54 protein-coding genes and 1 tRNA gene (2 of these 55 only partly in view) are annotated in these 57,264 nt (G+C 55.3%); 26 read left to right on the top strand and 29 right to left on the bottom strand.

Going from position 1 to position 57,264, the window contains the following annotated elements:
* The 3 genes in view from IE105_RS08850 to IE105_RS08860 are tightly spaced (each overlapping or abutting the next) and all read right to left on the bottom strand, a layout consistent with a single transcriptional unit that may run on beyond the window.
* Positions 1-334 carry the 5' portion of a (deoxy)nucleoside triphosphate pyrophosphohydrolase gene (locus IE105_RS08850; RefSeq protein WP_189497581.1) on the bottom strand. Its footprint begins 119 nt before the window's first position, so 334 of the gene's 453 nt are visible here — the first part of the coding sequence; its start codon is at positions 332-334; the stop codon falls past the left edge of the window.
* Entirely contained in the window at positions 331-1,551 is a 1,221-nt protein-coding gene (gene argJ / locus IE105_RS08855) for a bifunctional glutamate N-acetyltransferase/amino-acid acetyltransferase ArgJ (protein WP_189497583.1), read from the bottom strand. The genes IE105_RS08850 and argJ overlap by 4 nt, the downstream gene beginning before the upstream one ends.
* Complete coding sequence (locus IE105_RS08860; RefSeq protein ID WP_189497585.1) at positions 1,551-2,447, bottom strand: peptidylprolyl isomerase; 897 nt, start codon at positions 2,445-2,447, stop codon at positions 1,551-1,553. Before IE105_RS08860 ends, argJ begins: the two co-directional genes overlap by 1 nt.
* A 136-nt stretch (positions 2,448-2,583) precedes the next feature.
* Between IE105_RS08860 and secA the strand changes: the two genes are divergently transcribed.
* Positions 2,584-5,331, top strand: coding sequence for a preprotein translocase subunit SecA (gene secA / locus IE105_RS08865; protein ID WP_189497587.1), 2,748 nt, complete (start codon positions 2,584-2,586; stop codon positions 5,329-5,331).
* A gap of 195 nt (positions 5,332-5,526) precedes the next feature.
* Positions 5,527-6,267 (top strand): TorF family putative porin, encoded by a 741-nt coding sequence (locus tag IE105_RS08870; protein ID WP_189497589.1) that lies wholly within the window; start codon positions 5,527-5,529, stop codon positions 6,265-6,267.
* A 160-nt stretch (positions 6,268-6,427) separates the two neighbouring features.
* Here the strand turns inward: IE105_RS08870 and IE105_RS08875 are convergent, their stop codons facing one another.
* From IE105_RS08875 to IE105_RS08895, 5 genes are read right to left on the bottom strand one after another with little or no spacing between them, the layout of a single operon-like run.
* Positions 6,428-7,369 (bottom strand): acetyl-CoA carboxylase carboxyltransferase subunit alpha, encoded by a 942-nt coding sequence (locus tag IE105_RS08875; protein WP_189497590.1) that lies wholly within the window; start codon positions 7,367-7,369, stop codon positions 6,428-6,430.
* 59 nt (positions 7,370-7,428) lie between these two features.
* Positions 7,429-7,704, bottom strand: coding sequence for a hypothetical protein (locus IE105_RS08880; RefSeq protein WP_189497592.1), 276 nt, complete (start codon positions 7,702-7,704; stop codon positions 7,429-7,431).
* On the bottom strand, positions 7,701-8,609 hold the full coding sequence (locus IE105_RS08885) for a site-specific tyrosine recombinase XerD (protein WP_189497594.1): 909 nt from the start codon (positions 8,607-8,609) through the stop codon (positions 7,701-7,703). Before IE105_RS08885 ends, IE105_RS08880 begins: the two co-directional genes overlap by 4 nt.
* Before the next feature lie 3 nt (positions 8,610-8,612).
* Positions 8,613-10,154 (bottom strand): hypothetical protein, encoded by a 1,542-nt coding sequence (locus IE105_RS08890; RefSeq protein WP_189497596.1) that lies wholly within the window; start codon positions 10,152-10,154, stop codon positions 8,613-8,615.
* 7 nt (positions 10,155-10,161) lie between these two features.
* Entirely contained in the window at positions 10,162-10,302 is a 141-nt protein-coding gene (locus IE105_RS08895) for a hypothetical protein (protein WP_189497598.1), read from the bottom strand.
* Between the two features lie 104 nt (positions 10,303-10,406).
* Between IE105_RS08895 and IE105_RS08900 the strand changes: the two genes are divergently transcribed.
* The 4 genes from IE105_RS08900 to IE105_RS08915 are packed head-to-tail and all read left to right on the top strand — an operon-like array spanning position 10,407 to position 15,112.
* Positions 10,407-11,015, top strand: a complete 609-nt coding sequence (locus tag IE105_RS08900; RefSeq protein ID WP_233354077.1) for a shikimate kinase — start codon at positions 10,407-10,409, stop codon at positions 11,013-11,015.
* A complete protein-coding gene (gene aroB, locus IE105_RS08905; protein ID WP_189497602.1) occupies positions 11,008-12,120 on the top strand; it encodes a 3-dehydroquinate synthase in 1,113 nt (370 codons plus the stop codon). The genes IE105_RS08900 and aroB overlap by 8 nt, the downstream gene beginning before the upstream one ends.
* Complete coding sequence (locus IE105_RS08910; protein WP_189497604.1) at positions 12,117-13,415, top strand: HlyC/CorC family transporter; 1,299 nt, start codon at positions 12,117-12,119, stop codon at positions 13,413-13,415. Before aroB ends, IE105_RS08910 begins: the two co-directional genes overlap by 4 nt.
* The gene (locus tag IE105_RS08915; protein ID WP_189497606.1) at positions 13,412-15,112 is read left to right on the top strand and encodes an amidohydrolase; all 1,701 of its coding nucleotides are present in this window, start codon (positions 13,412-13,414) and stop codon (positions 15,110-15,112) included. The genes IE105_RS08910 and IE105_RS08915 overlap by 4 nt, the downstream gene beginning before the upstream one ends.
* A gap of 12 nt (positions 15,113-15,124) precedes the next feature.
* On the opposite strand, the gene IE105_RS08920 is transcribed toward IE105_RS08915, so the two are convergent.
* Together IE105_RS08920 and IE105_RS08925 are read right to left on the bottom strand one after the other, a co-directional pair.
* Positions 15,125-15,574 carry a helix-turn-helix domain-containing protein gene (locus IE105_RS08920; protein ID WP_189497608.1) on the bottom strand — a complete coding sequence of 150 codons (450 nt, stop codon included), beginning with the start codon at positions 15,572-15,574 and terminating at the stop codon, positions 15,125-15,127.
* 146 nt (positions 15,575-15,720) lie between these two features.
* Positions 15,721-15,999, bottom strand: coding sequence for a BolA family protein (locus tag IE105_RS08925; protein WP_189497610.1), 279 nt, complete (start codon positions 15,997-15,999; stop codon positions 15,721-15,723).
* A gap of 124 nt (positions 16,000-16,123) precedes the next feature.
* Between IE105_RS08925 and IE105_RS08930 the strand changes: the two genes are divergently transcribed.
* The 4 genes from IE105_RS08930 to IE105_RS08945 all read left to right on the top strand — a co-directional run bounded on the left by IE105_RS08930 (position 16,124) and on the right by IE105_RS08945 (position 19,652).
* Positions 16,124-16,738 (top strand): J domain-containing protein, encoded by a 615-nt coding sequence (locus IE105_RS08930; RefSeq protein WP_189497613.1) that lies wholly within the window; start codon positions 16,124-16,126, stop codon positions 16,736-16,738.
* Between the two features lie 118 nt (positions 16,739-16,856).
* Complete coding sequence (cobS, locus tag IE105_RS08935) at positions 16,857-17,843, top strand: cobaltochelatase subunit CobS (protein WP_189497615.1); 987 nt, start codon at positions 16,857-16,859, stop codon at positions 17,841-17,843.
* A gap of 46 nt (positions 17,844-17,889) precedes the next feature.
* Positions 17,890-19,182, top strand: a complete 1,293-nt coding sequence (locus IE105_RS08940) for an SDR family oxidoreductase (protein WP_189497618.1) — start codon at positions 17,890-17,892, stop codon at positions 19,180-19,182.
* A 2-nt stretch (positions 19,183-19,184) separates the two neighbouring features.
* Positions 19,185-19,652, top strand: a complete 468-nt coding sequence (locus IE105_RS08945) for a DUF2269 family protein (protein ID WP_189497620.1) — start codon at positions 19,185-19,187, stop codon at positions 19,650-19,652.
* 6 nt (positions 19,653-19,658) lie between these two features.
* Here the strand turns inward: IE105_RS08945 and IE105_RS08950 are convergent, their stop codons facing one another.
* The 3 genes from IE105_RS08950 to IE105_RS08960 form a co-directional block, all read right to left on the bottom strand.
* Positions 19,659-20,111, bottom strand: coding sequence for a DUF302 domain-containing protein (locus IE105_RS08950; protein WP_189497622.1), 453 nt, complete (start codon positions 20,109-20,111; stop codon positions 19,659-19,661).
* 82 nt (positions 20,112-20,193) lie between these two features.
* The gene (locus IE105_RS08955; protein WP_189497624.1) at positions 20,194-20,922 is read right to left on the bottom strand and encodes a methyltransferase family protein; all 729 of its coding nucleotides are present in this window, start codon (positions 20,920-20,922) and stop codon (positions 20,194-20,196) included.
* A gap of 133 nt (positions 20,923-21,055) precedes the next feature.
* Positions 21,056-21,664, bottom strand: coding sequence for an exopolysaccharide biosynthesis protein (locus IE105_RS08960; protein ID WP_189497625.1), 609 nt, complete (start codon positions 21,662-21,664; stop codon positions 21,056-21,058).
* 57 nt (positions 21,665-21,721) lie between these two features.
* On the opposite strand from IE105_RS08960, the gene IE105_RS08965 reads away from it, so the two are divergent.
* A complete protein-coding gene (locus tag IE105_RS08965; protein ID WP_189497627.1) occupies positions 21,722-22,348 on the top strand; it encodes a LysE family translocator in 627 nt (208 codons plus the stop codon).
* Between the two features lie 113 nt (positions 22,349-22,461).
* Here the strand turns inward: IE105_RS08965 and IE105_RS08970 are convergent, their stop codons facing one another.
* On the bottom strand, positions 22,462-22,989 hold the full coding sequence (locus IE105_RS08970; RefSeq protein ID WP_189497629.1) for a carboxymuconolactone decarboxylase family protein: 528 nt from the start codon (positions 22,987-22,989) through the stop codon (positions 22,462-22,464).
* Positions 22,989-23,552 (bottom strand): peroxiredoxin, encoded by a 564-nt coding sequence (locus tag IE105_RS08975; protein ID WP_189497631.1) that lies wholly within the window; start codon positions 23,550-23,552, stop codon positions 22,989-22,991. Before IE105_RS08975 ends, IE105_RS08970 begins: the two co-directional genes overlap by 1 nt.
* Positions 23,553-23,805: 253 nt before the next feature.
* Here IE105_RS08975 and ppa point away from each other — a divergent pair, with 253 nt between their 5' ends.
* A complete protein-coding gene (ppa, locus tag IE105_RS08980; RefSeq protein WP_189497722.1) occupies positions 23,806-24,330 on the top strand; it encodes an inorganic diphosphatase in 525 nt (174 codons plus the stop codon).
* A gap of 3 nt (positions 24,331-24,333) precedes the next feature.
* Here ppa and IE105_RS08985 read toward each other — a convergent pair whose 3' ends face one another.
* The 3 genes from IE105_RS08985 to IE105_RS08995 form a co-directional block, all read right to left on the bottom strand.
* The gene (locus IE105_RS08985; RefSeq protein ID WP_189497633.1) at positions 24,334-25,830 is read right to left on the bottom strand and encodes a 4-hydroxyphenylacetate 3-hydroxylase family protein; all 1,497 of its coding nucleotides are present in this window, start codon (positions 25,828-25,830) and stop codon (positions 24,334-24,336) included.
* A 75-nt stretch (positions 25,831-25,905) separates the two neighbouring features.
* Positions 25,906-27,243 carry an MATE family efflux transporter gene (locus IE105_RS08990; RefSeq protein ID WP_189497635.1) on the bottom strand — a complete coding sequence of 446 codons (1,338 nt, stop codon included), beginning with the start codon at positions 27,241-27,243 and terminating at the stop codon, positions 25,906-25,908.
* A gap of 319 nt (positions 27,244-27,562) precedes the next feature.
* Positions 27,563-29,848: an NADP-dependent malic enzyme gene (locus IE105_RS08995; protein ID WP_189497637.1), complete on the bottom strand. Its 2,286-nt coding sequence runs from the start codon at positions 29,846-29,848 to the stop codon at positions 27,563-27,565.
* Positions 29,849-30,282: 434 nt separating this feature from the next.
* Here IE105_RS08995 and IE105_RS09000 point away from each other — a divergent pair, with 434 nt between their 5' ends.
* The 3 genes from IE105_RS09000 to IE105_RS09010 all read left to right on the top strand — a co-directional run bounded on the left by IE105_RS09000 (position 30,283) and on the right by IE105_RS09010 (position 32,830).
* Positions 30,283-30,621, top strand: a complete 339-nt coding sequence (locus IE105_RS09000; RefSeq protein ID WP_189497639.1) for a P-II family nitrogen regulator — start codon at positions 30,283-30,285, stop codon at positions 30,619-30,621.
* Positions 30,622-30,681: 60 nt separating this feature from the next.
* Positions 30,682-32,103, top strand: a complete 1,422-nt coding sequence (gene glnA, locus IE105_RS09005; protein ID WP_189497642.1) for a type I glutamate--ammonia ligase — start codon at positions 30,682-30,684, stop codon at positions 32,101-32,103.
* Positions 32,104-32,329: 226 nt separating this feature from the next.
* Positions 32,330-32,830: a hypothetical protein gene (locus IE105_RS09010; RefSeq protein WP_189497644.1), complete on the top strand. Its 501-nt coding sequence runs from the start codon at positions 32,330-32,332 to the stop codon at positions 32,828-32,830.
* Here the strand turns inward: IE105_RS09010 and IE105_RS09015 are convergent.
* From IE105_RS09015 to IE105_RS09040, 6 genes are all read right to left on the bottom strand, one after another.
* A complete protein-coding gene (locus tag IE105_RS09015) occupies positions 32,827-33,429 on the bottom strand; it encodes a YqaA family protein (protein WP_189497646.1) in 603 nt (200 codons plus the stop codon). The two genes, IE105_RS09010 and IE105_RS09015, sit on opposite strands and share 4 nt — an antisense overlap.
* Before the next feature lie 100 nt (positions 33,430-33,529).
* On the bottom strand, positions 33,530-33,952 hold the full coding sequence (locus IE105_RS09020; protein ID WP_189497648.1) for a response regulator: 423 nt from the start codon (positions 33,950-33,952) through the stop codon (positions 33,530-33,532).
* 77 nt (positions 33,953-34,029) lie between these two features.
* Entirely contained in the window at positions 34,030-34,422 is a 393-nt protein-coding gene (locus tag IE105_RS09025; protein WP_189497650.1) for a response regulator, read from the bottom strand.
* Positions 34,415-35,881, bottom strand: coding sequence for a PAS domain-containing sensor histidine kinase (locus IE105_RS09030; protein ID WP_189497652.1), 1,467 nt, complete (start codon positions 35,879-35,881; stop codon positions 34,415-34,417). The genes IE105_RS09025 and IE105_RS09030 overlap by 8 nt, the downstream gene beginning before the upstream one ends.
* A 405-nt stretch (positions 35,882-36,286) precedes the next feature.
* Positions 36,287-36,362, bottom strand: a tRNA-Thr gene (locus IE105_RS09035).
* Positions 36,363-36,439: 77 nt separating this feature from the next.
* Positions 36,440-36,877 (bottom strand): DUF1761 domain-containing protein, encoded by a 438-nt coding sequence (locus IE105_RS09040; protein WP_189497654.1) that lies wholly within the window; start codon positions 36,875-36,877, stop codon positions 36,440-36,442.
* 103 nt (positions 36,878-36,980) lie between these two features.
* Between IE105_RS09040 and IE105_RS09045 the strand changes: the two genes are divergently transcribed.
* Genes IE105_RS09045 through IE105_RS09055 form a run of 3 tightly spaced genes read left to right on the top strand, consistent with a single transcriptional unit; the run spans position 36,981 to position 40,011 of the window.
* Positions 36,981-37,778 carry a CPBP family glutamic-type intramembrane protease gene (locus IE105_RS09045; protein ID WP_189497657.1) on the top strand — a complete coding sequence of 266 codons (798 nt, stop codon included), beginning with the start codon at positions 36,981-36,983 and terminating at the stop codon, positions 37,776-37,778.
* An 11-nt stretch (positions 37,779-37,789) separates the two neighbouring features.
* Positions 37,790-39,532, top strand: coding sequence for a methionine--tRNA ligase (metG, locus tag IE105_RS09050; protein WP_189497659.1), 1,743 nt, complete (start codon positions 37,790-37,792; stop codon positions 39,530-39,532).
* Positions 39,529-40,011 carry a DUF805 domain-containing protein gene (locus IE105_RS09055; RefSeq protein WP_189497661.1) on the top strand — a complete coding sequence of 161 codons (483 nt, stop codon included), beginning with the start codon at positions 39,529-39,531 and terminating at the stop codon, positions 40,009-40,011. Before metG ends, IE105_RS09055 begins: the two co-directional genes overlap by 4 nt.
* Before the next feature lie 9 nt (positions 40,012-40,020).
* Here the strand turns inward: IE105_RS09055 and IE105_RS09060 are convergent, their stop codons facing one another.
* Positions 40,021-40,800, bottom strand: a complete 780-nt coding sequence (locus IE105_RS09060; RefSeq protein ID WP_189497663.1) for a TspO-related membrane protein — start codon at positions 40,798-40,800, stop codon at positions 40,021-40,023.
* A 133-nt stretch (positions 40,801-40,933) separates the two neighbouring features.
* On the opposite strand from IE105_RS09060, the gene hpf reads away from it, so the two are divergent.
* The 3 genes from hpf (at position 40,934) to hisS (ending at position 43,739) form a co-directional block, all read left to right on the top strand.
* On the top strand, positions 40,934-41,515 hold the full coding sequence (gene hpf, locus IE105_RS09065; RefSeq protein ID WP_189497665.1) for a ribosome hibernation-promoting factor, HPF/YfiA family: 582 nt from the start codon (positions 40,934-40,936) through the stop codon (positions 41,513-41,515).
* A gap of 166 nt (positions 41,516-41,681) precedes the next feature.
* Positions 41,682-42,161 (top strand): PTS sugar transporter subunit IIA, encoded by a 480-nt coding sequence (locus tag IE105_RS09070; RefSeq protein ID WP_189497667.1) that lies wholly within the window; start codon positions 41,682-41,684, stop codon positions 42,159-42,161.
* 93 nt (positions 42,162-42,254) lie between these two features.
* A complete protein-coding gene (gene hisS / locus IE105_RS09075; protein WP_189497669.1) occupies positions 42,255-43,739 on the top strand; it encodes a histidine--tRNA ligase in 1,485 nt (494 codons plus the stop codon).
* A gap of 151 nt (positions 43,740-43,890) precedes the next feature.
* Here the strand turns inward: hisS and IE105_RS09080 are convergent, their stop codons facing one another.
* A complete protein-coding gene (locus IE105_RS09080) occupies positions 43,891-44,955 on the bottom strand; it encodes an MBL fold metallo-hydrolase (RefSeq protein ID WP_189497671.1) in 1,065 nt (354 codons plus the stop codon).
* A 190-nt stretch (positions 44,956-45,145) separates the two neighbouring features.
* Here IE105_RS09080 and IE105_RS09085 point away from each other — a divergent pair, with 190 nt between their 5' ends.
* Complete coding sequence (locus IE105_RS09085; RefSeq protein ID WP_189497673.1) at positions 45,146-45,820, top strand: MBL fold metallo-hydrolase; 675 nt, start codon at positions 45,146-45,148, stop codon at positions 45,818-45,820.
* Positions 45,821-45,846: 26 nt separating this feature from the next.
* Here the strand turns inward: IE105_RS09085 and IE105_RS09090 are convergent, their stop codons facing one another.
* Positions 45,847-48,942 (bottom strand): intermembrane phospholipid transport protein YdbH family protein, encoded by a 3,096-nt coding sequence (locus IE105_RS09090; RefSeq protein ID WP_189497674.1) that lies wholly within the window; start codon positions 48,940-48,942, stop codon positions 45,847-45,849.
* 186 nt (positions 48,943-49,128) lie between these two features.
* Between IE105_RS09090 and IE105_RS09095 the strand changes: the two genes are divergently transcribed.
* Together IE105_RS09095 and IE105_RS09100 are read left to right on the top strand one after the other, a co-directional pair.
* Positions 49,129-50,511 (top strand): M23 family metallopeptidase, encoded by a 1,383-nt coding sequence (locus tag IE105_RS09095; RefSeq protein ID WP_189497676.1) that lies wholly within the window; start codon positions 49,129-49,131, stop codon positions 50,509-50,511.
* Between the two features lie 202 nt (positions 50,512-50,713).
* The gene (locus IE105_RS09100; protein WP_189497678.1) at positions 50,714-51,727 is read left to right on the top strand and encodes a DUF4282 domain-containing protein; all 1,014 of its coding nucleotides are present in this window, start codon (positions 50,714-50,716) and stop codon (positions 51,725-51,727) included.
* 95 nt (positions 51,728-51,822) lie between these two features.
* Here IE105_RS09100 and clpB read toward each other — a convergent pair whose 3' ends face one another.
* The gene (gene clpB / locus IE105_RS09105) at positions 51,823-54,411 is read right to left on the bottom strand and encodes an ATP-dependent chaperone ClpB (RefSeq protein WP_189497680.1); all 2,589 of its coding nucleotides are present in this window, start codon (positions 54,409-54,411) and stop codon (positions 51,823-51,825) included.
* 235 nt (positions 54,412-54,646) lie between these two features.
* Between clpB and lpdA the strand changes: the two genes are divergently transcribed.
* On the top strand, positions 54,647-56,029 hold the full coding sequence (gene lpdA / locus IE105_RS09110; RefSeq protein WP_189497682.1) for a dihydrolipoyl dehydrogenase: 1,383 nt from the start codon (positions 54,647-54,649) through the stop codon (positions 56,027-56,029).
* Between the two features lie 18 nt (positions 56,030-56,047).
* Positions 56,048-56,857, top strand: coding sequence for an SDR family NAD(P)-dependent oxidoreductase (locus IE105_RS09115; RefSeq protein ID WP_189497684.1), 810 nt, complete (start codon positions 56,048-56,050; stop codon positions 56,855-56,857).
* A 104-nt stretch (positions 56,858-56,961) separates the two neighbouring features.
* Here IE105_RS09115 and IE105_RS09120 read toward each other — a convergent pair whose 3' ends face one another.
* On the bottom strand, positions 56,962-57,264 hold the final stretch of the coding sequence (locus tag IE105_RS09120; RefSeq protein WP_189497686.1) for a DUF1013 domain-containing protein. The gene runs 360 nt beyond the window's last position; 303 of the gene's 663 nt are visible here — the last part of the coding sequence; its start codon lies off the right edge, out of view — the gene reads right to left on this strand; it ends in the stop codon at positions 56,962-56,964.

The following is a 57,264-nucleotide window of genomic DNA, read 5'->3' on the forward strand; positions in this document are numbered from 1 at the left end:
GCCCTTCGTTGGGGCGGACAAACCCGTCCCACTGGCGGCAGACATAGGTCGGCATGACGAGCTGGAACGTCTCGTAAGCGTGGCTGGCAAAGGTCAGCGGTTCTAAGCAATCCAGACACGGCTCAACCGATAGCTCTTCGTAGAGTTCCCGTACGATCGTTTCTTCGGGCCGTTCGCCGAGCTCTATTTTCCCCCCGGGGAATTCCCATAATCCAGCGTGATCTTTGCCTGCGGGGCGTTGCGTGATCAACACGCGGCCATCCGCATCAATCAGCGCACAAGCGGCAACCCAGACGACGGGGCCTTTAAATTTCTCGGACGGTACGGGAATCACGAGCGGTAGTCAGCGTTAATATCAATATAGGCATGGGTCAGATCGGACGCGTAAACGGTCGCCGCCCCGTCGCCGAGGCCCAAATCGATGTGAAATTCAATTTCTCTCTGTTTCATATAGGTCGCGCCCATCTCTTCATGATAGTTTGGATCTGGCTGCCCTTTGGTGGCGAGGAGATGCGGCCCAATATGGATGCTGAGCGCGTCGCGCTCTGCCGGTTCCCCCGCTTTGCCGACCGCCATGACGATACGGCCCCAATTGGCGTCCTCGCCTGCGACGGCAGTTTTGACGAGCGGCGAATTAGCGACGGATTTGGCGATGACATGCGCGCTGGTGTCGGACACGGCGCCGCTGACTTTAATCGTGATGAGTTTGGAAATGCCTTCCCCGTCGCGCACGATTTGTTGCGACAGCTCAAACATCACCGCGTGCAGGGCGCGCCGGAAGTCTGTCAGGTCATCATCAGAATTTCCCGCCGCGCCACTCGCCAAGAGCAGAAGCGTATCAGACGTCGATGTGTCGCTATCGACCGTGACAGAATTAAACGTGGGTCCGGTGAATTCAGCCAGCAAAGATTGGAGTGTCGCCGCGTCAATCGCTGCGTCCGTCGCGATATAGGCGAGCATCGTGGCCATGTCCGGCGCAATCATGCCGGAGCCTTTGGCGATGCCATTAAGCGTAACGCGTGTGTCCCCAATCATGGCGGTCTGCGTCGTGCCTTTCGCAAACGTGTCGGTGGTCATGATGGCGCGCGCCGCGGCCGCCCAACCATCAGGCGCGAGGCGGTCTGCCATGTCAGAAAATTGCGCGACCAGTTTTTCGGCTTTTAGCGCGACCCCGATGACGCCTGTCGATGCAATCTGGACAGTGTCAGGTGACCCGCCAAACGCATGCGCCGCACCGCGCGCAGTCTCGAGCACGGCATCGCGGCCTGCTTGTCCTGAAAACACATTGGCGGTGCCGCTATTGACGACCACCAAGCGCGGACCGCCCGACGTCGCGCGGAGCGCTTTGCGTGACCAATCGACAGGCGCGCCGGGGCAGCGGTTCTGTGTGAACACGCCTGCGACTTGTGTTCCTGGATCGCAGCGCAGCACCCACAGGTCGGTACGCGCGCGGTACTTCACGCCCGCCTCAGCCGTTGCCATGGTAAATCCGCGTAGCGGTGGCAGGGTCGGAAACTCGTCCGGCGCAAAGGGGCTGATATTCTCACTCATTATTCATTGTCCGTTTTTGTCGTGGGGGCGGGCTGACCGCTTTCATAGACGCGGTCAATTTCGCCGCGATCGCGCAAATTCGTGAGCAGGTCTTCGACCGCTTCAAACGTCATAAAACGGGCGATTTCATCCCGACTATCTTCGAAACTGCGGCTGGACGGGGTGCGTGTGTCTTGTACCTCTATAATATACCAGCCGTCGTCTGCTTCGAACGGGGCAGACCTCGTGCCAACGGGTGTGTTAAACACGGCGGTCCGAACCGGCCCCGTCAACATGTCACGACTGACCCAGCCCAATTCACCGCCCCGCTCACGCGTCGCCTCATCGATTGAAAACTCTGCGGCAAGCGTGTCGAAATCCTCTTCATCATCCAGTTTTTGGGAGATATCAGCGGCAAGGGCCGCATCAGCTAACACAATCTGTCTTACGCGCCGTTCTTCACCGCGACCCGCGAGGTCCCGCTGCGCTTGGTAGAGGTTTCGAATCGTCTCGTCATTGACGGCGTCCGCAATATGAATTTCAACGCGGTAATTGCCGAAAATACGCTCCCGTGCTGCATTGAGACGGCGCTGTGCTTCAGGGTCCTTGGCGGCCCCGGTGCGCACGGCATCCAGCAACAGAAGGCGTTGGTCGATCAGTTCATCAATGGTGACGCGGAAAATCGGATCATCCGTTGTGAGCGTCGTGTTGGCGCTAATGAGGCCTTGTGCTTCTGCGGCACGCTGCACGTCAGAGCGATAAATTGCGGTGTCATCAACGCGCGCGACAACCGGATCGGCGGTCCGGTTAATGGTGATGCGCGCCTCATTTTCGTTGTCGGCGGGTGCTTCTGTGCCGCATGCGGCTAAAATACAGCCCGCGAGCCCCGCCATTACAGCCTGTCTTAATGCGATCATTGCACAAACCTCACCCTAGTTACGGCCACTTTCGTTGACTTAAGGGAGGGCCGTTCTTAAGTCACGCCAAAGCAAGACGTCGCGCAAGTCCATATTTCTTCTGCGTGCGCCGCAAACGCCTCTCAAGGACCGCCCCATGCTCGGCATCGCCAAGACCCTCTTTGGCTCGGAAAACGACCGGAAGCTTAAGAAACTTCGTCCCATTGTGGAGCGCATTAATGCGCTTGAGCCGCAAATGGAAGCCATGAGCGATGAACAGCTCAAAGCGCAAACGGATTTGTTTAAAGCCCGCCTCGAAAAAGGCGAAACGCTGGATGATCTGTTGGAAGAGGCCTTCGCCACAGTGCGCGAAACGGCCAAGCGCACGCTCGGACAGCGCCACTATGATGTGCAGCTGATTGGCGGCATCACACTACACCGCGGTGAAATCGCAGAAATGCGCACGGGGGAGGGGAAAACGCTCGTCTCGACACTGGCAGCTTACCTGAACGCGCTCTCCGGCGAAGGCGTGCACATTGTCACGGTCAATGATTATCTCGCACGGCGGGATGCCGAATGGATGGGACAGATTTACAGCTTCCTCGGGATTACGGTCGATTGCGTCAATAATCACGACCCTTACGGCCCAGGTCGTAAAGCCGCTTATGATGCCGACATTACTTACGGCACCAACAATGAATACGGGTTTGATTATCTGCGCGATAATATGAAAATGTCCGTCGAAGAGATGAGCCAGCGCGGTCATGTTTACGCGATCATCGATGAAATTGATTCGATTTTGATCGACGAAGCGCGGACACCGCTAATTATTTCCGGTCCGACAGAAGACCGGGCCGAGCTTTACCGGACTTTGGATGCCATCATCCCACTGATCGTGGAGGATGGTTATGAAGTCGATGAAAAAGCGCGCTCCGCAACATTCAATGAAGTGGGCAATGAGCAGCTCGAAAATATCTTGCGGGAGCGAGAGCTACTCGAAGGCGAAAGCCTTTACGACATTGAGAACGTTACTATCGTTCATCACGCGAACCAAGCGTTGAAAGCGCACCGCCTTTACGTCGCTGATAAAGACTACATTGTTAAAGATGATGAAGTCGTCCTGATTGATGAATTTACCGGGCGTATGATGCAGGGCCGTCGATTGTCCGAAGGGCTGCACCAAGCGATTGAAGCCAAAGAAAACGTCAAAATTCAGTCCGAGAACCAGACGATGGCGTCAGTCACGTTGCAAAACTTCTTCCGTCTCTATGATAAACTCTCTGGCATGACCGGGACAGCGGAAACTGAAGCGGGTGAATTTGAAGAAATTTATGATCTGAAAGTGCTAGTGATCCCGACGAACCGTCCGATCCAGCGGATCGACATTGAAGATGTCATCTACCGGACTGAAGACGAAAAATTTATGGCGATCGTTGACGAAATCGCAGCCTGCAAGACCAAAGGCCAGCCGATGCTGGTCGGGACGGTCTCGATCGAGAAATCAGAGAAACTGTCACGCTTTCTGACCGATAAGGGCGTCGAACATAAAGTTCTCAACGCGCGTTACCATGAACAAGAAGCCGAGATTGTGGCCCAAGCCGGGGTGCCGGGGGCCGTGACCATTGCGACGAATATGGCAGGACGCGGGACCGATATTCAGCTCGGCGGCAATGTCGATATGCTGATTGAATCCGCGACGGAAACCGTCACGGACGAACAAGAGCGCGCGCGGATTATCGAAAATATTCGCGCCGAAGTGAAAGTGCTCAAACAGACATCCCTGGAAGCGGGCGGTCTTTATGTGCTGGGCACGGAACGGCACGAAAGCCGTCGGATTGATAATCAATTGCGCGGCCGGACCGGGCGTCAAGGTGATCCGGGCACGTCAAAATTCTATCTCTCGACTGAGGATGACCTCATGCGGATTTTCGGCGGGGATCGTCTGAAATCAATGATGGGTAAAATGGGCTGGGAAGAAGGCGAAGAGCTGACGAACCGCTTTATGACCAAGGCCGTTGAACGCGCGCAGAGCAAAGTCGAGGCGAAAAACTTTGATATTCGGAAGAACCTGCTGAAATTCGACGATGTGATGAATGATCAGCGCAAAGCGATTTTTGAACAACGTATGGAGTTCATGACGGATGACGATGTGTCTGACGTCCTCCAAGATTTCCGCCATCAGCTCTGTGAAGACTTGATTGAAAAGCACGTGCCGAAAAAAGCTTATGCTGAACAGTGGGATATTGACGGTCTGACACAGGCCGTGCGCGAAGCGATGAATATTGAATTCCCATTCGCCGACTGGGCCGCCGAAGAAGGCATCGCCGACGAAGAAATGCTAACCCGCTTAAAAGACTCGTCTGATCGTGTGGTCACTGAACTCGCCGCTGGCATTCCCGAAGAGGAATTAGCTCGGGTTGAGAAGCAAGTCCTCTTGCAAGTGATCGACCGCAACTGGCGCGAACACCTCCAGCAATTGGATGCATTGAAATCTGTGATCGGGATGCGCGCCTATGGGCAGCGGGATCCGCTCAATGAATATAAGAGCGAAGCCTTCACCCTGTTTGACAAATTGCTGATCTCTCTGCGCGAAGACGTCACAGCGGCGATGTTCCGTCTGCTGCTCAACACGCAGATCCAGCGCCAGCAAATGGCCGAAGCCCAACAAAAAGCGCAAGCTGAAGCCGTGGCCCAATCGACGCGATTGCCGACGGGGGCGCCAACGAGTCCGCGCTCACCGATGGAGTTAATGGGCGCGGCGACGGGAGCTGGCGAAGTGACAGCCCCAATGGCAGGCTCTCGTAATGCGCCTACGACAGACGAATTGGCGGCTCTGCCGCGCAATGCTCCGTGCCCGTGTGGCTCCGGGAAGAAGGTCAAACAGTGCCACGGCCGCGTGGCATAGCCGTCGTTTCAGCGAGCTTCCCCTAATCTATAAAGCGCGATCCGGGTCAACAAAGCCCGGATCGGGTGCAAATTGGCGATAATGCGTGCACATTTCCGGGCGTTGGCATGCAAACGGCCTGTCTACGTGGCGGCAAGCCTCGCCGCTCCTCCCTCTGCCACCTAGTTCAAGGGTGACAAACGCAGGGAGCCCGTCATGAAATTTTCTAAACCCCTTTTTGGTGCATCATGTGCCATCCTCGCCGCGCTAAGCGCCCCCGTCACCGCACACGCCGGGGATGTGAATTGGTCACTCAGTGCGGATCTTGTGTCCGACTATGTCTTCCGTGGCGTGAGCCTAGCGGATACGGCAGCCCAAACGGGTGTTGAAGCCGGCGTGGGCAGCTTCTACGCGGGTGCGTGGTTCTCAACCGGAGTCGGCGACACCTCCATCCTCGCCGGGGACGAAGTTGACCTCTATGCGGGTTATGGTTTCACGCTATCAGACACTGTCTCAGCGGATGTTGGCGTCACCTATTACCACTATCCGCAGGGCGGCAGCTTATTCTCAACGAATGGGGGCGGCTCCGGCACTTACGAAGTCTATGGTGGGGTCGCATTTGACGTCGCTTTGGCACCGTCTCTTTATGCCTATTATGATTTCACCCTTGAGGCCTTTACGGCCGAAGGATCGGTCAGCCACTCTATCGCGGCATCAGATTCTGTATCATTTGACCTCGGCTTGGCTGCGGGCCTCGTGGATGGTGATGGCTTCTCCTATGAGTATGGCACCGCAAGCGCGACGCTCTCAAAAGCCATCACTGACGCTGCAAGCGTCTATGTCGGGGCGAATTACACGCTTAATTCCGAAGATGCGCTCAATTATAGCGAAATCCTTGCAGGGACGCCCGACAGTGATTTATTGTGGTTCGGAACAGGAATTTCTACAAGCTTCTAGGCTTTTCGCCTCGCTTGCCAGAATTCTCCTCACGGGAGGACGGAGGAGATTGCCCGGACGGTTCGCCGTCCGGGCTTTTCTATGTGACGGACACTTATTTTACAATGTCTGCGGAGACGCCAGAGGGACAGGCGCTTCCAGAAGGGCAGGCGCTTAAAGGCTAAGCTCCCGGAAGTGTGCGTCCGATATTGAGGAATTTGTCGCGGCGACGCGCAATCAATGCTTTCGCATCCAGGGCGGATAGCTCTTCGAGCTGCGCCATGATCGTGGCGCCAACGCGTTTGATGGCTTCGTCGGGCGTACGGTGTGCGCCGCCGACAGGTTCTTTGATAATACCATCAATTACGCCGAGTCTTTTGAGGTCTTGGGCGGTGATTTTCATCGCCTTTGCGGCGTCTTGGGCGCGCGATCCATCGCGCCAGAGGATAGAGGCGCAGCCTTCCGGTGAAATCACGGAATAGATGGAATGCTCTAACATCAACACCGCGTCCGCGGTCGCAATGGCCACCGCGCCGCCAGAGCCGCCTTCGCCGCTAATGACGGATATAAAGGGCACTTTTAGCGATAGGCCACGGTCGATTGAGCGCGCGATCGCTTCGGCTTGGCCGCGTTCTTCGGCCCCTCGTCCCGGGAAAGCCCCGGCGGTGTCGACAAAGCTGATCACGGGAAGATTAAACCGTTCGGCTAAGTTCATCAGACGCACCGCTTTTCGGTAGCCCTCGGGCTGTGCCATGCCAAAATTATGTTTGAGACGCGTTTCGAGATCCTTGCCTTTTTCGTGTCCCATCACGACAACGGATCGGCCTCTGATTTTCCCCGTTCCGCCGAGTAACGCATGATCATCGCCAAACTGACGGTCGCCCGCTAGGGGCGTATAATCTGTGATCAAATGTTCGACATAATCGGAAAAATGGGGGCGCGCAGAATGACGCGCGACTTGCGTTTTTTCCCATGGGCCGAGCTTGGCGTAGAGCTTCTTGAGCTCTGTCGCGGCGCGTTCGGTCATGTCTTGCGACGCCGCCGGGTCTGTACCTGACAGCTCAACGGCCTGTTTGTCCAACTCTGCCACAGGGCGTTCAAAATCTAGATAGGTCAATGCCATGGGCGTCTCCTAGCGGGAAAGGCGTTTATGTCTAGCCTGAGTCATCATCATGACGGCTGTTAGTAAGGGCGGTATTCGCGCCGCGTTATTTCGTGTCCATAGCGTTGCACGAACCGCCGTTTGATCCGCCGTTCCCAGCTTGCTCGGGGGCCAATCAGGACGGTTTCCGCATCGAGCACAGAATCAGTAAAATGTTTCGACGTTAAGGGTTTCGCCCCTTGCACGAGGTCGGCGCCGCGCACACCGGCGCAGAAGTCCCACTCAGCACATAGCAGGTCGAGTAATAGATCGAGATCACGGATCAGGTCCGTATCACGGGGGTCTTTGCGGCTCACGATTTAGTCTCCGACAAGGGATGGGCTGTTGCGACGAGCGCTTTCAAGCGCGCATCAAGCACATGCGTATAGATTTGTGTTGTTGAGATATCAGCATGGCCCAGCAAAGTCTGCACGGCGCGCAGATCGGCCCCACCTTCTAACAGATGGGTCGCAAAAGCGTGACGTAAGACATGCGGACTGATGCGGGCCGGCTGTAATCCGGCGTCGCGGGCTAAGTCTTTGAGTAGTTGCGCGAAACGCTCACGGGTCAAGTGACCTAATTTTCCACCAGACGGAAAGAGAAACGGTTTGGCGCGGGCCACAGACGCGTCGGTTTTGGGCAAAGTTTGTTCGCGGATCGTCTGCCAAGCCTGAAGCGCGTCAAGGGCGGGCGGCGTTAGCGGGATCAATCGTTCCCGTCCGCCTTTGCCCTTGATCATCAGGCACCCATCGCGGCGCAATGTCTGCGCCGTGCGAAGTCCGACCAATTCGGACACGCGTAAGCCCCCCGCATAGAGAATTTCGAGCATCGCGATCATACGCAGCCCTTTTGGGCTTGTATCGGACGCGGCTGTATCCAAGAGCGTATCAACCTCATCCTGACTCATTCCCTTGGGTAAGGGTTTTGCCGCTTTCGGCGCGCGCAGACGGTGGGCGGGATTATCCGTGCGTAGCCCTTCGGTTTGTAAAAACAGGCAATATTGTTTCATGGCCGAGAGTTTTCTTGCCGCTGTGGATGCGCCCAATTCGCTGGCGGCCCAGCCCGCGAGGACGCCTTCAAGATGCCCCGTTGACGCATTCATCAAGGTGCGTGGTTTTAAGGCGGCCGACCAATCGTTCAGGTCCCGGCCATAGGCTGACAGCGTATTTTCCGCCGCTCCGCGCTCTGCACTCATCATTTCGAGAAAGGACTCGACGCTCATGGCTCAGAGTCCGCGTAAGAATTCGTAGGCGGCCAATTGACCCGCAGTTTCTGGAAACCCAACAGCGCGAAGCCCTTGGATCGTGCGGTAGAGGGTCCACGGATCGTCAGCCTGACGCGCGGCAATCATCGTGGAAAACCGCAGCAGGCTTTCCGCCCGGGCGCGGCGATCCACGGCATGATCAATCGCGACCCAATTCATATCGGTTTGGCCGGATCGTTTTGTTGTGTTCAGGAGGGTCTCGACGGAATCGGTGAGATTGGACCCTAAAGCTAACGCCATCAAAACGTCATCGACAGCGCCTGAAGCGTCTTCCGTTAAGGCTGTTTCCAACCCTTCGCCCAGCGCGCGACCATAAAAACCGCCGCCCATCGCATCCGAGGCGAGGGCCAACCGTTCCTGAGTGGATTGATCATCCGTCGCGCCATAAAGTGCCTGCATCAAGACAATGTCGCGTGTGACTACGGCGTGACGCGCAAACAGAGGCAGGTTCACGCTCGCCATGTCTTCAGGGTCCAACACGGCGGGGATACGCGAAAGAACGCGGCTGGAATCCAGACCTGTCTCTGTCGCGCGGGCGACAAATTCTGCCACAGCAGCGGCGCTACCCTCACGCCCTAAAACAAAAAGACGGGCAGTGCCTTGGTCTGTTGTGTCTTCCATCGCGGCGGCGAGATCAAATGTGGGCTCAGGTTCGGGCGCTATGTCGATGAAGAGAGGCATCTGATCAATCATGGGGTCGGGTGCGAGGCTCTCAGAGGCGACGGGCAATCCGGGATCTACGAGCAAACGGTCGACCAAGCTCTCTTCGATGATTGTGTCCTCACCGTTCTCCGATACAGGGTCGATCGCTTCCGGCGGGCCAGCGGGTTCGGGATCGCCTGCCAACACGGTCATCATGTCATCCAAGGCAGCGGCATCAAGCGCCATCACCTCAACCCAAAACCCTTCTTGCGGATCGGGCACAACTAACGTCGTCTCTTCGCCCCGGTCGCGTAAAATGTCGCGCGCGAGATCCGCCCGCGCGGTTTCATCGCGCATTTCGTGACAGGCGGCGCGCAGGCGCACCCAATAGGTGTCGCCCCGACCCTGTTGGATGGCATCGGAAATATCACAGGCTGCGCTTAGGTCCCCGCGCGCAATATAAGCGTCCACGCGTAGCGCGGGGTCGCGGGCGGCGGGGTTGCGCGCGGCGAAACGGGCATATTCGTCCGGTGTCGCTAAGGTCTGTGCGGCCATGATTCGTCTGCGTTCAAACGCATCGTCCGCGCCAGTGGGCGGAACCAGTCCAGACAGGACAACGCGGCGCAACATATCCCGGACGATGGGATGGGTTTGATCGGTCGGCATCTCGCGTAATAGCCGCGCGGCTCGATCTGCAGAAGTGCCTTGCCACGCTTCGCTCTCAAGCGCGCCGGGAATGTCAATGCCGGGAGCAAAGGCCTTCGCCGCATCCAGCCTCCCAACTTTGATCGATTGCGCGACGGCAGGCCCTGAGACGGTCATAATGACCGCGCAACAGAGGAAAAGGGCGTTGCGTTTCATCAGTGCCTTAGTTTTCATACGTATCGGGAAGGTCAATTGAGCGGACATCCTGCGGGGCTGTGTCAGGTCCGACGGAGCCCGCAAGCCAGATCACAATCCCGATCAAGAGAAAGAGGAACACCCCAATCGTTATCAATAATTTCTTCATGGTGAGCCTTATCGCGTTTAAATGTTGAGCGCGCGTTGATATGCCCATAGTCTAGGCACATTATATCACACTCTGCGGCGTGATCCGCAGTTATGAGAGACACGTTGACAGATTCAAGGGCTTTATCCCCCGAAGACACACCCCCCGAAGACAATACGGGGACAATCCGGACCCGTCCTATTGCGCTGGTCGGTCTTATGGGCGTGGGCAAAACAACCGTGGGGCGACGCTTGGCCAAAGCGCTTGATCGGGACTTTTATGATTCGGATGAGGAAATTGAACGCGCGTCAGGTCGGACCGTGGCGGGTTATTTCCGCGATCACGGTGAAGCGGCCTTCCGCAATGGGGAACGCCGTGTCGTCGAACGGCTGATCGCCCTCCCGGATATTGTTTTGGCCACAGGGGGCGGCGCGTTCATTCATCCGACCACACACGCCATTCTAAAAGACCGCGCGATCGTGATCTGGTTAAAGGGTGATTTTGAGACCATCATGGAACGTGTGTCCCGCAAAAATACGCGTCCATTGCTGCAAGTTCCGGACCCTCGCGCGCGTATGCGGGAGTTGATGGATGAGCGAGACCCGATCTATGCGCAGGCCCACATTACCATTCCCGTCGCCAAAGGCCCGCATATGCGGACCGTGGGCCGCGTTGTACGTGCGATAGACAGCTATATCGCGAAAGCGGAAAAGAAAGCGAATAGCTATGACTAAGGCCGCCCCCGAAACGGTGCGCGTTGATCTCGGCCCGCGCAGCTATGATATTACCATCGGCCCCGGCGAATTACGCCGTTTAGGGGAGCGGCTAAGAGCGGTCACGACATCAAATCGAGTCGCCGTGGTGACAGATGAGAATGTCCATGCGTTACACGGCCCCGCGATTGCTGAGGCGCTGTCTGATTTTCAGACGCACATGATTGTCCGCCCCGCCGGGGAAGCGCAGAAAAGTATGGCGGGCTTAGAGGTCGTGTTGGATTCCCTCTTCCGCGCAGGCTTTGATCGGTCCGACACGGTCTTGGCCTTTGGCGGTGGTGTGATCGGGGATTTGAGCGGATTTGCCGCCAGTATCTATAAACGCGGGACGACATTTGTGCAGGTGCCGACGACCTTGCTCGCGCAGGTCGATAGTTCTGTTGGCGGTAAGACGGCGATTAATAACAGCTATGGCAAAAACCTCGTTGGCGCCTTTTATCAGCCCCGGCTCGTTCTGATTGACACGGACTTGCTTTCGACATTGCCGGATCGCCAAGTGAGGGCGGGCTATGCCGAAGTGGTCAAATACGGCCTCATTGATCGGCCCGACTTTTTTGAGACATTAGATGCAGGCGCGGGCGCGCAGGTTCTGGCGTTAGAACCGGATGCTTTACGCGACGCGATTTCAGTCTCCTGTTTGGCCAAAGCCGATGTGGTGGCACAGGACGAACGCGAAGGGGGCTGTCGCGCGCTGCTGAACCTAGGGCATACGTTCGCACACGCATTAGAGCTGACAGCGGGCTATGACGGCGATCTGCTGCACGGCGAGGCGGTCAGTGCCGGCATGGATATGGCGTTTGAATTTTCCAGCCGTTTGGGACTTTGCTCTGCGGAACAAACACAGCGCGTTCATGATCATCTGTCGCGTCTCGCGATGCCGACCCGCGCGGATATGGGACGGTTCCTGACGGACCCGAACGCCTTATTGGGTCATATGCGACAAGATAAGAAGAACGAAGGCGGGCGGATCACGCTGATTTTGGCGCGGGGTATTGGACACAGCTTTATTGAAAAGTCTGTCTCTGAGGCCGATCTGCTCGCTTATCTCAAGGACATATCGACATGAGTGCGTTTTTAGAGCCGCAGAACCTGATCCTAATCGGGATCGTTCTGATGTTGCTCGTTTTCTCCAGCTTCTTCTCCTCATCCGAAACGGCGCTGACGGCGGCCTCGCGGGTGCGGATGCATGCCGCTGAAAAGGCAGGCGATAAGCGCGCAACCGTCGTGTCACGGCTGATGAATATTCGCGAGCGTTTGCTGGGCGGAATTCTGCTCGGCAATAATTTGGTCAATATTCTCGCGTCGGTCCTGACGACGAAGCTTTTCACAAATGTTTTTGGCGGTGGCGGTATCGCTTTGGTCGCGGCCACAGCCGTAATGACGGCTCTCATTCTGATCTTCGCTGAGGTTCTGCCGAAGACCTATGCGATTTCTCAACCGGATAAGCTGGCTTTAATCGTCGCTCGCCCGATCAGTCTGATCATCAAAGTGCTCAGCCCGATTGTCCTCTTGGTTCAATGGATCGTCAATATTGTGCTTCGCATCTTTGGTATCGACACCAATGCCAGCGCGTGGACGGCTGCCGATGAAATCAAAGGGGCCGTTGATCTACATCTGCAAGAAGGCGGCGTGGCTAAACGCGCGCGCGACCAGATTTACGGCGTGTTAGAAATCGGGGAATTGACCGTCGAAGACGTCATGATCCACCGATCCAATCTATCGATGGTCGACCTCGCCATGCCGACGGATGAGCTGATCAAAAGTGTGCTGTCCTCGGGTCACTCTCGCCTCCCGGTCTATTCAAATAATAGCGATAATGTGGTCGGCATTATTCACGTCAAAGATTTGCTGGCGGCCTTAGTCAAGTCAGGCGACGCGGCGGCCGTCGATGTCAAAAAGCTGCTGCGCGAGTCTTGGTTCGTGCCGGAAACGACCTCGGTCGTAAAACAGCTGCGCGCCTTTCAGAGCAAACGCGAACATTTTGCCCTTGTGGTTGATGAATATGGCGCGCTGATGGGCGTCATTACATTGGAAGATATTCTCGAGGAAATCGTCGGCGATATTCAAGATGAATATGACGAAGAACTGGCGGGTGTGACGCGTTACAAAGACGGGAGCGCCGTGGTGCGCGGTGATATCGCGATCCGCGACCTTAATCGTGCTATGGATTGGAAACTACCGGACGACGAAGCCGTGACGATTGCCGGCTTGGTCATCCATGAGAGCCAGACCATTCCCACGATGGGGCAAGCTTTTGCCTATCACGGCTACCGGTTTGAAATCCTCACCCGTGAACGCAATCAAATCCAATCGCTCAAGGTTCGTAAAACCTTCGAACCGGATCAGAGGAAAGACGGATGACCATCTCGCTGATGAAATTGTTTCCTTTGAGCGCGTGCGCTGTGATGGTGCTAGCGGGATGCGAGGGCGAGGCTGTCGTGCCGGACACGCAGCTAATTACCGGAGCGACGTTCATCACGATGGAAGCGGGACCATCACCCGAGGCGATGGCGATCAAGGACGGGCGGATCATCGCCATCGGTGCGCAAGAGACATTGCGCGTGGCCTATCCGGACGCTTTGCAGCGTGACTTTACCGGCAAAACAATCATTCCCGGCGTCGTCGATAGCCACGTTCATGCGCGTGAGCTGGGTATGGATGCGATCAAGGTTGATTTGGTGGGTGTGAAGAATGTCGACGATATTGTCGCGCGCATTCGGGCCCAACGCCCCGATGCAACGCCCGGCGAATGGATCATCGGGCAGGGCTGGGATGAAGGCGCATTCGCCGATCTCGGTGGACCGGGAGGCTACCCAACAACGCAAGCGCTGAGCGTCGCCTATCCCGATACGCCGATCGCCTTAGAAGCCCTGCACGGTTTTGCGGCGATGGCCAATGACTCTGCTTTAGCCAAGGCGGGCATCACGGCGGCTACGCCGGATCCAGAAGGCGGGACAATTTTGCGCCGCGACGACGGACAGCCCAGCGGGGTGCTTCTCACCCTGTCGCAAGCGCTACTCTTTAACGCTGTGCCGTCGCTGGATCAGGCGCAGATTGAACGGGCGATTGTTGTCGGCTTGGAAACACTGGCCGCGCAGGGGGTGACCTCTGTGCACGAAGCCGGAATGGAAGGCCGCGATGTCGAAGCCTTTACGGCTTTGGCGGACCGCGGTGAATTGCCCATTCGCGTGTTCGGTCTGCTCAACGGGAATGACGGCGCTTTGATGGCGGAATGGTTTGATCGCGGGCCGCTGGATGATCCACAAGATCGTCTCGATATTGGCGGCATTAAAGTCTTCTATGATGGCAGTTTGGGATCGCGCACAGCGCTGATGCGCGCGCCTTACTCGGATCGCCCTGACACAGCGCGACCTACGGCTCGGATCTCTTTGGCCGAAGTAGAGTCCTTAGGCGAAGATGCCCGCACATATGGCTTTCAAATGGCGGTGCATGCGATTGGCGATGAAGCGAACGCCAATATCCTGACCAGCTATGAACGTCGTTTGGCCCCCAATGAGACCCGACCGACGCCAGACCATCGCTGGCGGATCGAACATGCGCAGGTCGTGACCGCTGACTTCGCGGAGCGCGCCGCCGCTCTGAACGTCATCGCGTCGATGCAACCGAGCCACGCCATGGGTGATAGTGACTGGGCTGAAGACCGTGTTGGCCCGCGTCGAATCCGGCGCGCCTATGCGTGGAAATCTTTTCAAGATGCGGGTGTGCCGATCATTTTCAATTCCGATTTGCCTGGCGAACCCTGGGCGCCGATGGAAACGCTACACTTTGCCGTGACACGGACAAAGCTGGACGGTTCACCGGCCGGTGGGTGGTATTTGGGCGAAGCATTGGACCGTGAGGCCAGCCTCCGCGCAATGACACTGACTGGTGCCTATGCGGCGTTCCAAGACGACAGCCTTGGCAGTCTGGCTGTCGGGAAATGGGCCGACTTCGTAGTTTTGAGCGACAATCCGCTCACAGCCACCGACATTCGTCCCATAACCGTCGAAGCGACCTACGTGGCGGGACAAGAAATTACCAAGACCCCCGCGAACTAAGACCCCCGCGAACTAAGGGGTTTGTTTGAACCGCACAGCTAGCGTGACAATCGCCACCGTTAAGCCGTGGCCTGCGAGGCCGACTGTCCACCAGGCCGCCGGGACCATCATGACAAACCCGTTGCCGTAGCTACTGATGCTAATGGCCATAAAAACGATCATGCCGAAAATATAACTGGCGAAGTGAATTAAAAAGGAGAGTCGCAGCGCGGCGAGCCCTTCCGTCGCGTGGGCTTTTTCGTCGGCCTTCGCTTGTACTTTGGGATCAACTGTCAGGGCCACGACCTCGACATTAAAGGCCGCCGCCAGCGCCATGACAGACTCGTATGACGCAGCCTCTCCATTTTCTCTGCGTTGCACCGTTCGCGTTCCGATACCTGCCAAGTCAGCGAGATGTTCTTGTGACCAATGGCGTTCTTCACGCCAGCGTCTAATTTTCGCGGCGTCTGGGTGAAATTGCATGTCTGGCTCCTGAATTTATGTGCGGACCGAGTTCCGCAAATGACAGGATCAACAGGCCACAATCGTCTTGTAACAACAACGTCAGCCCCCTGTCAGCCTCACGCCATCATGCCGCCACGGGGCCGCCATGCCCCTGCCAAATGGCCTTACGTTGGGTTTATCGTCATTCGTACGGCATGCAGGACGGCCACTTCAGTTTCTATCGCGTCTAACACGGCCCGGTGTCGGGCCAGCCGGGAGAGGTCTGAAAACTGTGCGGCCTGGATGGTGATGTGAATGTGACTCGGTGTGTTGCCATGTTCGGCCACATGTTCAGCTGCGCCGCCATGTCCAGCATGTAAGTGAGATTCGTTTTCGACCAAAAGGGTCGACGGCGAAAACGCGTCTCGTAGTTTTGTCTCGATAGTCGTGAGGATCGTGGTCATAGGGGTATTTAGCGCAGGTCGCCCAGAGTAGCGAGCCGTGATCCTCTCTTGATTTAAGACTGTCTAGCGGCCATATTGCGCAGTCCGAAATTCACCCCACTTAATGCAGATAGCGGAGCCTAATTTGGCCTACGAATGGAAATCCAAAGGCATCGACATCAGCGCCGCCAAGGCGAAGAAAAAGAAGAAGCCGACTGAAGAACCCTGCGATTGGGCGGATTGCGATAAGATGGGCGGCTGTAAAGCGCCCAAGTCACCGGACCGCCTCCGAGAATATCATAACTTCTGTCAGGCTCACGCGCGCGAATATAATAAAAACTGGAACTTCTTCCAAGGCATGAGCGATGCTGACATCACGGAATGGCAAGTGGGTGTGCGTCACGGACACCGGCCAACGTGGGATGTCCGCAAGAATACGGGCGAACGGGCCAAGGCGAACAGCCGTCGTAAAGCAGGCACAACCGCCGCAGGCGCAGAAGGCTATACGATATTTGGCGACGGTGTTGATCCGGGCAGTGCGGATATTAACCCGCGTCGCGCCGTGTCGAAAATGGCGCTTAAGGCGCTGCATGATCTCGGTCTGGATGATGGGGCGACGCAAGACGAAGTCCGCAAACGCTACACTAAATTGGTCAAACAGTTCCACCCGGATGCTAACCAAGGTAAACGTGACGCGGAAGAAAGCTTCCAACGCGTGTTAAAAGCGTGGAAAATCCTCAAAAACGCAAACTTGGGGTAAAAGCCTATCCCATTTCCGATAAGGTGCAGACGCAAGCCGGGATCATCACTGGTCTGCTTGGTTTGTGCGTAAGCAAGAGCTAGAGCCGAACAAACTCCATTACTCAAGACGAGACCCGATGAGCACCGATCAATTCCCGCTGTTCCAGCCCGACATCAAAATTTCTGCGCGCGAGGTTTTCGGCGTTGATTTCGATATGGAAGTTCCAGCCTTCAGCCAAACGAGCGAATTTGTCCCGCCGATTGATGAGGCTTACCGGTTCGATGGCCCCACGACCCAAGCGATCTTGGCTGGGTTTGCTTATGATCGCCGTGTGATGATCCAAGGTTATCACGGCACGGGTAAGTCGACCCATATCGAACAGGTCGCGGCACGGCTGAACTGGCCAATGGTACGGATCAATCTCGATAGCCACGTGAGCCGGATTGATTTGATTGGGAAAGACGCAATCGTCCTCAAAGACGGTAAGCAGATCACAGAATTTCGCGAGGGGCTTTTGCCGTGGGCATTGCAAAACCCTGTCGCCCTGACCTTTGATGAATATGACGCCGGTCGTCCGGATGTGATGTTCGTGATCCAACGCGTGCTGGAAGCGCAAGGTCGCCTGACCTTGCTGGATCAAAATAAAGTCATCACGCCGCATCCGGCGTTTCGTCTGTTCGCGACGACCAACACAGTTGGCCTCGGCGACACGTCGGGTCTTTATCACGGCACGCAACAGATTAACCAAGGCCAGATGGACCGCTGGTCGATCGTTTGCCAACTCAACTATCTGCCGAATAGCGAAGAAGAAAAAATCGTACTGGCGAAGTCACCGACTTACGACACGGCCGAAGGGCGCGACATTATCGCCTCCATGGTCCGCGTCGCTGACATGACCCGCAACGCCTTTATCAATGGCGATATCTCCACCGTTATGTCGCCGCGCACGGTGATGAACTGGGCCGAAAATGCCCGCATCTTCGACGGCAATCTGGCGCAGGCGTTCCGCCTGACATTCTTGAATAAATGTGACGAGCTAGAACGCCCGGTGATTAGCGAGTTCTACCAGCGTGCCTTCGGCGAGGATTTGCCGGAGAGCGCGGCAAGTGTGATGGTGGCTTAGGGCCTCTGATCCGTTTTCGAATGAGGGCATAGCGAGAGGACCAATCATGCGCGTTCTCGTTCTGGGTGCCTACGGTCTTATTGGCCTGCCAATCTCGCAGCGTCTCATACGTGAGGGTCATGCGGTGACGGGGCTCGCGCGCTCTCTTGAGAGGGGGCGCGCCTTACTGCCAGACGCCGAATGGATTGGTGCCGACCTCGCGGCCCTGACGCAACCCTCCGCATGGCACAGCCATCTCGATAAAATTGACGTCGTTGTAAATGCATCTGGGGTCCTTCAAGCTGGGTTAGGCAACCGCGTTGGGATCACGCAGCATGACGCAATCGTCGCGTTGATCGCCGCGTGTGAGCAAAAAGGCGTGTCTCGGTTTGTGCAAATATCCGCGCCCGGCGTGACGCGAACAGACCGAACGGAATTTTTCCGCAGCAAAGCGTTCGCGGATGACGCGTTGAAAGCCTCATCCCTTGATTGGGTCGTACTTCGACCGGGGTTAGTTCTGTCCCCACAAAGCTACGGCGGGACGGGGCTGTTGCGTATGTTGGCCGCGATGCCGTGGGTGCAGCCTGTCTTTCTTGCGGAAGCCCCGATTCAAACCGTCTATGTGGATGACGTGGCTGAGGCCGTTTTAATGTCGGTCGTCGGAGACTTTGACGGGCAGGATATCGATCTCGTGGAAATCGAGAGCCATACGCTGCTCGACATCACCCTTCAGGTGAGGCGCTGGCTCGGATTTGCGCCGCCAAAGTTTATTTGGCGCGTTCCGGCCTTTCTGGGAAGCAGTGTCGCCAAACTTGCCGACGTGGCGGGATGGCTGGGGTGGCAGTCCGCCTTGCGGTCCACTGCCTTGAGCGTGCTCAAAGACGGGGTCCGGGGCGATACAACGGCTTGGACGAAATTGCGGGGAAAGCCGCCGTCATCCCTGCAAGAAACATTACGCGCCTTGCCCTCCTCACGACAGGAACGCGTGTCGGCGCGTGCGGCGCTCGTCTACCCTGTCATGGTCATCACACTGTCTTTGTTTTGGCTGGTTTCGGGGGTGATCGGGTTGATCCATAAAGCCGCCGCATCGGCCACACTGGCGGATGCCCTGCCAGCGCCCGTGGTGGCCTTGGCTGTGATTGGCGGGGCGATAGCGGATATTCTGGTCGGCGCGTTAATTGCCTTTCGCCCAACGCTGCGGCGGGGCTGTTTGGCGAGCGTGCTGCTGGCAGGGGGGTATCTCTTGGGCAGTGCGGTCCTAACGTCGCATTTATGGGCTGATCCGCTAGGGCCGATGGTCAAAGTCTTTCCCGCGCTTGCGCTGGCGCTGGGCGTGCTCGCCCTCTCCGAGGACCGATAGCTATGATAGAGCTGGTCCGATGGATCCACATCTTAGGCGCGACCGTTCTCTTGGGGACGGGCGCTGGGATCGCGTTTTTTATGGTCATGGCGCACCGAACGAAAGACCCTGTTCTCATCGCGCATACAGCCGGAATTGTGGTGATCGCTGACTGGGTTTTTACGGCCAGTGCGGTTGTTCTGCAGCCCATAACAGGTCTCTGGTTGGCCAGTCTTCTTGGCTGGCCCCTCTCAGAACCTTGGATCCTGCTCTCAATTGGGCTTTATGTCTTCACAGGATTGTTCTGGGTGCCTGTCATTTGGATTCAGAAACGGCTGCGCGATTTAGCACGACAGGCGGCCCAGGAGCGTGTCGCCTTACCCGCGCAATATTACCGTCTGTTCCGCCTCTGGTTTGTCAGCGGGTTCCCCGCCTTCTTCGCGGTGATCGGCATCCTATGGCTGATGGTGAGCCGCCCGACATTTGGCTAAAACGCCTTACCCCGCTGTCTCGCGCGCGACGGCGCGGAGCATATCGGCGATTGTGTCTAGCCTAGCGTCTTGCCCCTCAATTCGGTGCTGCGCGGCGAGGGCTTTGATATTGGTATAGCTAACGGCTGTGCGTCCGGCTTCGTCGGTATAGATCAGAATTTTGAGCGGCAGGTCCAGGCCCATTTGTGGGGCGGCTTGTATAAGGGGGGTGCCGCCTTTGGGGTTGCCAAAGATGAAGAGCTTGGATTGTCCAATGTCGCGGCCGACGAGGGTCGCCCCGGCGCTGTGGTCGATAATCGTGAATAGGGTCAGGTCGCGCGCGCCAATGGCTTCGCGCAGGCGAGTTTCGGCGGCGACGAAACTATCGGATACCGTCACCGTTTTATGATCCGGCGGCGGCGGCGGTGGAGCGCTCGCACAGGCGGAGAGCGAGAGGAGCGCGGCTGAGGCGATAAGCAAATGTTTCACGCCATAGGAATGACTGAAAGCGATGTTTTGTTCCAGTCTAAAAGTCTTGTCGCCGATCAGTGTGCGATCAAGTTCAATTCGCCCCGAACTTCGGAAATAGTTTACCGGCACTGCGACGGTAACTTAAGTAAGCTTCGCCATGTTCTTTGATCAAGTCCCGTTCTTCAAACCATAAGCCAATGAAGATGTAGACGGTGAAGCCAATGCTGAGGCCAATCTGCGTCATCGACATTGAGGGCGTGGCCCAGACGCCAATAAGGACGCCTGTTTGTATGGGGTGACGGATATATTTATACATGGCGCGTTTGACGAAGCGCAGAGGCGGAAGCGGTTGGTTTTTAAAATTTAAGAAGACCTGTCTGAGGCCGAAAAGATCAAAGTGGTTAATTGCAAAGGTTGCGGCCAATAAAAATGCCCAACCAAAAATAAAGATTGCCCAGAGACTATAAACTGCGAGCGTGGCCTCTATGTCCCACACCATCCCTGTCGCGTTTAACCAAAAACCGATCAGGCCGATGCTGGTTACTCCGGCAACCAGAACGTAGGTGGATCGCTCAGCTGACGCAGGGATAACCCGCGTGAAGATGGTTTTAAAACCGGGTCGCGCCATAACCGTATGGATAAACCCCCATAGGGACACGAGAACGAGGTTCCATACGATTGGGTTTATCGCAACAACGGGGTCACTTAAGAAAAATCCGTAAGGGATAAAGCCCGCGAGCGCTGCGATAATGCAGAGGAGGCCAGCAACGCCGATGAAATAGGCGGCGACTCCATAAAAGAGTATAAGAAATTTTGACATTGCCCCCCCCCGAGTTCGACCGAGCATTTCTGCCGGATCGAAGGAAAATGTAGCGGAGGCATTAGGCGCCGTCAACTAACTGGAGGGTGCAGTCATGTGTGGGGGATTAAAGGCCGCAAAGGGCCCATCTCACTTATACCACAATAGAGAAGAGCCAGCCGAACAGACCGAGCGAAACGCTGAGCGCGATTAACATCAACACGCCGTCGCGCGCGATTAGCGCGAGCCCCATGAGCCCAAGGATCGCCGCCGCAGGCACAACACCGAACGGGATTAGGCCAAGCGGCACCATGGCCGTGGAGAGTAGGATTGCAACCAGCGCGGTGAGCACCAGCATCACGCCTTCGGTCGCCCATGGGAGACGAGGACTAATGACATTATCGATTTTGGCCAACCACGGCGAGACTTTGGCATGAACGGTCGAGACTCGGGCGTAAGGGACGCGGACCTTGGCTAAGATATTCGGCACCCACGGATAGGGACGGCGGGCCAAGAGTTGAACGGCAAAGGCAATGTTGATCAACCCAAAGGCGGCAGGCAGGCCCGGAATAATGCCCAGCGGTGTCATTAAAAAGAGGCCGCAGAGGACCATAACGGGACCAAAAGCTCGGTGGCCCATCGAGACGATGATATCGCGTAGATTGCTGTCGGCCCCATCCATTTCGCTCAACACATGGGCGAGCACGCCTTGTAAGGGGGCGTCTTCCAAGGGCGTGTCTATTTTTTCGGCGGGGTCCGTCATAGCGGTGACAGATAGGGCGCGCGCTGTTAGGGCGCTAGCGCTAATCGCAATCGCGACATGGAGAGTTTTGCGTTGGAATTCGATGTTTGGTTGAAGCTCGTCGTTTTATTCGGCGCCGGCGGGCTTACGCCCGGACCGGCCGTCATGTTGGTGATGGCCAGTTCGTTTCGTTACGGGTTCCGCCCGGCCATGCTGGCGGCGTTCGGGATTGCGACGGCGAATGTGTTGTGGTTGATTTTGGCCGCGACCGGGACGGGCGCATTGCTGGAAACTTTTCCGGCCGTGACCTTTGCGCTGAAAATGCTGGGTTTAATCGTTATTGTTTACCTGGCGGGGTCCGTCGCCTTTGGGCCTGCGCCGGATATGAGTATCGGGAGCGCGGATGCCCCGAAACGCTCGTTACTCTATGCCAAAGGTATTGGCCTTCAGATCAGCAGCCCGATGCCGCTGGTCTATTTCGGCTTGCTCCTGCCTGTTTTCTTTGATGCCGACAAACCGATGGTCCCGCAGTTTTTGATCATGCTAGCGACAGTGACGGTGACGGAAATCTGCGGGCTGGCCGTCTATGCCGGGTTCGCGCGCTGGATCCGTGAGAAGTTGCAAAATGCGACCGCAGCGCGGGTGTTCAACTGGATCATTGCGGTGGTGATGACGGTTAGCGGCGTATGGGCCATTCTCGCCTGATAGCCGATAGACGGACAGAATTGACAGAAAGCTCGGCGAGCACGGCTTAACAAAAAAGGCGCGCTCGAAATCGCGCCTCATTTCGTTTGAATTAACGTCATTGGGACGTAAATTTAGACGCTTTCAATTGCCAACGCTTGCGCCGCTGCGCTCAGGACTGCGCCAATACGGATCGCTGTCTGCACACCGGCGGGTTTAACGCCGCCTTTGATGACTTCGGCGACATGCGCGTCCATACACATGCCGCAGCCATTGATCGCTGACACGGCCAAGCTCATCAGTTCGAAATCGACTTTGTCGATGCCGGGATTGCCGATCACATTCATGCGCAGATTGGCGGGCATTTTCGCATATTGGTTATCCGAGACGAGATGGGTGAAGCGGTAATAGATGTTGTTCATCGCCATAATGGTCGCGGCGGCTTTGGCCGCTTCGACAAGCGCGTCAGACGCCGTCACTTCTTCTGTGATCGCGGTAATGACAGCGGCGTTTTTCGTCGCATAAGCTGACGCGAGCGCGACACCTGCCACTGCCTCTTTGGACAACCCGTCCATCCCGTCGGCCGCGAGAACGCGACCGAGGTTGAGCTTGATGTCCTTGGCATAATCCGGAAGGGCGGATTTAAGCTCTGACAGGGCCATTATGCTGCTTTTTGTACGTCGATGACGTCGTCACCTTTGGACCAGTTACACGGGCACAATTCGTCAGTTTGCAACGCGTCCAGCACGCGCAAAACTTCGTGTGGGTTACGACCAACATTCAGGTCCGTGACATAGATGAAGCGCACAACGCCGTCCGGGTCCGCGATGAAGGTCGCGCGTTGGGCCACGCCCTCGGCTTCGTCGAGAATGCCAAGCGCTGTCGTCAGTTCACGCTTAATGTCGGCGAGCATAGGAATCGGCAGATCGCGCAACTCCTCTTGGTGCTTGCGCCAGTTCCAGTGGGTGAACTCGCTATCCGTGGAGGCGGTCAGCAGGACGGCATCGCGGTCTGCAAATTCTTCGTTCAAGTCGCCAAAAGCCGCGATTTCAGTGGGGCAAACGAAAGTGAAGTCTTTGGGATAAAAGAACAATACCGTCCATTTACCAGCCAGATCAGCATTAGACACGGTGGTAAAAACATTGTTGATATTGATTTGGTCAAACGGTTTTCCGTCGACGGCGGTCAGAGAGAATTCGGGAAGTTTATCGCCGATTTTAATCATGGAATTTGTCTTTCTTTGACAAGGTGAGTCTATTTTAAAGCCTTTGAACGCTGATCATTCAGCGGTCACGGCGCGCCCCTAGACCCACTGAAACGGCTCGACCAATCGTTTGTTCCAATCGCTTTCATAGGTGCCGCCGAAGGGTCATGAATGGGACAGCGTGCACAGTTAAGAGGCGTGAGTGGGGCTTGCGGATTACGCTGTCGGAGACTATGCGGCGCGCGCTAATACCTTTGATACGCAAAGAAATATTATGAACCTGTCCGCCATTCCCGCTGGGGAAAATCCCCCGCACGATATTAATGTTGTGATCGAAGTCCCGCTGGGCGGGGAGCCGATTAAATATGAACTGGATAAAGCCAGCGGCGCGATGTTCGTTGACCGGTTTCTCTACACGTCGATGCGTTACCCATGCAATTATGGGTTCATCCCACACACGCTGTCCGATGACGGCGATCCGACGGATGTTCTTGTTGTGGGTCAGCGCGCGCTCATGCCGGGCTGTGTGGTCCGGGCGCGCCCGGTTGGTGTCTTGTTGATGGAAGATGAGGCTGGGTTGGACGAGAAAATCGTCGCCGTGCCGCATCACAAATTGACGCGCTATTACGATCAAATTGAAACCTACCGCGACCTCCCGCAGGTGCTCCAAGACCGTATCCCGCACTTCTTCGCTCATTATAAAGATTTGGAGCCGGACAAATGGGTTAAAGTTCTGGGTTGGGGCGATATCGACAAAGCCCGGGAAATGATTAGCGCCGGCGTTGCCGCGTTTAAATAACCGCTATTCGCCCGCGTCTTTGGGGTCAGCCTCAATCCCCGCGAGCCGCTCAGCGAGGTCGATTTTTTTATCGACCTCCATACCGCGTAAGATTTGAATGCGTTGGGCTTGCGGACTCCCGGCGCCGTGCAATGACTCGGTTAGGTAGCCGACCGCGTTCCGGCCCAATGTCATGTTTTCGATTAAGCGAAGCATGCGGCGACGGTCCTCTACCGGACGATTGCTTCGCCCTTGCAGATATTTGTCGAGCAGGGGGCCTGTCTTTGGATTTTTGAAATCCGCATCAGACGGCAGAGTGACCATCAGACCGCCCGCAAGATCTTGCGCCAATCGTGAAATTTCATACGGGTAACGCGTGACATTATGCTTGCAGACATTGGCTAGCATGGAATCATTCATGAAAATTCCAGACTCAAGCTGGGTGGCCTCATGCGATGACGCGATGGCGCTGGAATAAATCGTCTCGTTCAAATGGGTCATCTCGACCAGCTTGTCTTTAATGTGACTGGCGTGATCCGCGCCATTCTGACGCGCGATTGATGCGGCCGCCCCGACCATCACATCGCCGAGCCCTGTTTTGCAAACATAGGACGCGCGGTGATAGCTGGTGAAACGGGCGACCATCTCTTGCGCGAACTCATGCTCCCCATCCATCAATACATGCTCCCACGGGATGAAAACGTCATCGAAAACGACGAGAACTTCTTGGCCGCCGAAGCGCGCGTTGCCCGCATCAATATCACCGTCTTCCATTGCCCGCATGTCACAGCTCTGTCGGCCATAAATATACGTGAGCCCCTCGGCGGTGAGCGGCACCATGCCGACAACGGCATAGTCCGTGTCGTCCTTTGTCATATTCATGGTCGGCATGACGCAGATGAAATGGCTGTTGAGCCCGCCGGTCATATGCGCTTTGGCCCCGCGCACATAGAGCCCCTCTGCGTCGCGTTTCACGACTCGCATAAAGAGGTCCGGGTCGGCTTGTTCGTGCGGGCGTTTGGACCGATCGCCTTTTGGGTCGGTCATGCCTGCGCCAATGACGATGTTACGGCGTTGAGCCTCGGCCATGAAACGCAAGTAACGCGCATGATAGTGTGTGCCGTGTTTGGCATCGATGTCATAAGTGATGGAATGCAACACGCTGATCGTATCGAGTCCGGCGCAGCGTTGGAAACACGTCCCTGTTAATTGTCCCATGCGGCGTTGCATCTTATTCTTGGCAACGAGATCAGCGGGGGAGCCAACAATATGCAAAAACCGGTTCACGGGCGCATCAATCAGATCGCTATGCGCGGTCGCCAACTCCGGATCGGCGATGGCGAGGTCATAGCTCATCTTGAGCGCATTAATGCTCGGCCGGACGATGGGGTGATCGACAGGCTCAACGAGACGGTCCCCGAATAGATAGACATCCAGATCACGCCCCCGCAGGCTTTCGACATAATCGTCGCCCGTTTTGATGACCGGAATTCCGTCCCAGCTGGATGTGGCTGTGCGCATGATCGTTCTCCCATTTACAGGAAGTCTTAGCACATTAGCGTCGTCCGCCGTCCTGAGTGGCTGGAATCAACACGCCTATGATGGCCCCAAATGGCGCAAAATACGCGGAATATAGACGGCCAGGGTCATGGCGCGCGCGGCGTAATAGATTAAAAATGCGATCCAAATGCCTGCCGCGCCAAAATGTGGAACGATAGCAAAGTGTGCGGCTATATAAATAGCAACCGACGCAATCCCGGCATTACGCATCTCTGCTGTCCGGGTCGTCCCGATAAAAATTCCGTCGATCTGATAGGCTGCGAAACCGATAATCGGGGCCAAGGCGGCATAAGGCAGGTAAGTGCGCGCCATCTCACGCACGGCCGGGTCAGCGCTCAACGCATCGATCAAGAACGGACCGCCCAAGAAAATCAAGCCGCCAATGATAAAGGCAAATAGGGCTGAGAACCGTGTCGTCAGCATAACGGCCCGATTGAACCGCATCCGGTCTTTGGCGCCGTAGGCCGCGCCCGTCACAGCTTCTGCCGTATGCGCGAACGCATCAAGCACGAGCGCGCTCATGGTGATGAGCTGTAAATGGATATGGTTGGCCGCCATGAACAGACTGCCTTCGGTCGCCGCGGCATTACCGAAGAAATTAAAGCCAATGGTCAAGGTGATCGTCCGCACAAAAATGTTCGAATTGGCAACACCGAGCCTGCGGAGTTGTGTCGGGTTGAGCAGGTTGGCGCGGGTGACGACGCCCGGTTGGAGACCGCCACGGCGCGTGAACTCGCGGCGCATCAACATCAACCCCATCGCGAATCCCGCCCATTCGGCTAGCGCGGAGGCAAGCCCAACCCCGTAAAGCCCCGCGCCGAGCCAGATCACGAACAGGGGTGACAGGATAATGTTGACGAGGTTCAAAACCAACTGCAGCTGCAGCGCCAGCCCCGCGCGACTAATCCCGACGAACCATCCCATCAGGGCAATCGTGCCGAGAGTCGCTGGCAGTCCCCAGAGCCGGGCTTGAATATAGGTGGCGGCTTCCCCCTCTAATGCGGGCGACGCAGTGAAGATGGCAAACGCAGTCGGGAGCAGGAGCATCTGTAGCGCAAAGACGAGGGTGCCGATCAACAATCCCAAGGGGATAGCCCGTAAAATATGGCCTTGCACGCCGGCGATATCGCCCGCCCCGGCATCCTGCGCTGCGAGCCCGGCCGTGCTCATGCGCAGGAACCCAAAGCCCCAATAGACGATGCCGTAGATGACAGCGCCGAGGCCAATTCCGGCGAGCGCTTGGGTGCCAACAAACCGACCGACGACGAATGTGTCGACCAACCCGACCACAGGGGCGGCCGCATTGGCCAGCATGATCGGCCAGCTTTGGCCAAACACAGCGCGGGCGGTTAGAGGAATTGAGGGTGACGACATTGGGAGGCTTTAGAGGGAAGGTCGGGCGGAACCAAGCACAGCGCGCGGGTCAGGTTTCAAGACAAGTGTCCTGCTCCTGCTTCGGCGCGTGTCCGTGAGAGACAACAGGGAGCGTGGCACGGGATAGACATGCGGGTTAGAGTTCTGCGCCTGTCGTTCGCGCGGTTTGCGATGGGCTTTGACGGCAGTCGTCGACCTCCCCCATGATGGGGGAGGGTTCTAATTCAGCGGAGGGGACCAGAGATAAGACTTTATCCAATCCGGGTCCACGCTCGCACGGTTCGAGATCGGCTCAGATCAACCCTGAAGCCGCTGTGCCTTAGTCATGCGTTGGCGCGTAAGCCGCCAAGGTCGCCATTTGCAAAATCTCAGACGCGGCCGCGCCGAGTGAGCAAATCTGCACGGGTTTTTCGAGGCCCGTTAGGAACGGCCCGAGCACAGTCGCGCCGCCCACGGCATCCAGCAATTTGGTCGAGATGCTGGCGGAGTGGATGGCAGGCATGACCAGCACGTTGGCGGCGTCTGTGAGGCGCGAGAACGGGTAGGTCAGTGTGTGCAATGGATCGAGCGCGACATCGGCTGCAAGGTCGCCTTCATATTCAAAATCAACGTCTCGCTCATCCAAAATTGCAACCGCTTCACGGACTTTGAGCATCCGTTCGCCGACGGGGTTACCAAAGGTCGAGTAGGACAACATGGCCACGCGCGGCTCAAACCCAAATGTCTGGGCGAAAGCGGCGGTTGTTTCGGCAATATCAGCCAAATCCTCAGCCGTGGGCAATTCGGTGACGTTGGTATCGGCAATAAACAATGTGCGTTGCTTGTTGACGACAACGGACACGCCCATAGTGCGTTCACGTTTACGGTGGTTGAGCACAAGACGGACGTCGCGCAGCACAACATCGTAGGACCGGGTGACGCCCGATACCATGCCGTCTGCGAGACCGTGATGCATCAGCAAGGCTGAGAACACGTTCCGGTCATTATTGACGAGCCGCTGCGCGTCACGGCGTAGGAAGCCGCGGCGTTGCAGGCGGGAATAGAGATATTCTGTGAACTCTGCATTGCGGTCAAACAGACGGGCATTGAGCACAGTTAAGCTCTCCGGGTTTTCTATGCCGAGCAGTTTCATATTGTCGTAAATCGGCTTTTCGCGGCCAATCAGAATGGCTTTGCCCAGACCCCGTTGCTGGAATGATTGTGCGGCCCGAATGACGGCGGGCTCTTCGCCTTCGGCAAAGACGATGGTTTTGGGTTCTTCGCAAACCGCCGCGGTTATGCCTTGCAGGATCGCCGCCGTCGGGTCCTGACGCCGTGCGAGGGACCGTTTATAGGCTTCCATATCTTCAATGGGTTTGCGCGCGACGCCGGAATCCATCGCAGCTTGGGCGACGTAAGGTGGGATTTCGCTGATGAGGCGCGGGTCAAACGGGGCCGGAATAATATATTCCGGACCATATTTTGGACGGTTTCCGTGATAGGCGGCGGCGACTTCTTCGGGCACATCTTGGCGCGCCAGATCGGCGAGCGCGTGGGCGCAGGCCAGCTTCATTTCCTCATTTACATTGCGCGCGCGCACATCCAGCGCCCCGCGGAAAATATAGGGGAAGCCGAGAACATTATTGACCTGATTGGGATAATCAGAACGGCCCGTGGCAATGATCGCGTCATCGCGAACAGCCTTAATATCTTCAGGCGAAATTTCTGGGTCTGGATTGGCCATTGCGAAAATGATCGGATTGGGCGCCATAGACTTAATCATGTCCTGATTAACGATGCCTGCGACCGAAAGACCAAGGAACACATCGGCGCCAACCATGGCTTCGGCCAAAGTGCGCTTATCCGTGTCGACAGCATGCGGTGCCTTCCACTGGTCCATATATTCAGTGCGGCCCTGAAAGATCACGCCCTTACTATCGAGCACGAGGCAATTTTCATCTTGAACACCTAGGCTCTTGATCAGGTTGAGCACCGAGAGACCTGCCGCGCCAGCGCCGCTAAGCACGACCTTCATGTTTTTAAATTCGCGTCCGGTCAGGTGCGCAGCGTTTATCAAGCCCGCTGTCGCGATGATCGCAGTCCCATGTTGGTCATCGTGAAAGACCGGAATGTCGAGGAGATCGCGAAGTTCTTGCTCAATGATGAAACATTCAGGCGAACCGATATCTTCGAGATTGATGCCGCCGAAACTATTGCCGATGCGTTTGACACATTCGATGAAAGGTTCGGCTTCGACTTCTTCGACCTCAATATCGAAACTATCGATATCGGCGAAGCGTTTAAATAGAACGGCTTTACCTTCCATAACGGGTTTGGACGCCGCTGCGCCCAAATTGCCGAGACCAAGAATAGCCGTGCCGTTGGATATCACGGCGACCGTATTGCCTTTGGAGGTATAGTCGTAAACTGAGTCCGGGTTCGCCGCGATGGCTTCGACGGGGATCGCGACGCCGGGGCTATAAGCGAGGCTGAGATCGCGTTGCGTCGCCATAGGTTTCGTCGGCATCATCGAAATTTTGCCGGGGGTCGGATGGGAGTGGAAGCGAAGCGCCTGCTCGTCTGTTATATAGGGCTTCTTAGGGGGGCGCGGGGTGAGCTTGGACATGTTTATCTCCGCCCGGTGAACTGCAGTCGCGAACAGCGGGTTTGATGCGTGAAGTCGAACCTGTGAGTCCGACATTATGTTGTGGCCTGACCGGGCCAAGGATCACCGCATTTCACGGTCCGCGGTGGATGAACTGCAGTCGCGAACATCCCCGTCGCTCGGACCGATCCAGCAACGATAGGCGGGCTTTAACGCATGACACCCCGCGTGCAACTGCTATTGCAAAAGCGATCCGCACAAGTTTGCAGCGCGACTTCGTTGGGGCGGTTGAAATATGTGCGATTTTCCGGCTATCAGGGTATGGACACGTTAACGGCTGGGCGTCGTCTCGACTCATCACGCCCTAAACCGCATGGACAGTGAGACCTAGGCTCCCGCTGTTACTCTATGTCAGAGTGACACACGGCTGGAGCTATCGACTGGAAGGGACAATCATGAAGAAGATCGAAGCGATCATCAAACCGTTCAAGCTGGACGAAGTGAAGGAGGCGCTGCAGGCAATAGGCTTGCAAGGCATGACCGTTCTCGAAGCCAAAGGCTTCGGTCGGCAAAAAGGCCATACGGAACTTTACCGCGGCGCAGAATATGTTGTCGACTTTCTGCCCAAATTGAAATTGGAACTCGTGATTGCCGACGATCAAGTCGAAGCGGCACTCGAAGCCATCCAGACAGCGGCGAAGACCGGCAAAATTGGTGACGGCAAAATCTTTGTCTCCGATGTGGCGCAAGCGATCCGTATCCGTACCGGCGAAACAGGTGATGCCGCGCTTTAGACGCGTCACACTTTAAACGACCCTCTCCATAAACAGAACCTTTCGGGATAAGGACATTACATGGCTGACAAGGCAATCACTGCGAGCGACGTGCTCAAGACAATTAAAGACGAAGAGATTAGCTTCGTCGATCTTCGCTTCACAGACCCGAAGGGGAAAATGCAGCACGTTACTTTCCATTCCGATTTGGTGAATGAAGACTTGTTTGCAGACGGCACAATGTTTGATGGGTCGTCGATTGCGGGTTGGAAAGCCATCAATGAGTCCGACATGGTGCTTATGCCTGATGCCAGCACGGCCAAGATGGACCCATTTTATCAGCAAGATACGATGGCGATCTTCTGTGACATCCTCGAGCCTGATAACGGCACGCCCTATAATCGCGATCCTCGCGGCACGGCGAAGTCAGCTGAGAACTATATGCGTTCGGCCAATGTTGGCGACGAAGTCTATTTTGGTCCTGAAGCTGAATTCTTTGTTTTCGATGACGTTCGCTGGGACACATCACAGCATAAAACAGGCTATCAGTTCGACAGTGTCGAAGGGCCTTACAATTCCGATACACAATATGCCGGCGGCAATATGGGGCACCGTCCGGGTCCTAAGGGCGGTTATTTCCCCGTCCCACCAATCGACCATGAGCAGGATATGCGCTCTGAGATGCTTTCCATCATGAGTGAACTTGGTTTGCGTCCTGAGAAACATCACCACGAAGTCGCCCCGTCTCAGCACGAATTAGGCATGCAGTTCGACACGCTCTTGAAGATGGGCGACAATATGCAGCTCTACAAATATATCGTGCATAATGTGGCGCATGCTTACGGCAAATCCGCGACATTTATGCCCAAGCCCGTTCATAATGATAACGGCACTGGCATGCATGTTCATATGTCGATCTGGAAAGACAAACAGCCGCTCTTCGCGGGTGACGGCTATGCTGGCCTTAGCGACGAATGCCTCTATTATATCGGCGGCGTGATCAAACACGCGAAAGCGATCAACGCGTTCGCCAATGCGTCGACAAACTCTTACAAGCGTCTGGTGCCGGGCTTCGAAGCGCCCGTCATGTTGGCCTATTCCAGCCGGAACCGCTCCGCTTCCATTCGTATTCCGTGGACGGCGTCACGCAACGGCAAACGCCTTGAAGCGCGTTTCCCTGATCCAGCGGGCAATCCGTACCTGACTTACACAGCGCTCCTGATGGCGGGTCTCGACGGGATTAAGAACAAGATCCACCCGGGCGATCCGATGGATATTGATCTCTACGAATTGACGGCAGAGGAAGCCAAAGACATTCCACAAGTTTGTGGCTCTTTGCGCGAAGCGCTCGAAAATCTCGATAGTGACCGCGACTTCCTGAAAGCCGGCAATGTGTTTGATGATGACCAAATCGACGCCTATATCGAAATGAAAATGGAAGAAGTGCACCGCCTTGCCATGCACCCACATCCGGTCGAATTTGATATGTATTATAAGTGTTAAGCAGGTTTGAGTCCCCGAAAGGGACCTAAGGAGCGCGAGGCGATCCGTCACAAACTGCGTCAGCACGTCAGGCGCCCCAAAGGGAGCCAATCAAATATCGCAGATTTAAATTTAAGGCCGCCCCGATTACCCGGAGCGGCCTTTTTCTTGGTCGAAGCCTAGCTGCCACAAAGTTGATTTGCCATCCGCCGCGCTGTCAGCCAAGCGAAACGAAAGGAGATTGCCGATGCGCCGCCCCCTATTCCTGAGTTGTCTCACCGCTTTAATGCTGAGCGCTTGTGCGTCGTTACCCGATGCGGAGCGTCCAATAGCCGGCGAACTCGCGGCAATCGACGGGGCAACGCCGGGCATGGTTGCTGCGGGTCAGGCTAATCACATTTACCGCTCACAGCTGGCGCAGCTGAATGATATTCGCGAAGCCGAAGCACGAGTCGATTTAGCGCGTGCGCGGCTTGATTTTGCAACTGTCCGTGATCGGGGCGCGGGGGATGGGGACGTCCGTGAATTCCTCGACGCGAGGCGCTCGCTTCGCAACCTGCGCAATGTGTATGGCCCGACCGACACGGGGCGACCGTCTTGGGGTTATCAACCCTATGGCTATGGCGGTCACTGGCCGCGTGGTCGCCGTCATTGGACGAATGGTCCTGTCGGCACATTGGGTCTGTCAGTGGATAAGGATATTGCCATTGGACAGGCCATGCCGCTGTCGATGCAATCCGGGAATTAATGCATCAGCGCCATATAGAGCCAATAGAGCCCGGCGAGCAGGATAAAGAGGCCCACTGAAAACCAGCCAAAATGCGTTTTCATAATCTCTTCGGCTTTGGGGCCAAAGGCTTTCACAACCCACGCCACAAGAAAGAAGCGCAGGGACCGAGACATGACAGAGGCGGCCATAAACACGGCAAAATTGATCTTGAGCGCCCCGCTCATGATTGTGATGACTTTGTAGGGGAAGGGGGTCAACCCCGCGCCGAAGACAGCGAGCGCGCCATATTGCTCCACCCGATTTGAAAAATCTCGGACGCTATCGGCTTTGCCTAAATGTTCGAGCAACGGCATGGCCAAGACATCGAACAATAGCATGCCAATAATATAACCTAAAATGCCACCGAGGACGGAGAATATCGTCGCGATCGTGGCCAGTCGCCACGCCTTTTCCGGGGACGCTTGGACCATCGGGATCAACATAATGTCTGGCGGGATCGGAAAAAACGAACTTTCCACAAAACACACGCCGGCAAAGATGCGTTCGGCATGGCGGTGACGGGCAGCAACCTTCACCCCTTCATACCAGCGTTCAAGAAATGCGAGACGACCCTTCATAGGACCGGACTAGTGGTCGTAAGTGTAGGGAGCGTAAAGAAAATTCTGTCGTAAATAGCAGGTCGACTTTGTTCGAAAAAAAGCGCCTCTGCAGAAGGCCTTAGTGATTGACGGCCGCTTTAATATTCCTGGCTTCAGCCTCCACCTTGAGCGCATGTTGATCGCGAAGGAAGGGGATAATTTTGGCTTTATCGATGACATGGTCAACGCCAAGACTTTTAGGGTCGCTTAGATAGGCGTGGTGAATATCATTAGAGATAATTGCAACCGTCTCAGTTTTGAACGCGGAGACAATGAAGGGGGCTGAAAACTCAGCTGAAATATTTCCTGATAGGTGGTTGTCCAACAACACAAGGTCATAGGGATGGCGCTGTAGGAAGTTAACTGCTTCACTGCATTTGTAGGCATGATCGACGCGAATGGGGGTGTGTGTCAGCGCTCTGAAAATCCGTTTGATAAGCTCTAACTCTTCAATTTCGTCATCAATGAGGAGGACATTAAAGACAGAAAAATCAGAAGCCATAGGCCCGTATTAAGGATTTGACGCCTGTTTACGAATGGCAACCGTCATCAGCGTTAACAATGTCTTGAATTATCGATTTAGCTGCTCGTTCCGCATAGGTATTGGTCATAAATATCACGCCCAAGCGAGAAATAGTCTGCTGCAGAGGGCGGTTTGACAAAATAACCGCTCGCGCCGTGCGCTGTCGCCATCTCCCGGTCTTCAGGCTGTTCAGACCCTGAAACCATTAGGACCGGCAAGTCACACAAATCAGGATTGGATCGGATGACGTCGAGCACCTCAAACCCATCCATGCCCGGCATACGAATGTCGATGATAGCTATTTTGGGGGTTTCTAGGGCAATCAAGGCAGCGACGGATTTTCCGCTGGATAGTTCGGTAAACTCAAGACTGTCATCTTTAAACGCGATCGCTTTCTTGATCATTTTACGATCAAAATCACTGTCATCAATTATGAGTACCTTATCCATCGTTCGGCCTCCTTGCCCGGAAAAGTTTAACTTGAAAACAACTTCCGGCGTTACCCGTTTCAATGAGCTCAATTGTTCCGCCATGTAAAGTGATAATACGGCGACATAAAGCCAAGCCGACCCCTGACCCTTCGATTTCAGAGTACGGTTTTGCTCGACCGAATAGGTCAAAGACTTGATCCGCGAAACTAGGGTCGATTCCTAACCCATTATCGCGTACCGAAATTACCCAATATTGCTTCTCTGTTTCAGCTGTAATTTCTATCTCGACGAGCCGTCTCTCTGAGCGGTATTTGATCGCGTTACTCACAAGGTTGGTAAAGACTTGTGCCAGCAGAGCATTGTCGCCGCGCACATAGATTTCAGCGTCGGGAAGTATGAGTGAGCCACCCGTTTCGTCGAGATGCCCTTGTTCATTATTCGCAACCTGTCGCAGGACGTTATTCAGATTAACAGGCCCGAGATCGACGCCTTCAGGTGACGCGCGCATGAATTTTAAGAAGCACTTGATGAGCTGTCGCATGTGGTTCACACCTGCGGCAATATCGTCGAAATAGGCGGTTGCTTCAGCAGGTAGGGCGTCGCCCAGTTCCAATTGCATCAATTCGGCGGATATCCCAATCTTGCGCAAGGGGGCTTGCAAATCATGTGATGCGAGTGACGCAAAATCATCCAAATTCTTATTTATGGATTTTAGGGTCGCTTCTTGTTCCTTCAATTCCGTGATATCGGTTGACACAACAAGAATGCGGGGCCCGTCTTCGCCGTCTGTAAAGGGGATTTTATCGGATTGGACCCAGAGTTGTTCGCCACTATCCGGGGTGAAGGGTTCGACCAAACCGCGGATCGCCTTCCCTGAATTGAACACACTTAAATCAGCGTCATGATAGTCTTTGGCCGCTTCACCAAACAAGTCATACGTGTTTTTACCCTCAACCTCCTCTACCGTCATTCCCATTGATGCGGCAGCGGCCTGATTGAGGCGAAGTATTTTATTCTTATCGTCTTTGTACCAAATGAGGGAGGGGACTGTGTCCAGGACAGATCGCAATTCCACATGCACAGCATCCAGCGCCTTTGTCTGCGCTGCAACTTGGTGTTCAAGGAGTGTTTTGCTGGTCACGTCCCGCCCGACAGATTGGTAGCCTTGCAAGACGTTTTCGTCGCTATAGAGGCCGATAATTGTAAACAGGACGTATTGTGGACCCGCGGGTCGATCAATGCGCTGGAGTGACGTCACACTAGGTGATTCCGGGCATATGTTTCCTAAAACAGACTTGATGACTTCATGTTGTTTTTCCTCTGATCGCAAAAATAGGTGGGTCCCTATGAGCGCGTCTTTGGACATTAGGAAAAAGGTCGCAGCAGCCTCATTGGCATAGGTAAAGTTCAATTCTTTATCCATCCGACAGATGAGGTCGGGATGCGTATCGAGGATGGAGTTTAACGTATCTATCATTCCGGACTTCCGCGGGGAGATTTTCATCCTAGGCGGCAGCATCTTAAGGTGAGCCTAACGTCAGACATCGCGGCCTTGATGTCTTTGATCGTCCACTCTCCGGACGTCGTTCTAGCTGGTCTCATCTGTCTCTCCACGAGATACTAGATGAGCAAAAAGTCTCTCTTAGCCCAGGCTCAAATCTGTGCCATGAGCGCTGACGACGGACATTCAAAATTTCCATTACGATCACAAGGGCGGGGTTTTCGTTCGCAATTGAGCCAAGTGATTCATTTTTTATGGGTTTCCAGCAATGACGGCGAGGATGCTCGATCAATATGAGGGCCGGTAAATTTTGGTGGTTGCTATGTGGTTGCTATCGATTTCTACACATCCCCCAACAACCTGCTAAGTCATTGAAAAGAGTGGTGCCCCCACACGGACTCGAACCGCGGACCCCCTGATTACAAATCAGGTGCTCTACCAGCTGAGCTATAGGGGCATGCTCGGTAGCCGCGCGCCTTTACGGTTGTTTCCGCGCGGCTACAAGTCGTCTTTTCAGATTTTTTCACATTGTCTTCAGTTGGCGGTTCGGCCCCGGAATGCGGCATAGATCGCGGCCATGATGAGATAGCCGATGAGCATATGCCCGAAGTCGAGCAAAAACCCGGATAATGAGTAGCCAGAATAGACGCATTGATAAGCGAGAACGGGGCCGACAATCGTCACGACGAGCCAGAACGCATATGTCAAGCAGGTCGCTATCCGCTTGGCGCCTGCGAGATGCAGCACCATCAGTAAACCGACAGCCTGCCCAAACGTGATCAAAAGCGCGAAGAACAACCATTGTCCCATACCCGTGTCGGCCATGCGGGTTTCGGCGATTTCTTGCGTGATGCCTTCAGCCGCAAGCCAGGCCTCTTCGAAGAGCATGCCGTACCACAGCCATCCGAACATGAAAAAAGCAACTGTCGCGACAATCACCGCGATCCAAGAAGTGTTAAAAATTTTCGGCATATTGTTCCCCCGGATAATCGCCCCTTCCATAATCATAGCATATTTTGGACATGAGCCGAAGCCATCCCTTGCGTGGGCGCGGGGACAGCGTTAGCGCCCGCCCATGTCCACGCGCTATTCCATCGGCTCTATGCTCGCCTTTATCCGGCGCCCTTATTTTCCGGCCGGTAAAGACCGGATGGGCGAACCGCAGCTTAAACACCTCGTGCAACTGCTGTTTTTTAGTCTCGCACTGATGATTATTGTCGGGGGCGTCGTCGGGGCCATCATTGCTGCTGTTAACGGCGACGTGCCGGAAAACGCCAATGAGACTATCGGGCAAGCCAGTCCCGCGATGTTACTACTTTACGGCGTGCTTCTCGCGCCGATCATTGAAGAAGTCGTGTTTCGCAGCTGGCTTGGCGGACGCCGGGCGTGTATTTTGGGCTTGCCGATTTTGGTGTCGCTGTTCGCCATTGGCTCAGCGGTCACCGCGGATATGTCACCCGTTGTAAGCTTTGTGATCGCTGCGGGGCTCGCGATCCTCGTTGTCGGTGTTGCCCGGCAATTTGCGTCGCTGCCTCCGTCGGCACAAAAAGCGGCGCGTTGGCGTTTATTCCCAGTCTCATTCTATGGCTCTGCGCTATTATTCGCGATGTTGCACATGGCGAATTACGAGGGGGGCCTCTCATCGCCGATTATGTTGCTCGCGATTCTCCCGCAATTTTTGGTCGCTTTGATTTTGGGATATGTGCGGATGCGGTTCGGGTTGATGCAGGCGATCGTCTTTCATGCCCTCTATAATTTGGTCTTGATTGGTGTGTTTCTGATGTCGACATCGCTGGCCCCGACGGTTGATACCGCCGCGATCCTTACACATCCGCTAGCACTAACCCTTGTCGTTGCGTCCGTAGCTGCCTAGACGCCCGCTCTATGAGCGACACACAGACACCCCAAACACAACAACGCATCCTGATCACGTCGGCCTTGCCCTATATCAATGGGGTCAAACACCTCGGCAATCTGGCCGGGTCGATGTTACCTGCGGATGTCTACGCCCGCGTGATGCGCTTGTTGGGGCATGACGTGCTCTATATTTGCGCGACTGATGAACATGGGACGCCTGCGGAGTTGGCGGCGGCCGAAGCGGGCATAACGGTCAAAGCCTATTGTGACCAGATGCACGAGGCCCAGCGCGAAAGCGGCGCCGCGTTTGATCTATCCTATGATTGGTTCGGGCGCAGCTCCTCACCCGCGACGGCGGCGCTGACGCAAAGCTTTTCCAGCACGTTAGAGAAAAACGGCCTGATCGAAGCGCGCATCTCTAAACAGGTCTATTCCAATGCCGATGGGCGCTACCTCCCGGACCGCTATGTCGAAGGCACCTGTCCGAATTGCGCGTTCGAGGCCGCGCGTGGCGATCAATGCGATAATTGTGGCAAGCTCCTTGACCCGATTGACCTGATCGATCCCTATAGTTCTGTGTCGGGTAGCCATGATGTTGAAATCCGCGAGACCGAACATCTATATCTGAAACAATCCGACATGAGCGACAGGCTGCGCGGTTGGGTGAATGAGCAGACGAGCTGGCCGGCGCTGGCGACATCGATTGCGCTTAAATGGCTCGACGAAGGCTTGCTGGATCGGTCGATTACTCGGGATCTGGATTGGGGTATTCCGGTTGTGGATGTCGAGGGTAATCCTCGCCCCGGTTTCGACGGCAAAGTATACTATGTGTGGTTCGACGCCCCCATCGCCTATATTGGCGCGACGCAGGATTGGGCGGCTGAAACGGGCGGTGAGTGGGAAAAATGGTGGCGCACGGACAAAGGCGCAGATGAGACCACCTATGTGCAGTTTATGGGCAAAGATAATGTCGCCTTCCACACGCTGTCTTTCCCGACGACCCTGATGGGTTCTGGTGAGCCGTGGAAACTGGTCGATACGCTCAAAGCGTTCAATTGGGTGACATGGTATGGCGGGAAATTTTCGACCTCGAGCAAACGCGGCGTCTTTATGGATCAGGCGATTGCGTTGGCGCCGAGCGATACATGGCGTTGGCATTTGATGGCCAACGCGCCGGAAGGCTCTGACGCGGCCTTTACGTGGGAAGAATTCCAATCCTCTGTCAATTCCGACCTTGCCAATGTGCTCGGCAATTTCGTCAACCGGATCACAAAATATACCGCGTCAAAATTTGACGCCGCCGTTCCGGATGGCGGCGAAGCGGGCGAAGACGAAGCCTGGGTCGTGGATGAAGTGAATACGCGCCTCGCCCTGATGGTCTCCTATTTCGAAGCGCGGGAGTTCCGCAAGGCGCTCAGTGAAATGCGCGCTATTTGGGCGGCGGGGAATGAATATCTCACCCGCGCGGCCCCGTGGACGCATTATAAAACCGATGTTGATCAAGCCGCCGTCGGGGTGCGGATGGGCCTTAATCTCGCGGCTCTCTTTGGCATTATCGCACAACCCATTATTCCCAATGCCGCCGACAATATTCTCGACGCTTTGGGTATTCCCGATAAACACCGGGGCTGGTCCGGCTTTAAAGGCTGGGAGACAGGCTTACCTGTCGGTTTGCGTATAACCTCACCGGACGTCTTGTTTGCGAAGATCGAAGATGATGAAGTCGCCGCATGGACGGCACAGTTCGGCGGAGGGGGACCCGTAGAATGACGCCGCCCAATGTTGCCCTCTATAATTGGATTCATCAGGCGTTTGATTTTCGAAGTCGCTCGACTCGGGCGGACTATTGGTGGACGCGTCTGTTCGTCTTTATCGTCTATTTCGCGCTTCTTTATACGTTCGTCGCAGGTCTGGGCCCCGATAAGGCGGAACTGCTCTTGGAGTGGCTGGCGACGCAACCGCAGAGTTTGGATGATTTTGATATTGGTCCGCTGCCGTCGCTAAGTAAATTCGCGCTGACCGCGGGGATCGTCTTTGCGATTTTAACGCTTATCCCCGATATATCGATCTCGTGGCGGCGGTTTCAGGATATGGGAAAGCCGGGCTGGTTGCATATCCTGTTTTTAGTTGCAGGCACGTTGATTCCGTTCTCAAGCTTGATTCAACTCGTCTGGTTCATCTTTCCGGGCACGCGCGGGGCAAACCGCTATGGTCCGGATAAATTAAGTCGTGGGCCCGATATTTTCTGAGAGCGGCTTTTATCTGACGCGCGGCTTTACGAAGGCCGTCACGGTCAAAAGCAGAATGCCGATAAGAGCTGTCCAGCCAATCACGGGCACTTCTGGACCTGTGAGATGCCGCCCGGCCAACCACGCGAGTCCCCAGACCGTCGGAAACACATAGGCTTTGTTGCTCTGTGAGTGGCGGCAGACCCACACGATGAGCCCGAGGGCCGCAATCAGTATCAGCAAGCTGCTGGTTAGGTTCGCCGTGCCGCCCGCGAATATATCGTAAGCTATGGGTGTCCAATTGAGGAAAACCGCCAAGCTACACCACCCGGCGATCAGGCTAATCGGAAGCCAACTCATCATGCGCTCCGCCCGGTTCGATTCACCATTTCGGGCCGTGATTTTAATCATCGCTACGATCAACGCGGCCACAGCGGGAATGAAGATCAGCGCCGATCCCCATTGGACCATAGCCATCGGAGCAAAGGCGGTAATGAGCGCCCAGCCGCAAATAAAGGCGAAACCGGCTGCGCTCCACCAGCCTGTGGCGCGGAAAACCTCCCGTGCGCTGTTTCGGGGCAGCGCCTGAAAAACGCCGTACGCGATGCAGAGCACAAATATCGGAAACCAAATCGAAAAGGCGGGGCCGGACGGGACCAACAGATTGTCGCTCATGTCAGAAAACTCGCCCGCTGTGCGTGCGCCGTCCATGACGAACCCGAGTGAGGAGAGGATCCACATGGCGGGAGCCAAAACGAGATTGGCACTCTGCCGCAGGAGGTCTGAAGGGGTCACAAGTTTGGTTTCCATCTTTATGTTACGTAGGTGAACCTAAAAAGTGTCTGTTTTCTTTCACATTTATTGCGTTTGTTCTGAATTTTTTTCCCTCGTTCGGCTCAATGTGCTACAGCTGAGATCTACGTAACGCTTCGAAAGGCCGTTTATGCAAATCCAGATCGTTTCCAAAGGCATTGATGTTTCAAAAGCTCTCGAAGAGCGCATATCAGACCGGCTCGAAGAGATGATGGATAAGTATATACACAGGGAAGGGGAGGCGCAGGTGTCTGTGTCTCGCGAAGGCACAGGCTTTAAGACAATCGTCTCTGTCCATTTGCCAACCGGATCCTCCTTCGAGGGCGAAGGCCGCGGGCAGGAAGCTTATCCCGCGTCCGATGAAGCGCTTGATCACATCGAAAAACGTCTGCGCCGTTACAAACGTCGGCTCAAGGATCATAGCCAAAAAGCAAAAGCCAAGGAGGCCGCTTTGTTCGTGCTGCATAATCCTGCGGGAAATGCGCCGGAGAATGAGAGCGATGATGACGGTCCGATTTCTGATGAACCGATGGTCATCGCTGAAAGCCTTGGACGTATTCGGACCCTGACGCCGGGAATGGCGGCCCTGGAAGTCGGTTTGGCCGACTCAGGTTTAGTGGTCTTTTATAATTCCCGCCACGGTGGTCTAAACGTCGTGTATAAGCGTCCAGACGGCCATATCGGGTGGATTGACCCTAAAAACTCAGATTGAGGTCCAAAATAACCCTGTAAATGGCATCTGCTGGGTGGGCTTGTTCCAAAGCGGAGCAGGCTGTAAGACACGCTCCGTTCCATCCAAGTCCGGCAGACTGTCGGGAGATGGAGTGTATTTTAGGACACGTCCTCCACGTGTCGACTGGACCCTAGAGATTAACGTCATGACCGACAGCGCCTTATTCAGCGCCGATACAATGCTTTGCGACCTCGCGGTAACGAGTTCAAAGCAGTTGTTCCGCGAGATCACACAAAAATTGATTGCGTCCTATGGGCTGGACGCCAAAGGCGTTGTTTGTCGGGACGTCGTCACGGCGGCGACGGAACGCGAACGTTTAGGATCGACGGGTGTCGGAAACGGCGTTGCTCTGCCGCATGCGCGCATGGAAGGCATGGACCGTGTCGTTGCGGCTTTTGCCCGTCTGGCTGAGCCGTTGGAATTTGACGCGATTGATGGGCGTCCGGTTGACTTAGTTTGCTTTCTGCTTGCGCCCGCCGATTGCGGCGGGGCGCATTTGCGCGCACTCGCCCGCGTTTCGCGCCTGTTGCGCCGCCCGGAAACCCGACAGCGTTTGCGCTCTGCGCCGACGTCCGAAGCGCTATATGCGATCTTGGCTGATGAAACGGCTAGCGCCGCCGCATAAGCTTAGCCGCAGCGGCTGAATTTCGCTTGCGGCGTGATAATCTGACGTTTGACGGGCTTGCCGCTTTTCGCCACGCCCGCTAGGGCGCGACGCATGGCTAAAAAGAACAAACCCTTCCGCCCCAAAGCACGTCGCCCCAGAGGGTTCGAGGATCGTCCGTCGGATGTGATCCGGGCGGAGAGCGCGCTCATCGCCAAGGCGTTCGCAGTTTATGATAGCTTTGGGTTCGAACCCCTCCAGACCCCGGCGTTTGAATATGCGGATGCGCTCGGGAAGTTCCTGCCCGATGAAGACAGACCCAATGTCGGCGTTTTCGCTTTGCAAGATGATGATGAGCAATGGCTCAGCCTCCGCTATGATCTGACCGCGCCGCTGGCCCGGTTCGTGGCTGAAAATTATGATGCGCTGCCCAAGCCTTATCGGCGCTACCAAGCGGGTTCAGTCTTTCGGAACGAAAAACCGGGGCCGGGCCGATTCCGTGAGTTTACGCAATGTGATGCGGATACGGTCGGGGCTGGCAGCGCCGTGGCTGACGCGGAAATGATTATGGTCGCAGCAGAAATCGCCCGAGCGGCGGGGCTGCGCGATGATCAATATGCCGTGCGCGTCAATAACCGCAAATTGCTCGACGGTATTCTCGAAGCCTCAGACGTACCGAATACCGAAGCTGGCGCTGTGCAACGGTTACAAGTCCTGCGCGCGATCGATAAGCTTGATCGCCTTGGCGAGGAAGGCGTCGAAGCCTTACTCGGCGACGGTCGTGAGGATGAGAGCGGAGACTATACAGAGGGCGCAAAGCTTAATTCCGCAGGGATCAAAGCCGTGCTTGGGTTTACGACCGCGTCCGATGCAAACCGGGAAACGACGATAGCGACCCTGTCGGGTCTTGTCGGCTCGTCAGATCGGGGCAAGCAGGGTGTCGATGAATTGGCAGAAATTGACCGACTTCTGACCGCAACAGGCTTCGGCCCAGAACGGGTTAGCTTTGATACCTCAGTGGTGCGCGGACTTGGCTATTACACAGGGCCCGTGTTTGAACTGGAACTGCTGGCGGAAATTACGGACCGTAAAGGTCGCCCCGTTAGGATCGGTTCCATCGGGGGCGGTGGCCGATATGATGATTTGGTCTCGCGCTTCCGTGGGCAACCCGTCCCGGCGACAGGGTTTTCGTTCGGGGTGTCTCGTTTCGTCTCCGCCCTAGAGCGGATGGAGGCGTTGCAATCGGAGGCTCAACCGCCTGTGCTCATCACGGTTTTCGATAAGTCTCTCTTGCCGGAATATTTTAAACTCGCGGCCGAGTTACGCGCGTCTGGTATTCGTACGGAAGTCTTTACCGGGTCCGGCAATGTCACGAAACAGATGAAATATGCTGACCGTCGCGGCGTTAAACTTGCCGTCCTTATTGGCTCTGAAGAAGCGCAGGCCGGGCAGGTGACGCTGAAAGACCTCGTCCTGGGCGCAGAAATGGCGAAGGCGATTGAGACGAATGAAGAATGGAAATCGGCCCGCCCGGCGCAACAAACAGTCAGTCGCGAGAATGCCGTCGCCGCGATCCGTGAAATGATGGCAGACGAATAGAAAAAGACGGCGCATTAAAAGGATGGCGGCCTCGCAAGTCGCCATGGGAGAGGTAAGACGTGGAGGCCGCCCAGGGTAGGGACAGCCTCTCATAGACTGTCGATCGTGACAGCAATGTGGCCACTATCTGACAAGTTTGTGAGGTTTGCGGCTAGAGCCTATTGTCATAGCTCACAGCATCTGAGCCGCTCGGTAAGCTGATCACCGTCCCATCCCGCGATACGGTGATCGGACCGTCATAAACGTCGACGGCATCACCGAGAAACATCTTGTTGAGGGCTTTTGCCGGTAGCGGCGGAATAATATGATAAAGCACGAGCGCATTGGCGTCGACTTCGGTCGCGGCGCGCGCCGCGTCATGCGGGCTTGTATGATAATCGGGGATATCCGCCATAATTTTTGCGAGGCTCACGGCCCCATTCTTTTCAGCGGCGGCGCCTAATGTCGCGACCATGTCGGTGTTCAACGCTTCGTGAAAGAGAACATCGACGCCTTGGGACTGGGCGATCAAATTTGGGGAATAGACGGTATCGCCAGAGATCGCGATGGATCGGTCTTTATAATCGATCCGATAGCCAAACGCGCCTTTGACGGGCGCATGGTCAACCGTAAACGCTGTGATTTTCAAACCGCCTTCATCGCGTAAAACCTGACTGTCTAGCCCGTCGATTTCAATGGGTTGTGCGCCAAATCCGCTCGGGTTCGCAACGGCCACACCGTGATGCTCAGTCCGATGTTGTGAATCGAGCCGGTAGGCTTGCATAAAACCGTCCGTGACAATTTCTGTGCCGCGCGGCCCTGTCACGGGCAGCGGTGTATCGCGTCGACCGTTGATCCAACTCAGCATGAGGGCCTCGCCCAAGCCGTCAATATGGTCGGAATGGAGATGGGTCAGGTAGATATTATCGATTTTATCAACCGGAAAACCCATTTGAAGGAGATTGCGAAATCCTCCGCTACCCGCATCGATAATGAAGGCCTTATCGCCCGCTAGAATTCCCAAGGTCGGGCCGTTTCGCAGGGGATCCGGTATGGGGGCGCCCGCCCCCCCAATAAAGACATAAAGACCATCGTCAAAATCAGCTGTCGTGTTTGTCCCAACAAGCTCTTGCGCCAAGGCCTCGAACCGGTTGGGGACGAGAACCGTATGCGCAAAGCGTAAGGCTGCGAGCCCGGCTAAAAGCAGAATGACGCCAATGGCGATAATTTTTTTCATACTCAAGGTTCCCGAAATGAACCGAACCAAAAAAAAGGCCCAAACGCAAGCGTTTGAGCCTAGTCGAAAAGAGAAAGACCGTTTTACTGGCCTAACTATGGGGTAGGGGAATGGGCCTGAACGGTGTCTGAATGTCTCTTTTGTCATGTGCCGCGTTGACGGATTGGCCTTTGCGCACGACAGAGGCGGCATGCTCGACCTTAAAATCATTCCCGTCACCCCGTTTCAGCAAAATTGCTCGCTGCTTTATGATACTGACACGATGGAAGGCATATTTGTCGATCCGGGCGGGGAAGCGGACCGCCTCAAGGCGACGCTGAGTGAGCTCGGGGTGACGCTCAAAGAAATTTGGCTCACACACGGTCATTTGGATCACGCGGGCGGGGCGGATCAATTACGCGAAGAGCTCGGCGTGCCGGTGATCGGCCCGCATAAGGATGACCAATTCTGGATGGATGGCATTAGCGATCAATGGGCGCAATATGGCCACCCGGGGATGGGCCGCGCCGTGGTCCCAGATCGATATTTAGAGGACGGCGATACGCTGGAACTCGGCGGTATTACGTTTGATGTCGCGCATACGCCCGGTCACACGCCCGGCCATGTCGTTATCCATAATCAAGCGATGAAGATTGCCTTTGTCGGCGATGTGCTGTTCCAAGGATCAATTGGACGGACGGACTTTCCTAAGGGCAATCATGCGCAACTAATCGAGAGTATCAAGACCAAGCTTTTCCCGCTCGGCGACGCCATGCGCTTTGTGCCGGGTCACGGAAATATGAGCACGTTTGGGCAAGAACGCCGGACGAACCCTTTTGTCGGGGAAGGCGCGAGCCTTGGCCCGAACACGTCCGGTCCGGGCTAAGGGCTGTCTGGGCTAAGCCTCGATAATCATTCTTGCGCTGACTGGGTGTTTTTGACCGACGTAAGAACCCGTTGTTGCAAACCGTTCGGGTTCAAGCTGCGCGCAATATTGAACAATTCCCCGTCGACTGTGACGTTGAATTGGAACGGGATGTTATAGAGAACTTCTGGGTTGGCCCCCGTAAATTGGAGGCCAAGACTGATCTCTCCGTCGAGCGGACCGTTAATTTCCATAAAGAGCGCATCATAATTGAAGTTTTTGAGGGCTTCGATGGCTTTGGCCGCAAATTCATTAGGGATGGCGTCCACGACGTCTTTCCCTTGATAGCGGATAACGCCGCCGTTTTTGACCTCAAGCCGGCCTTTTTCAACCAAAACATCAATCCCGCGCACGACAACGGGGATTGTGCCTTCCAAGGCACCGGAAATGCTCAACCTGCCATTCCCCACACCTTTGAGGAAATCACCGACTTCGACCTCGCTGACACGTAAGGTTATGCGGTTTTCCGGTGCGCCGTAAATCCATGTGAAGGGATCGAATGAGACTTGCCCCTCGCCAAGCGGGAAAATAGCTCGCGATATTGCGACGCCTTCAGAGACGAGCGCATAAGTCACTTCCCCGTTTTGTAGGGGAAAACCGGGGTCAAATGTTTCGATCGTAAGCCGTTGATCAGGCGCTGTGACGACAGGGAAGAGCGACGTCAGTTCGACCACCCCCGATAGGCCTGTGATTGGACCGGGCGCTGTTCCGAGCGACATATTGACGATTTCAAATGTTCCGGTCCCTGACGGCGCGGTATCTGTGCCGAACAGGACGTGTAGATCAGCATTAATGCCGCCATCAACTTGTGCGACTTTACCGCGAAGAGTGGGGACGAGATCTTGCGGCTGCAGCGCGCCGGGTTGGAATTGCAATCCGCGTATTTGAATATCTGCGTCGCCCTGACCTTCCATCATACGGAAATTGACATCAATGGGCGTATTGGGCGCGCGCGGTAATGATGTTTGCGCCGTGCCTGTAAATTGACCCGCGTCGAAAAGGAGTGTTCCTGACACGGGCAGAACGGGGATGGGAAATGAACTGAGCCCTTGCGTCAAAACTTTGACGCGTCCGTTTTCGTAATTCAGCGAATATTGCTCCGCCGTGCCTTCCGCCTCAATCGCCATGTCTCGCACAGCATAAGCCGGGGTGGTGAGTGTGGATGACGGTGTGCTCAGCGCAAAAGTCGTGCGGCCATTATTGGATAATCCGACGTCCAGGTCTCCGCGCGGCAGGACCAAATCAGTCCCGGCGACCGGGAACGTTTCGGACTGTAAAGCCAAATCGGAAAAGCCGATGGCCCAGTCTTGCGTGTTCAGCCTGATATCGCCTGCCACATCTGCCTTGGCGAATTGTAAGTCTAAGGCGGCGGCCTCGACTAAATCCGTAGCGGGACGGCGGGCCGTTAGACGGGCATCGATCAGAGCCGTGCGTACGGCGGCACGGTCCGTCCCTGTGCGATCATATAGGGGTGACGCAGGTTTGAGCTCCCCTTCAAAATCTTCAACAGTCCATTCAGACGTCGTTTCTAGGCGCGCAATTTTCAGCCGCCTATCGGGGGTAAAATCGACTTTCGTACGGGTGTCTGACAGGTGGGCCGTTAATGTGCCGCCCGCAATTAAGCCTTGCGCATATCCACCCGGTATATCCCCATCATAGTCGGCTGCGCCGCGCAGGATAAGGCGCGACGGCGCGTTAATCGGCGCGACATAGTCAAACCCAACTGAGAGAGGGCTGAGCCGGGCAGGGCGCTGATTTTGTGTTTGAGTGCGCCAGTTAGAGCGCGTTTTTAATCGACCTGTCGCGCTCGCAATTCCGTCGATACTCAATCCCGTGGTCGACCGAATGCTCATCCGTAACGGGTCGAGGGTCAAAGGAGTAGGGCGTGATAGGGACGCTTGCATCGCGATTACGTAGTCTGCGCGCCCGATTGTATGCTGATAAAGGGGTTCGGCGTAAACGGGGCTGATAATGGCTTGCGTGCGATTTGTTTTCACTGTCATGGGCCGCAGCAGGTCTAGCCGTCTCTGCGAGTCCGAGATCAGGACAGACAGCGATGTGGAGATATCGGATCCGGCCAGAAGGTCACGGATCGGGTCGACGAGACTTGGGGCGAAATTCATCGCGACGGGAACTTCGGACAGGGCACCGGCGAGGCTGAGTGTGCGCGCCAAGTCTTTGCGGCGTGCCGCGTCAGTCAATGAAACGCCCGTGAGATCAGTCTCTCCGGTTGCCCTGAATTCTGCGCCGTCCCAGCGTCCATCAATATTCAGGTGTGTGACCTTCCCTATTATTCCCGCACGTGTGTCAAATGATCCGCCTTGGATTTTTGCGGTCCCTGTGACGACGCCTGTGTCTTTTTGAAGTGTGACGTCCAAAGCCAGCCGCGTGTCGCTTAAGCGTCCTGAGGGTTGAACAAACGTGAGTCGCGTTGAGGGGAGGGAGACGGAATAGGATTCTGGATGGCCTGTGACGGAAAACGGACCGTCGGCGCTCAGACGCATCTCGTCGCGTGCCAGCGTAAACGGCTCTAGAAGACCATCGACAGTGAACTTGTCGGGACTTGCAACCTCGGCATCGCCTTTGATCGGGATTTCACCATAAGGTGTTTTCAGCACAATAGAGCCGTCTGTGAGACCAATGCCTCTTGTGGGAAACGCCGATGCGCCGCCGCTAGCAGGCGGTCGCCAACCATCTATGATCGCTCCGGTTTCATCGACCGTAATGGTCGCCTCTAACCCGGTGAAATCGAGCCGCTCAACTTTTCCATGTAACAGGTCGCGCCATTGGTATGCGGCTTGCAGGCGATTAACCGTAAGGAAGGATTGTCCGTCATAGGCAAGGCTAATGTTGCGAATGTCGGCAGTCTTCCCATTGGCAGACCGAATTTTAAGATCCGCTTGGATACCGAGGGAGTCGAAATATGTGATCGCTTGGCGTTCGATCAATTCATACCGGTTCGACCAAGCCCAGGCAGCAGCCAGGGCAATGGCCAGCAGGACAGTGAATGTAATCCAAGCCATAATTCGCATGACCCACTGGAGTGGGCTGCGCTTGGTCGTTGATTTGGGCGATAGCCTCATGTCACGACGCTTACGCGGGACGGAGCAGCCTCACCATAGAAAAGCTGACTATAAAAAAGCTGTAAGGTGACGGAGATGTTTGCGACGGTTAACAATTTACCAACGGGCGGTAGGCACAGTGGGGGCCACGCAGCACCGAATAGAGACATTCGCGCCACTAATGTTGATCAAGGACGACCCGATTCAATGAATAATACCTTGAAAAATGCTCTCTCGGTTCGCGCTCGCGCCTATGCCGATTATAGTTCAACCCGTATTCCGGCTCGCAACAAGCTTAAAGCCCTCGCGGCTGGTGGCGCTTTGGTCCTGATTGCGATGATGGCTTTGCCGCACGGTGCGGCGCCCGAACAATCCGTTGAAGTCGCGGAACTCATTACATTGACGCCCGCGCATGATCTGTCCCGCTTTGATATGGCGCTGGCCGATGAATTTGCGGCGCCGATTCGCGTGCAACACGACGTCACACTGAAGCCCGGTGATAATTTGGGGCCGATGCTGCAACGTGAAGGGATGAGTGGATCTGACGCGCACCGTTTCGTGCAAGCTTTTTCAGAAGAATTTTCACCCCGCCGATTGCGCGCCGGACAAACCTTTAATCTCCATGTTGAAAACGGCGTTGTTTCCGATGTGACCTTCCGTCCGTCAGCCGAGAAAACGATTTTCGTCTCGCGTAAGGGGGATGACTGGAGCGCGCGCGGTGTCGCCGCTGAATTCCGGTATGAGACCTTGTCAGTTCGCGCCACCATTGAAAATTCACTCTATGTTGATGCGACACGCCTGGGTGCGCCCGACAAAGTTGTCGCGCAATTTGCGAATATTTATGAATATTCGGTCGATTTCCAACGCGATATTCAACCCGGCGATGAATTTGAATTATTCTTCGAAGTCGCTCGTGATCATACGGGCAACATCGTAAAAGCGGGCGACCTGCTTTACACCTCCTTTTCTCCGCGCGGAAAAACGATGGATTACTGGCTGTTTGAAGACAGTGAAGGTCAAGAGAATTTCTACGATGCAAGCGGTCAAACGGCAAAACGGAAATTGCGCGCAACCCCAATTAATGGGGCCCGATTGAGTTCGTCCTACGGGAGCCGAAAACACCCTATTCTGGGATATCGTAAAATGCATAGTGGTGTCGATTTCGCGGCGCCACGCGGCACCCCGATTTTGGCCGCCGGGTCCGGCACAATCGAACGGGCCAATCGGTATGGCAGCTTTGGCAATTACGTCCGTATTCGCCATTCTGACGGCTACCAGACAGCGTATGCGCACATGAAGGGTTTTGCCGGCGGAATAAAATCGGGGGCGCGCGTGCGTCAGGATCAAGTCATTGGCTATGTTGGGACAACAGGCCGATCCACAGGGCCGCATTTGCACTATGAAGTCATTCATAATGGCAAGAAAATTAACCCACGCCGTCTGAGCCAACTCTCTGGCAAGCCGCTATCGTCAACACAAATGCCAATCTTTGAGACACGTCGGGATCAAATTGAAGCGATGCGGGCCGGCTCAACGGTTATTGAGCCAGAGCAAGCCATGGCTGTTCTATCGGCTGAAATTCCGGGCTAGTCCTTCGCGGGTGGAAATAATCAGCCTTAGGCAGGGCTGAACTATTTCTTTTACGACAATTGACTGCTTTGCTTATTTGAAATTGCGTGCGAGAAAATTTTATTAACCTTCAGGTTGAGTCTACAGATCAATCCGCTTGCGGGTTAAATGTCGTGTGAGTTAGAAGGCAGTAATTCACTTTGCCCCCAAATTGGCTTTAGACATGAAAAACCTCATCAATTTCTTTTTCTCTTTTGAAAAACTATTCAAAGAAAAACTTATCGTTCCGTTCTTTTGGCTCGCGCTAATCGTCATGGCGTTGGCTTATTCTGCAGAAATACTCGACGCTATTTCGCTGGGCCTTCTAGCGAAGGTCATCGCTTTTGTTGGGATTTTTGCGGAGATCTTGCTGGTCTTAATTACGATCCGGATTGTGTCCGAAATTTTCGTTGCGATTTTCCGCATAAATGACAATCTTTCGCCGGATGGTGGAAAAGGGGAACTCGCCGATATTGATCCTGTTGGCGAAGCCCGCAAGGCCGCCGAATTAGCCGCATCAAGAACGCGGGAAATGACCAAGACCGCGACCGATAAAGCGATCTCAGCAACCTCAGCAAAATCAATTGAAGCATCTAAGACCGCGCACACGAACGAGGTTATGGGCAAGGGCTCAGTCCCAAAGTCAACTGACGAGCCGACACCTGTGAAGGTCTTGGAACCCTCTGCGATTGACGGGCAAGCTATCAAGCGGGGTCGGGGCCGTCCAAAGGGGTCGACCAGTAAAGCCAAATCTGCTGCAGCCAAAAGGCCCGCGACGAAGCCTGCGCCCAAATTAGACCCTGTGACGGGCGAGCCGATCAAACGCGGTCGGGGTCGTCCCAAAGGTTCGACGAATAAAACGAAATCAACTGCGGCTAAACCAGCCCCTAAGCTTGATCCTGTGACGGGCGAGCCGATTAAACGCGGTCGTGGTCGTCCAAAGGGCTCAACCAATAAAACGAAATCAGCCGCGGCTAAGCCAGCCCCTAAACTGGACCCTGTCACGGGCGAGCCGCTAATAGCGCGGCGCGGTCGGCCAAAAGGGTCGAAGAATAAAGCGAAGCCTGCGGGAGCTGCCAGCTCGTCAACCACTCGCAAGCGAGGGCCGAAGCCCGGGACAAAAGTGAAGCGCGATGCGGACGGTAATTTGCTTAAGAAGGACGGCACTCCGCGCAAAAAGCCCGGTCCTAAAACTTAAGATAACTGATCTTCCATCAGATTTATTACGACGATATAACCCGGCCCATAAGGCCGGGTTTTATGTGTTTAGTCAGTGCCGGACACTGAAACGGGTTATTTTCCTGCGAGAGAACTCAGCACACTGACCCGGATTTTTCCACCAGCGGCATCGATCTTGATCGTGTCGCCGTCATGAATGCGTCCGGCCAATAATTCCCGCGCCAATTCATCTTGCACTTGTTTTTGAATCACACGTTTGAGCGGTCTGGCACCATAGCTTGGATCATATCCCGCCTGACCTAGATGCTCTCTTGCGGCATCAGTCAGCTCGATGGTGATCTGTTTGTCGCGCAACCAGCCTTGGAGTCGCTTCATCTGAATGTCGACAATCGCGCCCATATGTTCAGGCTTGAGCCGCTCGAACAGGAGGATTTCGTCAATCCGGTTCAAGAATTCGGGCCGGAAATGTGCGGCAACATCTGCCATCACACCGACTTTCGCCTTTTGCACGAACTCACCGTCAGCAAGATTGAGCAAATGCTGCGCGCCAATATTCGACGTCATGATGATGAGCGTATTGCGGAAATTGACGGTTCGACCCTGACCATCCGTAAGGCGCCCATCGTCAAGGACTTGCAGGAGGACGTTGAACACGTCTGGATGCGCCTTTTCGATCTCGTCAAACAGGACGACTTGATAAGGTCTGCGGCGGATCGCTTCGGTCAGTGCGCCACCCTCATCATAACCGACATATCCCGGCGGTGCGCCGATCAAGCGCGAGACGCTGTGTTTCTCCATATATTCAGACATATCGATCCGCGTGATCGCTTGGTCATCATCGAAGAGAAACTCAGCCAAGGCTTTCGTCAGCTCTGTTTTCCCGACGCCTGTCGGGCCGAGGAACATGAACGACCCAATCGGGCGTTGCGGATCACGTAAGCCAGCTCGGGCGCGCCGCACCGCGTCTGCGACGGCTTTGACGGCAGTTTCTTGTCCGACAACACGTGTGCCCAACAAGTTTTCCATATCCATCAGCTTGTCACGTTCGCCTTCGAGCATCTTTTCAACCGGAACACCGGTCCAACGTGACACGACAGCCGCAATCGTCTCAGCAGTCACTGTTTCCGTGTCCATCACATCGACATCCGCGTTTTCAAGCACGTATTCCTGAGCTTCCAGTTTCGGGATGTCGACATGCTGTAAGCGTCCTGCGGTTTCATAATCGCCTTTGCGAACGGCGTCGGACAATTCAAACCGGGCGTGTTCTAACTGTTCTTTTATGTCGGTGGCGGATGCCAGTTTGCTTTTTTCGGATTCCCAGGCCGTAGTCATCGTATCGCTTTGCGCAGCCAGTTCTTTAATTTCAGCCGTGCGTTTCTTTAAACGCTCTTTCGACGCGTCGTCCTTCTCGCGCTTGAGCGCTTCAACTTCGATTCTTAACTGCACGATGCGGCGGTCAATTTCATCCAGCGCTTCCGGCTTACTATCGACCTGCATGCGCAACCGCGACGCGGCCTCGTCCATGAGGTCGATGGCTTTGTCCGGCAGGAAACGGTCGGTGATGTAGCGGTCAGAGAGTTTTGCCGCGGCCACGATAGACGCATCAGAAATGCGAATGCCGTGGTGAACTTCGTACTTCTCCTTCAGGCCGCGCAAAATCGAAATTGTATCCTCAACCGTGGGCTCAGAGACAAATATGGTGAGGAAGCGCCGCGCTAGAGCCGCGTCCTTTTCCAAATGTTTTCGATATTCATCCAAAGTGGTCGCGCCGACGCAATGCAGCTCCCCACGGGCTAAGGCGGGCTTGAGTAAATTCGCCGCGTCCATAGCGCCGTCACTCTTGCCGGCGCCGACAAGCTGGTGAATTTCATCAATGAACAGGATAATTTGACCATTCGAATCTTGAACTTCTTTGAGCACGGCTTTCAGCCGTTCTTCAAATTCACCGCGATATTTGGCACCGGCAACGAGTGATCCCAGATCAAGCGCGAAGAGGCTTTTGTCGCGGATAGACTCGGGCACGTCGCCTGACACGATACGATTGGCCAAACCTTCGGCAATGGCCGTTTTACCGACCCCGGGTTCGCCGATAAGCAGTGGGTTATTCTTAGACCGGCGCGAAAGCACCTGAATGGTGCGGCGAATTTCTTCGTCGCGACCAATGACGGGATCAAGTTTACCGTCGCGGCTCGCTTGCGTTAGGTCGCGCGCATATTTCGACAGCGCGTCATATTGGTCTTCGGCCGTATCAGTTGTCACGGGGTCATCCTTTCGCACGGATTTAATAGCGTCGGTCAAGCGTGAGACATCAATAGACGCGGTGCCCATGGCTGAGACAAGATCTTTATCGGCGTTTAACGCCGCGGCCAGCAAGAGCCGTTCGACGGTAACGAACGCATCACCTGCTGATTTAGCGCTTTTTTCTGCATTGGCGAAAGTTTTGGCCGCCGCTTGGGACAGGGTCAGGCCGGACCCGCCCTGCACTAGGGGTAGGCGGTTTAAGTTCCGCTCAAGCTGGGTTTGCAAAACATCCGTTCGGCCGCCCGCCATTTGGATCAGTTTTTGCGGCAGACCGCCATCTTCCATCAAGAGCGCGAGCATGATGTGGCTGGAGGTGAGTTGTTGATTATCGCGCGTAATCGCTTCGGTCTGTGACGACTGAATTACGGCCCGCGCGCGTTGGGTATAGGCTTGAATATCCAAAGCGATGTCTCCTCATGACATTATGGCTGCCCCGGCTAACGTCGATACCGGGCTTCGTTAGACTTGAGATAGGAATGCGGTCCTAATATAAAAAGGGGTGACGGGGATGGATTTGAAACAGACGCAATGTTCTTGCGCTTGTTGCCTGATAGCAACAGACCCACGCCATTGAGTTTGCGCCATAGGCGGCCTAAAGCCTCGCGCATTCCTTGAACCCTCCTTCGGAGTTTTTCTCATGGCTGACACATACGATGTCATCATTATCGGCGGCGGCCCTGGCGGCTATAATTGCGCTATTCGCTGCGGACAGCTCGGCCTGAAGGTCGCGTGTATCGAGACACATACAAAGCTTGGCGGGACCTGCCTCAATGTCGGATGTATTCCGTCTAAAGCCTTGCTGCACGCCACAGAGCTCTACGAGACAGCTGAAAAAGACTTTGAAGCTATGGGCATGAGCGCGACTGTCAAAGTCGATGTGCCCGCCATGATCGCGTCGAAAGATAAGGTCGTTGAGGGCCTCACAGCGGGCATCGAATATTTGTTCAAGAAAAACAAAGTCGATCACATTCGCGGCTTTGGCAAAATTGTCGGCAAAGGCAAAGTTGAGGTCGAAGGCAAGACTTACGGCACGAAAAATATCGTCATTGCGACGGGGTCCGAAGTGGCCTCCCTGCCGTTCATCAAGATTGATGAAAAGAAGGTTGTGTCCTCGACCGGCGCTCTGGAACTAAAATCTGTGCCTAAATCAATGGTCGTTATTGGCGGCGGTGTGATCGGTTTGGAACTGGGGTCTGTTTGGCGTCGTCTGGGCGCAGAGGTCACAGTGATCGAATATCTGGACCAGATTTTCCCCGGCATGGACACGGAAATTCGCAAGACGTCGGCCCGAATTTTCAAAAAACAGGGTATGAAGTTTGAACTGGGCCGCAAGGTCACGGCCGTCGACGGGTCTGGCAAGACCGTGAAAATCGAATCTGAGGCTGCCAAGGGCGGGAAAGAAAAATCGTTTGAAGCGGATGTCGTGCTCGTCGCGATTGGCCGTAAACCGTTCACGGATAATGTAGGCCTAGATACGGTCGGCATTAAAACGACGGATCGCGGCTTTATCCCAGTCGATAATTTTAAAGCGGCTGAGGGAGTCTATGCTGTTGGCGATGTCATCGAAGGTCCCATGCTCGCCCATTTAGCCGAAGAAGAAGGCGTGGCCGTCGCTGAAATCATTGCCGGGCAATCGGGCCATGTGAGCTACGGCATAATTCCGGGTGTGGTCTATACATTCCCAGAAGTGGCGAGTGTCGGGAAAACCGAAGACGAACTCAAAGACGCGGGCATCCCCTATAAAGTCGGTAAATTCCCGCTCACGGCCAACAGCCGCGCGCGCTGCAATCACGAAACCGATGGCCTCGCGAAAATTCTGGCTCATGCGGAAACTGACGAAATCCTCGGTGGTCACATCATTGCGCCGGGCGCAGGCGATATGATCCACGAGATTTGTCTCGCGATGGAATTCAAGGCGTCGTCAGAAGACGTCGCCCGTACATGTCACGCTCATCCGACCCTCTCCGAAGCTGTCCGTCAGGCCGCTATGGATGTGGAAGGTTGGGCGATGCAGTTTTAGCGAACAGAAAGCCAAATCATGTCATCAGATCGAGTTATGATTGTTACCGGGGCCGCCCGCGGCATCGGCCTTGCGTGCGCACAACGTCTTGTTGAGGACGGCCACCGCGTTGTCTTGACCGATATGGATACAGATGCGGGATTCCGGGCCGCCAAGGATTTAGCGGCGGATAATGATCGCGCTGTGTTTATTGAGTCTGATGTCTCGGACCCACTGAAGGTTCATAATCTTGTCGCGGAAACATTATCCTCCTTTGGCCGTATCGATGGGCTCGTGAATAATGCGGGTATCGCCATTAAAGGCGGGTCTTTGGACATGTCGATTGAGGATTTTGACCGCAATATTGCTGTGAATTTGCGCGGCCCTTTCCTCGTCAGCCGCGCCGTGGCGCAGCACATGGTCAAGGAAATTGAAGACCGTGACGATCGCTCGCGTTTGAATACGCGGCCTTATGCCATCGTCAATATGTCCAGTATCAATGATACGGTCGCGATCCCTGACTATCTCGCCTACACTGTGTCAAAGGGCGGCTTGCGCCAGATGACGCGCGCAATGGCGATTGAGCTCGCGCCTTATGGTATTCGCGTCAATGCGGTTGGCCCGGGGTCTATTAAGACAGAGATGCTCGCCAAGGTGAACGCTGATCCTGCGGCGATGAACAAGATATTGTCGCGCACCCCGATGGGTCGCGCTGGACTGCCGGATGAAATCGGCGCGGTGACGGCGTGGCTCTTGTCTGAAGAGAGCAGCTATATCACCGGGCAGTGTATCTATGCCGATGGGGGCCGGTTGGCGCTAAATTACACCATGCCGCTCGCGGAGGCGTAGGCAGCCGCGGATGGCGCGGGTGGCCATCTAACGTTAGTCATAAAAAAGGGGCCGTGAGGCCCCTTTAATTTTGTCCGATAGAATTTTGTTTGCGGGTTGTCTGCTTAAGACCCGGTGCTGCTGGGCTTGAACAGGTTCTCTAGCGTCAGTTCAGCCTTAGACGTTTCTTCGATCGGCGCAGGCGCAGGCGCGGGGTTGAGCGTCTCGCCACCTTCGACTTGGTTTTTCGCGTCTTCTTTCGCTTTCTTCTCAGCGGCGACCTTCACGATCGCATCAAGGTCGACTTGGCTGCAAAGACCGAGGCTAACCGGGTCTTGCGGCTGGATCGTATTGATTTTCCAGTGCGTGCGTTCACGGATAGAATTGATCGTCGGCTTGGTTGTTCCGATGAGCTTGCTGATTTGCGG

Origin of the sequence: Algimonas arctica, from assembly GCF_014652695.1 — a bacterium.
GTDB classification, from domain to species: Bacteria; Pseudomonadota; Alphaproteobacteria; order Caulobacterales; family Maricaulaceae; genus Litorimonas; species Litorimonas arctica.

Excerpts from the sequence above, each read along its gene's own strand:
- argJ (WP_189497583.1), bottom strand. The coding sequence starts at position 1,551 with ATGAGTGAGAATATCAGCCCCTTTGCGCCGGACGAGTTTCCGACCCTG.
- IE105_RS08860 (WP_189497585.1), bottom strand. The coding sequence starts at position 2,447 with ATGATCGCATTAAGACAGGCTGTAATGGCGGGGCTCGCGGGCTGTATT.
- secA (WP_189497587.1), top strand. The coding sequence starts at position 2,584 with ATGCTCGGCATCGCCAAGACCCTCTTTGGCTCGGAAAACGACCGGAAG.
- IE105_RS08870 (WP_189497589.1), top strand. The coding sequence starts at position 5,527 with ATGAAATTTTCTAAACCCCTTTTTGGTGCATCATGTGCCATCCTCGCC.
- IE105_RS08875 (WP_189497590.1), bottom strand. The coding sequence starts at position 7,369 with ATGGCATTGACCTATCTAGATTTTGAACGCCCTGTGGCAGAGTTGGAC.
- IE105_RS08885 (WP_189497594.1), bottom strand. The coding sequence starts at position 8,609 with ATGAGCGTCGAGTCCTTTCTCGAAATGATGAGTGCAGAGCGCGGAGCG.
- IE105_RS08890 (WP_189497596.1), bottom strand. The coding sequence starts at position 10,154 with ATGAAACGCAACGCCCTTTTCCTCTGTTGCGCGGTCATTATGACCGTC.
- IE105_RS08895 (WP_189497598.1), bottom strand. The coding sequence starts at position 10,302 with ATGAAGAAATTATTGATAACGATTGGGGTGTTCCTCTTTCTCTTGATC.
- aroB (WP_189497602.1), top strand. The coding sequence starts at position 11,008 with ATGACTAAGGCCGCCCCCGAAACGGTGCGCGTTGATCTCGGCCCGCGC.
- IE105_RS08910 (WP_189497604.1), top strand. The coding sequence starts at position 12,117 with ATGAGTGCGTTTTTAGAGCCGCAGAACCTGATCCTAATCGGGATCGTT.
- IE105_RS08915 (WP_189497606.1), top strand. The coding sequence starts at position 13,412 with ATGACCATCTCGCTGATGAAATTGTTTCCTTTGAGCGCGTGCGCTGTG.
- IE105_RS08920 (WP_189497608.1), bottom strand. The coding sequence starts at position 15,574 with ATGCAATTTCACCCAGACGCCGCGAAAATTAGACGCTGGCGTGAAGAA.
- IE105_RS08925 (WP_189497610.1), bottom strand. The coding sequence starts at position 15,999 with ATGACCACGATCCTCACGACTATCGAGACAAAACTACGAGACGCGTTT.
- cobS (WP_189497615.1), top strand. The coding sequence starts at position 16,857 with ATGAGCACCGATCAATTCCCGCTGTTCCAGCCCGACATCAAAATTTCT.
- IE105_RS08940 (WP_189497618.1), top strand. The coding sequence starts at position 17,890 with ATGCGCGTTCTCGTTCTGGGTGCCTACGGTCTTATTGGCCTGCCAATC.
- IE105_RS08945 (WP_189497620.1), top strand. The coding sequence starts at position 19,185 with ATGATAGAGCTGGTCCGATGGATCCACATCTTAGGCGCGACCGTTCTC.
- IE105_RS08955 (WP_189497624.1), bottom strand. The coding sequence starts at position 20,922 with ATGTCAAAATTTCTTATACTCTTTTATGGAGTCGCCGCCTATTTCATC.
- IE105_RS08960 (WP_189497625.1), bottom strand. The coding sequence starts at position 21,664 with ATGACGGACCCCGCCGAAAAAATAGACACGCCCTTGGAAGACGCCCCC.
- IE105_RS08965 (WP_189497627.1), top strand. The coding sequence starts at position 21,722 with ATGGAGAGTTTTGCGTTGGAATTCGATGTTTGGTTGAAGCTCGTCGTT.
- IE105_RS08970 (WP_189497629.1), bottom strand. The coding sequence starts at position 22,989 with ATGGCCCTGTCAGAGCTTAAATCCGCCCTTCCGGATTATGCCAAGGAC.
- IE105_RS08975 (WP_189497631.1), bottom strand. The coding sequence starts at position 23,552 with ATGATTAAAATCGGCGATAAACTTCCCGAATTCTCTCTGACCGCCGTC.
- ppa (WP_189497722.1), top strand. The coding sequence starts at position 23,806 with ATGAACCTGTCCGCCATTCCCGCTGGGGAAAATCCCCCGCACGATATT.
- IE105_RS08985 (WP_189497633.1), bottom strand. The coding sequence starts at position 25,830 with ATGCGCACAGCCACATCCAGCTGGGACGGAATTCCGGTCATCAAAACG.
- IE105_RS08990 (WP_189497635.1), bottom strand. The coding sequence starts at position 27,243 with ATGTCGTCACCCTCAATTCCTCTAACCGCCCGCGCTGTGTTTGGCCAA.
- IE105_RS08995 (WP_189497637.1), bottom strand. The coding sequence starts at position 29,848 with ATGTCCAAGCTCACCCCGCGCCCCCCTAAGAAGCCCTATATAACAGAC.
- IE105_RS09000 (WP_189497639.1), top strand. The coding sequence starts at position 30,283 with ATGAAGAAGATCGAAGCGATCATCAAACCGTTCAAGCTGGACGAAGTG.
- glnA (WP_189497642.1), top strand. The coding sequence starts at position 30,682 with ATGGCTGACAAGGCAATCACTGCGAGCGACGTGCTCAAGACAATTAAA.
- IE105_RS09010 (WP_189497644.1), top strand. The coding sequence starts at position 32,330 with ATGCGCCGCCCCCTATTCCTGAGTTGTCTCACCGCTTTAATGCTGAGC.
- IE105_RS09015 (WP_189497646.1), bottom strand. The coding sequence starts at position 33,429 with ATGAAGGGTCGTCTCGCATTTCTTGAACGCTGGTATGAAGGGGTGAAG.
- IE105_RS09020 (WP_189497648.1), bottom strand. The coding sequence starts at position 33,952 with ATGGCTTCTGATTTTTCTGTCTTTAATGTCCTCCTCATTGATGACGAA.
- IE105_RS09025 (WP_189497650.1), bottom strand. The coding sequence starts at position 34,422 with ATGGATAAGGTACTCATAATTGATGACAGTGATTTTGATCGTAAAATG.
- IE105_RS09030 (WP_189497652.1), bottom strand. The coding sequence starts at position 35,881 with ATGATAGATACGTTAAACTCCATCCTCGATACGCATCCCGACCTCATC.
- IE105_RS09040 (WP_189497654.1), bottom strand. The coding sequence starts at position 36,877 with ATGCCGAAAATTTTTAACACTTCTTGGATCGCGGTGATTGTCGCGACA.
- IE105_RS09045 (WP_189497657.1), top strand. The coding sequence starts at position 36,981 with ATGTCCACGCGCTATTCCATCGGCTCTATGCTCGCCTTTATCCGGCGC.
- metG (WP_189497659.1), top strand. The coding sequence starts at position 37,790 with ATGAGCGACACACAGACACCCCAAACACAACAACGCATCCTGATCACG.
- IE105_RS09055 (WP_189497661.1), top strand. The coding sequence starts at position 39,529 with ATGACGCCGCCCAATGTTGCCCTCTATAATTGGATTCATCAGGCGTTT.
- IE105_RS09060 (WP_189497663.1), bottom strand. The coding sequence starts at position 40,800 with ATGGAAACCAAACTTGTGACCCCTTCAGACCTCCTGCGGCAGAGTGCC.
- hpf (WP_189497665.1), top strand. The coding sequence starts at position 40,934 with ATGCAAATCCAGATCGTTTCCAAAGGCATTGATGTTTCAAAAGCTCTC.
- IE105_RS09070 (WP_189497667.1), top strand. The coding sequence starts at position 41,682 with ATGACCGACAGCGCCTTATTCAGCGCCGATACAATGCTTTGCGACCTC.
- hisS (WP_189497669.1), top strand. The coding sequence starts at position 42,255 with ATGGCTAAAAAGAACAAACCCTTCCGCCCCAAAGCACGTCGCCCCAGA.
- IE105_RS09080 (WP_189497671.1), bottom strand. The coding sequence starts at position 44,955 with ATGAAAAAAATTATCGCCATTGGCGTCATTCTGCTTTTAGCCGGGCTC.
- IE105_RS09085 (WP_189497673.1), top strand. The coding sequence starts at position 45,146 with ATGCTCGACCTTAAAATCATTCCCGTCACCCCGTTTCAGCAAAATTGC.
- IE105_RS09090 (WP_189497674.1), bottom strand. The coding sequence starts at position 48,942 with ATGAGGCTATCGCCCAAATCAACGACCAAGCGCAGCCCACTCCAGTGG.
- IE105_RS09095 (WP_189497676.1), top strand. The coding sequence starts at position 49,129 with ATGAATAATACCTTGAAAAATGCTCTCTCGGTTCGCGCTCGCGCCTAT.
- IE105_RS09100 (WP_189497678.1), top strand. The coding sequence starts at position 50,714 with ATGAAAAACCTCATCAATTTCTTTTTCTCTTTTGAAAAACTATTCAAA.
- lpdA (WP_189497682.1), top strand. The coding sequence starts at position 54,647 with ATGGCTGACACATACGATGTCATCATTATCGGCGGCGGCCCTGGCGGC.
- IE105_RS09115 (WP_189497684.1), top strand. The coding sequence starts at position 56,048 with ATGTCATCAGATCGAGTTATGATTGTTACCGGGGCCGCCCGCGGCATC.